The sequence below is a fragment of the Candidatus Hydrogenedentota bacterium genome, from assembly GCA_019637335.1.
GTDB lineage: Bacteria > Hydrogenedentota > Hydrogenedentia > Hydrogenedentales > JAEUWI01 > JAEUWI01.
This window is the reverse complement of record JAHBVV010000041.1, coordinates 1-43,011: the sequence shown is the minus strand read 5'-3', so window position 1 is coordinate 43,011 and position 43,011 is coordinate 1. Positions and strand designations below refer to the sequence as shown.

Annotated in this window: 28 protein-coding genes; 14 read left to right on the top strand and 14 right to left on the bottom strand. The window is 64.5% G+C overall.

The features are described from left to right. Positions 1-910: 910 nt before the first annotated feature. The 4 genes from KF886_25675 to KF886_25660 all read right to left on the bottom strand — a co-directional run bounded on the left by KF886_25675 (position 911) and on the right by KF886_25660 (position 4,452). Positions 911-2,257 (bottom strand): alkaline phosphatase, encoded by a 1,347-nt coding sequence (locus tag KF886_25675; GenBank protein ID MBX3180752.1) that lies wholly within the window; start codon positions 2,255-2,257, stop codon positions 911-913. A gap of 3 nt (positions 2,258-2,260) precedes the next feature. Continuing rightward, positions 2,261-2,947 (bottom strand): YafY family transcriptional regulator, encoded by a 687-nt coding sequence (locus tag KF886_25670; GenBank protein ID MBX3180751.1) that lies wholly within the window; start codon positions 2,945-2,947, stop codon positions 2,261-2,263. Positions 2,948-3,032: 85 nt separating this feature from the next. Further along, entirely contained in the window at positions 3,033-3,512 is a 480-nt protein-coding gene (locus KF886_25665; protein MBX3180750.1) for a hypothetical protein, read from the bottom strand. 4 nt (positions 3,513-3,516) lie between these two features. After that, positions 3,517-4,452: a response regulator gene (locus KF886_25660; protein MBX3180749.1), complete on the bottom strand. Its 936-nt coding sequence runs from the start codon at positions 4,450-4,452 to the stop codon at positions 3,517-3,519. 224 nt (positions 4,453-4,676) lie between these two features. Here KF886_25660 and KF886_25655 point away from each other — a divergent pair, with 224 nt between their 5' ends. The 5 genes from KF886_25655 (at position 4,677) to larE (ending at position 10,714) form a co-directional block, all read left to right on the top strand. Beyond that, positions 4,677-5,357: a hypothetical protein gene (locus KF886_25655; GenBank protein MBX3180748.1), complete on the top strand. Its 681-nt coding sequence runs from the start codon at positions 4,677-4,679 to the stop codon at positions 5,355-5,357. Positions 5,358-5,490: 133 nt separating this feature from the next. Then, a complete protein-coding gene (locus KF886_25650) occupies positions 5,491-7,281 on the top strand; it encodes a glucosyltransferase domain-containing protein (GenBank protein MBX3180747.1) in 1,791 nt (596 codons plus the stop codon). 24 nt (positions 7,282-7,305) lie between these two features. Continuing rightward, the gene (locus KF886_25645) at positions 7,306-7,722 is read left to right on the top strand and encodes an RbsD/FucU family protein (GenBank protein ID MBX3180746.1); all 417 of its coding nucleotides are present in this window, start codon (positions 7,306-7,308) and stop codon (positions 7,720-7,722) included. Between the two features lie 237 nt (positions 7,723-7,959). Beyond that, the gene (locus KF886_25640) at positions 7,960-9,708 is read left to right on the top strand and encodes a hypothetical protein (GenBank protein ID MBX3180745.1); all 1,749 of its coding nucleotides are present in this window, start codon (positions 7,960-7,962) and stop codon (positions 9,706-9,708) included. 160 nt (positions 9,709-9,868) lie between these two features. Further along, a complete protein-coding gene (gene larE / locus KF886_25635) occupies positions 9,869-10,714 on the top strand; it encodes an ATP-dependent sacrificial sulfur transferase LarE (protein MBX3180744.1) in 846 nt (281 codons plus the stop codon). Positions 10,715-11,041: 327 nt separating this feature from the next. On the opposite strand, the gene KF886_25630 is transcribed toward larE, so the two are convergent. The 4 genes from KF886_25630 to KF886_25615 form a co-directional block, all read right to left on the bottom strand. Further along, positions 11,042-11,563, bottom strand: a complete 522-nt coding sequence (locus KF886_25630; protein MBX3180743.1) for a superoxide dismutase family protein — start codon at positions 11,561-11,563, stop codon at positions 11,042-11,044. Positions 11,564-11,867: 304 nt separating this feature from the next. Further along, positions 11,868-13,385, bottom strand: a complete 1,518-nt coding sequence (locus KF886_25625) for a hypothetical protein (GenBank protein ID MBX3180742.1) — start codon at positions 13,383-13,385, stop codon at positions 11,868-11,870. A gap of 1 nt (position 13,386) precedes the next feature. Beyond that, positions 13,387-14,793: a neutral/alkaline non-lysosomal ceramidase N-terminal domain-containing protein gene (locus tag KF886_25620; protein MBX3180741.1), complete on the bottom strand. Its 1,407-nt coding sequence runs from the start codon at positions 14,791-14,793 to the stop codon at positions 13,387-13,389. A gap of 79 nt (positions 14,794-14,872) precedes the next feature. Continuing rightward, the gene (locus tag KF886_25615; GenBank protein MBX3180740.1) at positions 14,873-17,362 is read right to left on the bottom strand and encodes a Na/Pi cotransporter family protein; all 2,490 of its coding nucleotides are present in this window, start codon (positions 17,360-17,362) and stop codon (positions 14,873-14,875) included. A 254-nt stretch (positions 17,363-17,616) separates the two neighbouring features. Between KF886_25615 and KF886_25610 the strand changes: the two genes are divergently transcribed. Further along, positions 17,617-18,636, top strand: a complete 1,020-nt coding sequence (locus KF886_25610; GenBank protein MBX3180739.1) for an aminotransferase class I/II-fold pyridoxal phosphate-dependent enzyme — start codon at positions 17,617-17,619, stop codon at positions 18,634-18,636. Positions 18,637-18,677: 41 nt separating this feature from the next. On the opposite strand, the gene KF886_25605 is transcribed toward KF886_25610, so the two are convergent. Continuing rightward, positions 18,678-20,228 (bottom strand): hypothetical protein, encoded by a 1,551-nt coding sequence (locus KF886_25605; protein MBX3180738.1) that lies wholly within the window; start codon positions 20,226-20,228, stop codon positions 18,678-18,680. Continuing rightward, on the bottom strand, positions 20,221-22,557 hold the full coding sequence (locus KF886_25600) for a neutral/alkaline non-lysosomal ceramidase N-terminal domain-containing protein (protein MBX3180737.1): 2,337 nt from the start codon (positions 22,555-22,557) through the stop codon (positions 20,221-20,223). Before KF886_25600 ends, KF886_25605 begins: the two co-directional genes overlap by 8 nt. Before the next feature lie 222 nt (positions 22,558-22,779). Between KF886_25600 and KF886_25595 the strand changes: the two genes are divergently transcribed. From KF886_25595 to KF886_25585, 3 genes are all read left to right on the top strand, one after another. Next, on the top strand, positions 22,780-23,331 hold the full coding sequence (locus tag KF886_25595) for a DJ-1/PfpI family protein (protein ID MBX3180736.1): 552 nt from the start codon (positions 22,780-22,782) through the stop codon (positions 23,329-23,331). Between the two features lie 276 nt (positions 23,332-23,607). Beyond that, positions 23,608-23,889, top strand: a complete 282-nt coding sequence (locus KF886_25590) for a hypothetical protein (protein MBX3180735.1) — start codon at positions 23,608-23,610, stop codon at positions 23,887-23,889. Positions 23,890-23,958: 69 nt separating this feature from the next. Continuing rightward, positions 23,959-24,810, top strand: a complete 852-nt coding sequence (locus KF886_25585; GenBank protein MBX3180734.1) for a sugar phosphate isomerase/epimerase — start codon at positions 23,959-23,961, stop codon at positions 24,808-24,810. Between the two features lie 409 nt (positions 24,811-25,219). Here the strand turns inward: KF886_25585 and KF886_25580 are convergent, their stop codons facing one another. From KF886_25580 to KF886_25570, 3 genes are all read right to left on the bottom strand, one after another. Continuing rightward, entirely contained in the window at positions 25,220-27,487 is a 2,268-nt protein-coding gene (locus KF886_25580; protein ID MBX3180733.1) for a hypothetical protein, read from the bottom strand. Positions 27,488-27,810: 323 nt separating this feature from the next. Next, on the bottom strand, positions 27,811-31,458 hold the full coding sequence (locus KF886_25575) for a sigma-70 family RNA polymerase sigma factor (GenBank protein ID MBX3180732.1): 3,648 nt from the start codon (positions 31,456-31,458) through the stop codon (positions 27,811-27,813). 282 nt (positions 31,459-31,740) lie between these two features. Then, positions 31,741-33,045, bottom strand: coding sequence for a sulfatase-like hydrolase/transferase (locus KF886_25570; GenBank protein ID MBX3180731.1), 1,305 nt, complete (start codon positions 33,043-33,045; stop codon positions 31,741-31,743). Positions 33,046-33,428: 383 nt separating this feature from the next. Here KF886_25570 and KF886_25565 point away from each other — a divergent pair, with 383 nt between their 5' ends. The 3 genes from KF886_25565 to KF886_25555 all read left to right on the top strand — a co-directional run bounded on the left by KF886_25565 (position 33,429) and on the right by KF886_25555 (position 36,095). Further along, positions 33,429-34,412 (top strand): hypothetical protein, encoded by a 984-nt coding sequence (locus KF886_25565; GenBank protein MBX3180730.1) that lies wholly within the window; start codon positions 33,429-33,431, stop codon positions 34,410-34,412. Positions 34,413-34,452: 40 nt separating this feature from the next. Beyond that, the gene (locus KF886_25560) at positions 34,453-34,686 is read left to right on the top strand and encodes a hypothetical protein (GenBank protein MBX3180729.1); all 234 of its coding nucleotides are present in this window, start codon (positions 34,453-34,455) and stop codon (positions 34,684-34,686) included. Positions 34,687-34,865: 179 nt separating this feature from the next. After that, entirely contained in the window at positions 34,866-36,095 is a 1,230-nt protein-coding gene (locus KF886_25555; GenBank protein ID MBX3180728.1) for a right-handed parallel beta-helix repeat-containing protein, read from the top strand. Here the strand turns inward: KF886_25555 and KF886_25550 are convergent. After that, the gene (locus KF886_25550) at positions 36,076-37,212 is read right to left on the bottom strand and encodes a hypothetical protein (GenBank protein ID MBX3180727.1); all 1,137 of its coding nucleotides are present in this window, start codon (positions 37,210-37,212) and stop codon (positions 36,076-36,078) included. The two genes, KF886_25555 and KF886_25550, sit on opposite strands and share 20 nt — an antisense overlap. Positions 37,213-37,607: 395 nt before the next feature. On the opposite strand from KF886_25550, the gene KF886_25545 reads away from it, so the two are divergent. Continuing rightward, positions 37,608-39,038 carry a hypothetical protein gene (locus KF886_25545; protein MBX3180726.1) on the top strand — a complete coding sequence of 477 codons (1,431 nt, stop codon included), beginning with the start codon at positions 37,608-37,610 and terminating at the stop codon, positions 39,036-39,038. Positions 39,039-39,481: 443 nt separating this feature from the next. Continuing rightward, positions 39,482-41,533, top strand: coding sequence for a hypothetical protein (locus KF886_25540; GenBank protein MBX3180725.1), 2,052 nt, complete (start codon positions 39,482-39,484; stop codon positions 41,531-41,533). Positions 41,534-43,011: the final 1,478 nt, after the last annotated feature.

Genomic DNA, 43,011 nt, shown 5'->3' with positions numbered 1-43,011 from the left:
TCCTTACTTACAAAGGATGTATTCGTCATTCCCGCGAAGGCGGGAATCCAGAGGGTTTGCGAGGTTAACGTTGCATGGTCTCTGGATCCCCACTTTCGTGGGGATGACGGTGCTCGATCACCGAGAGCCGCCACCGTTGGGTGCGACGAGGGCGACTACTTCAGACGGCTAAAGTGTTGCTTGCAATCAAGAAACCCATCCCCGTATGGCGTAGAAATTAGTTACGGAGCGAAAATTCCAGGGAGAATTTCGGGGCCGTTCCGTGAATTGCGCGACCGGCAGTCTTTTTACCACGGATTACACCGATGACACGGATTGAAGCGACACGCAGACCAAACAAGAAGAAGAAGCAGCCCGCCACCATATCAACCCCGCTACAATTCCGATGCTGAACAATCCGAACAGGCCACCTTGGAAACAGCACGCAGCCGCCTGCACACCCCAACGACCGAAATCATTTTCTATCCGTGTCATCAGTGCAATCTGTGGGCATAATTCTTGACCGCCGCCCGCGGCTGCTCCCGATGCATTCGTGTGCATTGGTGTTCATTCGTGGTTAAGAATGTACTCTCTCGATCATCCACCCAATCCATCTGCGTACCAGAAATCACCCCATGCGATCTCTGCGTTCTCTGCGGTCAAAGCTTCGTCTCTCTTCCTCTTCGTGACCTTCGCGCCCTTCGTGGTGATCATTTCTTTGGTTGCGGCCAGAGGCTGCGCTGTGTCATCCGTGGTCACAAATCCTGTTCGCGGCCAGCCGCTGCCCCAGGTGCATTCGTGGTTTACTCGCCCCACGCAGGCATAAAACCGCGCCATCCCCTTTCCTCTCGGGCGTCCGCCCCGCCGGAAATACGAACGGGCGGGCCGCATTCGCCGCGGCCCGCCCGACAGATCCCAGACTTCTCCCCGCTCAGCGCCAAACGGAACGAATCACCTTCGGCACATCCGTATTGTCGATAAACGGGCCGTAGAACGGATCCTCACCCTTCACGTGCTCCAACAGCTTCTCGGAGCCCGCGCCCTTCGCAAAGCACGGCACCGGCTGGTTCGTGTGGCCGCCCGTGTGCCACGAGTGGCCCGGAACCTGGCCCTTGCCCTTGTTCTCCAGCGCTTCCCACTTCTCGCCGGCGTTCGGGCCGCAAAGATAGCCAGTTTCGTGATCCGCGGTGATGATCAACAGCGTCTCATCCCAACTGCTGTTCGCCTCGACCCACGCCACAACGCGCTCTATTGCCTGGTCGAAATCCCGCTGCTCCTCGATTAGCCGCCCGATCACATTCGCGTGGCCGGCCCAGTCGATTGCGCCGCCTTCCACCATCATGAAGAAGCCGTCCGGATCCCGCGAAAGCACATTGAGCGCCCCTTCCACCATCAGCGCGAGGCTCGGCACGCTGGCGATCGGCGGCACAACATCCGGGTCCGCTTTCTTGTCCCCGTCGCGGTTGCCCTGAAGCGTGGCGCCCACCGGCGCAATGCCCAGCACGCGCTTCGGCGCATCCGGCCCTTTTAACGCCTCGAATCCGGCCAGCGAGTCCACCAGCGTCCACGGATCCGGCTGCCCGTCGCCATCCGCGTCGCCGCCGAGCGTCCCCGCCACGGCCTCGCGCCAGACGGCCTCGCCGCCGATGCGCTTGTAGTCGCCCTCCGTCTTGAAGGGGTCCTCGCCCAGGCCGCCAACCTGCTTGCCGTTGTCGTCGAACCACGGGTGCCCGGTCGCCATGATTACGTCCACCGCACTGTTCCGCAACATCTTCTCCGCCAGGATATCAATATCATTGCGCGTGCTGTGGTGCGCACAGAACCCCGCCGGCGTCGCGTGGCTGATATACACCGAACTGAGCACCCCCGCCGACTTGCCCATCGCCTTCGCGTCTTGGTACAGGTGGCGCACCGGATTGCCGTCCTTGTCCACGCCAATGGCCTTGTTGTACGTCTTTACCCCGCAGGAAAGCGTCGTCGCGGCTGCCGCGGAGTCCGTTGCGCCCTTCAGCACGTACTTGAAATCCGCCGCCGCCAGGGCGGGATCGTATCCTTCGCCATCCGAAGAATACGTCGTCATCGCGAGCGTCTGAAATTCCCAGTAGGGCTGCCCCTTCGGCTCGCCATACACATACAGGCTCGCCGCCTGCACCTGATGAAATCCCATGCCGTCGCCCACCATCAGAATCACGTTTTTCGGACCGGCGTCCGCCGCGGAAGCCGCGCCGGCGCAAAGCGCGGCCGCGGCGATCAGGATCTGTCTGAATCTCACTTTCATTGCTTACCATACCTCCTTTTCAACGGATGCTATATACGCCTCCAGGGTCTTCCCTGGCTCGGTTACAAAACGCTCGCCGGTCAGCGAAATCGCGCTCGCGCGATCCACACGGAAATTTCTGAATGCGCGCCGGAGTTCGCACCACGCCGCGAACGACCACACGCTTCCCCAGAAAAACAGGCCCAGGGGACGCGCCGTCCGCGACGACGCCGCGCCATCCGCGCGCTCGTATTCGAATTGGATTCTTTCGCAGCGCACGATGCCCTCACGGACAATCCCCAGCTTCTCGCGAACGAAGGGATCAATGTGAAAATCCGGAACGCGCAGGGTTCGGCTTTCGAACTCCGAAAGCAGCGCCGGCGGGGCCACCGCCCGCACCTTGTCGAGCACCGCGCGGGCCGCCTGTTCCAGCGCGGGATCGCCCCACGCCTGCACCATCTGCGCACCCAGCGAGAGCGCCTGGGCTTCCTCGCGGCTGAACATCAGCGGCGGCAGGTCAAAGTCGCGGCGCAAGATATACCCCACGCCCGCCTCGCCCTCCACCGGTACGCCCGACAGAATCAACGATTGAATATCGCGGTAAATGGTGCGATCAGAGACCTCGAGCGCGATCGCGAGGTCCCGCGCCGTTATCGTGCGCGAGCGGCGAAGTAGCATCACCAGCTGAAAGAGCCGTTCCGCCTTGTGCATGTGCTCCTCAAGAACCGCGCCGGAACAGGCGCCGCCGAACCGCACGGCATCGTACCACAAACGGAATGGCCGTGTCCCGGCGGCGCTACGAGCCCGGGGCCGCCCGCCAGCGGCCATTGCCATCGAGGTGAAGGCGGCGCTTGACGTGCGGGTACTGAATCTCCAGCCAGACGGGATCGGGCGCTCCCGGCTCCGCGACCGGCGGAAATACATACACGCGAAGCGGCCCCTCCGCTTCTACGCCGCTATTCCGGAACACCTGCCCCCCGGGCTCGCGAAGCAACAACGGCAATGCCGCCTCATAGGCGTCCCAGGGCGGCGAGAGCGACATCGCAAGCCGCACGCCACCGGGGCCCGCGGCCATCCAAACCGGCTCGCCGCGCCAACGCGCCACGGGGCGCGCGCCTATGGCCTTGATTTCCTCCTGGTAGCCGTCCCAGGCCGGCGCACACGCCGCACACCGCCGGGCAAGCTCGCCTGGCGGCAGCTCCCGCATGTTGAGGATAGTGAAAAAGGCCGCCAGCGCCACAAAACACGCGGCGCCGGCGGCCAGAAAATAGCGCATGGATTCACCGATCGCTGCGGCGGCGATCCACGAAGGCCGCGCTCTTGCCATCTTTCGGGTGCGCCATCTGACGCACCTGCGCCAGCACCTCAAACATCTTCTTCGCGCTCTTGAAGGAACGGTATTGCGTGTGCGCCACGCCAACCGAAAGCGCCATCAACTTGCAGCGCACCTCATTCCCCTGGCGATCCGTCGCCTTGACGTAGCCCTTCTGGACCTCTTCGGGCGTGTAAAGCTCCTCCACCTGCCGGTCAAACTGGCTACACAGGCTCTGCGTGAAGCGCTCGTGGTCCTCCAGCTTCAGCGACACCACAAAATGTTCCCCGCCCATGTGCGCGATGAAACTCTCGTAGAAGCCCATGTCCCGCGCCATGCTCACCAGCAGCCGCGCCATGAACTCCAGCGCCTTCTGCTGCCCGTCCGCGCCGCGCGTCGCGCAATACGCCTTGTAGCCAATCATGTCGATATAGACCACCGCGATCGCTGTGTCCCGCGCCAGCAGGTGATTGATCTCGCGCTTCGCCGCGTCCGTGCCCGGCAAATTCGTAACCCGGTTGCGATTCCCGAGCGACGCGGTCAGCGCCGTGAGCGACGCGATCTTGTCCATCAGCCGCTCAAGCTTGAATGGCTTCACCAGGTAGTCATCCGCGCCCTGCTCCAGCCCGTGCAGGATCTCCGGTTCCTCGCCAAGCGCCGTAAGCACCAGAATTGCGTGCTTGTACAGCTCCGGATCCTTCCGCATACGCCGGCAGATTTGATACCCCGTCACCCCGGGAAGCATGATATCCAGTATCGAGATATCCGGCTTCACGCGCTTCGCAAACTCAAAAGCGCCCTCCCCCGTGTTTATCACGTGGGTCTCGTGGCCCTCCGCGTTCAGTTTGGTCTTGATGAGTTCCGACAAATCGACGTCGTCGTCAACCAGAAGGATTCTACTCATTTACGGCTTCCTGTCGTTTCCCTGCCCCGCGTCCGCAATGGCGTTGAACCTCATTATACATAAAACCCGGGGGCGGGGCGAATACGCCGATCGCGGCCCCATCACGTCGCCAGCCCATGCGGATTCACGTAGTTTACCCGTTTTACGGAATCATGTTTGTAAGACCCGCGCTTCCTGTGTTACCCTTCCTTCGTGAATACCGCCTTAACCAAGGAGTTGCCGCGATGCGACATTTGTTTATCCTGCCACTCACCATCCTCGCCGCGATACCCATGATCGCGGGCTGCAAATCGGAACCCGCAGCCCCGCCCGAACCCGAGGCGCCGCCGCCAAAGACAACCCAGGAAATCTATTCGGACTACAAGGCCGCGTTGCAGCCGCTCTTCGCCGGCGTGAACGGCGGGTTCATGGATGGCATGAAAGAGCCGGTTATCAGCGCCTTCCGCACCAAGCAGTCCCAGTACAGCACCGAGATTAATGAGCCGGAAGCCGTCGGAAACATCGAGCGCGATATTTCCACCGCCATCGGACAGGCCTCCGACAACGAACAATGGTACGCGCTGGACGCATTGCTCGACGTGCATAAACAGCTCAATCCGACCAGCCAGCGTTATACCACCCAACGGCGTAGGGCCGACCTCATGCTCGCGCGCCCCTGGATCCAGGTGACCGGCTTCGCGACCATTGACGCCGGGGACCTCGTCGTGTTCCTCTCGGTCATCGACCCCAAGACCCGAAAGAAGGACGACCTGCGCGTACGCGAAGGTGAAGAGTTCTATCCGGACGAGGAAGGGAAGGACATACTCCGCCTCGTCCGCGTGATTGGGGCTCAGTCCGCCGTGGAATTCGAATACCTCCGCCTCCCCGGCGAAACCTGGGAGGTGCCGGGGCCGCGAAACAACTGACCGCCCCGTACCGTGAAGCTACCCGCTGGCGTGCGCTATCGCGCGCGCCAGCTTTTTTATTGCCCCGGCCCGCCGCGATGCGCTAGGCTGTCCGCGGCGGGGCGCACGGGTTTCCGCATGGCCTGAGGTGTACATGTCAAACAAGCATTTCTTCGCAATTGTGGCCGGGGCTATCATCCTGTCGGGCTTCCTCGCCTACGCCAATACCTTCGCCGGCGACTGGGTCTGGGACGATGTCTCCTCCGTCCTCCTGCACGAGCATGTCCAGGATCCGGGCAAACTCTTCCAGCTCTTCCGTGAAGACCAACACGCGTTCGGGCGGGGCCAGGGCAATTTCTATCGCCCCCTCGTTTCGGTGAGCTTCATGCTGGATTTCGCACTGTCCCATGACGAAGTGCTCGACAGCAGCGAGGCCAAGGGCTACCCCGATGTAAAGCCCTTTGTCTTCCACCTCACCAACATCCTGTGGCATATCGCGGCGGCAATCCTGCTGTTCGCCCTGCTCGTCCGCCTCGAAGCGCCACGCGCCATCCAGGCCATTGCGCCAATCCTCTTCGTCCTCCACCCGATGCACACGGAGGCCGTCGCCTATATCAGCGGTCGGGCCGACATGATGTCCGCCGTCTTCATCCTCGCCGCACTGCTGTGCGCCACCGCCGAGGCGAAAGGCAAGCGGCGGGCAATCATGCTCGGGTTGAGCGGGCTCTTTTTTGTCCTCGGCCTCTGCAGCAAAGAATCCTCCACCATCTACCCGCTGCTGCTCCTGCTCCTGATCGCACTCCGGCCCACGGCGGATGGCGCCCTGCCCGGCCGCGCCGAATGGAAAGCCCGCAGCACGCCCCTCGCCCTTGCCGCCGCAATCCTCGCGGGCTACGGCGCACTCCGCATGACCGTGCTGAAATTCAGCGAAGGCGGCGAATCCGCGGGAAGCGGCCTCGGACAGCGTCTCCTCGAAAAGGGTGGCGATTCCGCCGCAATTGGCCTCGGCCAGCGCATCCTCGAAATCGGCCAGCACCTCCTCGAAATCGGCCAGCGCCTCGTTGAAACCTGCCAGGCATTCGCCTTCTATATTAAGACCCTCTTTCTCCCGACTGGCCTCCACATGGAACAGACCCTCGCCGGCGTGCCTGCCTGGACCGCCGTTATCGGGCTGCTCCTGCTCCTCGCGTGCGCCGCCGCCATCGTCTGGAGCATTCGCGCCGGCCACTACCGCATTGCGCTTGGATTCGCCTGGTTCCTCGCCGCCTGGTTCCCGATTTCGGGTATTTTCCCCCTCAATGCCCCCATGGCCGAACACTGGATGTACGTGCCCATGGCCGGCTTCTGGTGGGCCCTGCTGGAACTCGTGCTGCACGCCTCGAAAAACCTCCCCATACGCCCGCTGGCCCCCGCCGCCGCCATACTCGCTCTGGTTTTTCTCTTCCAGACCGTCGCGCGCAACCGGGACTGGCAAACCAACGAATCCATCTTCCGCGCCACCCTCGCGGAAAACCCCAATACCCTCCGGGTTCACTCCAACCTGGCCGTGACCTACGAGTATCTCGACATCAACCTCCCCGGCGCGCGCCGGCACTACGAGGCCGTGCTGGACGCCTACGACGCCCAGCGCGGTTCCGGATCGGCCGGCCTGATGCCCGATGAAATCCCCGTGCGCCTCTCGCTCGGCGGCATTCTTCTGCGCCAGCAGGCCTACAACGAAGCCTATGCCATTTACGGAAGCCTGCTGCCCCTGGGCCAGCAGGAGCAGTTCCGCGCGGATGCCGCCCGGGCCGCCTTCGGCGCGGGGCAGTGCCTACTGGGCCTCGGCGATTTCGCCGGCGCAAACCAGGCCATGCAACAGGCCCTCGCCTGGGACCCCGCCCTCGCGCCGCGATACCGCGCCATCATGCGTGGAGCCCCCCTGCCCGATATTCGCCTGCGCTGATTGCGGCGCTCAGAAAGAAGAACCATGCTGAAACATACCCTCATTCACCCGGAAATCCTCGAAGCCATCGGCGCGGCGGGCCACGGCTCCAAAATCCTGATCGCGGACGGCAACTATCCCGCAAGCACCAAGTGCGGAATCAACGCGGACCTCGTCTATCTCAATTTGCGGCCCGGCCTGCCCACCGTGACCGACGTCCTGGAGGCCCTCTTGACGGCCATTCCGGTGGAAGCCGCCCACGTGATGGCGCCGGCCGACGGCTCCACCCCGCCCATATTTCAAGAATTTCACGAAAGGCTCCCCGATCTGGAACTCACCCCCCTCGATCGGCACGAATTTTACACCGCCGCCGGCGATGATGACGCCTGCCTGACCATCGTCACCGGAGAACAACGGATCTACGCAAATTTGTTGTTGACGATTGGGGTCCGAATGCCGTAGGCTAGTTCCAGCGAAATCGTAGTTTTAGAACCTCGCCAGCCGCCTCGGGAGACGGCGCCGGGTTCTGATATAAGCCGCCACGGGAACGGGAGTTAGTGGGATCGGGCGGTTTCAGAAATTCGGTTTTTTCGTGTGGAGATTTCTTGACACATTGGGGAGCCCGTGCTATCATGGGCCTTATAACGACGCATCAGCGTAATACACTTATGCTAAAACACGTTACGGAGAAAAGCTTCCATGGCTGACGAACACAAAGAACCGGACGACAATGCGGAAGATCGTTTGGACACGCCCGGCGACTCCGGCTTGGGAAATCTGCCCCCCCTGAGTGATTTCGATTCCGGTGGTATGGACTCGGATGGTGGCTTGCCTCCGCTCGGAAACTTCGATTCCGGCGGCAGCCCGTCAGATTCCGCCGGCCTCCCGCCCATCAGCGATATCCAGGTCGAAACCCCCCAGCCGACCGGCGGCAATGTACGCCGCCCGCCCGCGGGCTTCGACAGCCAGGTGAACAACACCTTCTCAAGCGGCACCCCGGGCATCGACACCCCCGCCGGCACCACGCCGAGTGAAGGCGTCAGCCCGGTCGGCTCCGGCTTCCAGGACCTCGCCGCCGACAGCGACTTTTCGCCCGAAACCCCCGAAATCGGTCCCGGCCCCGATTCAAACATGGACACCCCCATGTTCGACAGCGCCTTCGGCGGCGGCAGCGGTTCCGGCTTCGGCCGCGACACCGGCGCCCCCACGCAGGCCATGGAAACCCCCATGTTCGGCCAGCAGCGCGGCTTTGACGCCGGCGCCTTCGGCGGCGGCAGCGGCGGCGACTTCGGCATGGGCGGCGGCACCCCCGCGCCCGACTTCTCGCCCGACACCGACATGCGCGCCCCGATGGGCCGCCAGGTCGCGAGCGAATCGGTCGGCGGCGGCGGGCGTGGCGGCGGCAGCCCCCTCGCCCTGGTCATTGCGGCGGTAATCGCGCTGGTCATCGGCATCGCGGCCGGCCCCTATGCATCTTCCTTCCTGCCGCTCCCCAACCCGATGAAGGCGGAGCTTGAATCCCGCACCGCCGACGTCCAGCGCCTCACCAGCGAAAACGGAACCCTTCGGGCCCGCGTGAACGAGTTGATGCCGTTGGTCGAGGGCCGCGAAGGTGGCCTGGAGCTCTCCCCCGAGCGCCTCGAAGAACTCCGCACCCAGATCATCGATGCCGAAAAACAGTTCGATGACAAACAGGCCGCGCTGAACGATGTCACCGCCAGGCTCGAAAGCACCGAATCCGAGCTCGATACCGCAACCGACGAGTTCATCACCCGCAGCGAAGAGCTTGACGCCCTCCAGAACACCCTCGCCATCACCCAGGCCCAGCACCGCGGCCTCGTGATCGAAGTCGACCGCCTCACGGGCCAGGTCGGCCAGCTCGCCGAAGCCGATGAGCGCCGCGCCGCCACCAAGGACGCCTTGGAGCACGCGATCGACCGCCTCTATATCAAGGTTAAGGAAGGCATTCCGCTCACCCCGGCGAAGTACGATCGCCAGGAGCGCATCCGGAAAGTGGAAGATCTCCGCGACCAGGTGGGCGGAGCCAAGTGGGTCACCCCCGCGCTCCAGAACGCCTTCAACGAGCTCTATCTCGCCGAACTCGCCATCGCCCAGTCCCAGGAATACTTCTACAGCAAGATTCCCGTGATTGACCAGTACGGCAGCCGCGTTAACAAGTGGGCCGAATGCGTGATGCGCGGCAACAACGAAGTGCTCTACCGCACCTTCGATGGCAAGAATATCGGATCGTTCCGCAACCTCGGCACGGGCGACCACCCCTCCTGGGGCTTCGACGAAAACCTGCCCCCGGCCGCCCGCAAGGAAGTGGAAGCGCGGATCATGAGCAGCCGCGTGGAGGGCTTCCAGGAAAAGATCCAGGCCCTCGCCGAGCGCGAAATATCGCTGGAAGACGAAACCCCCTTCCAGCGCGCCTTCAGCTCGCTGTAATATCCAGAATAGACGCCAGGCGGCGCGGCCCCCATGGGCCGCGCCGCCTTTCTTTTTCTGGGACGCCGAATTCCGCATTGCCGCCGGGAGGCGGAAGGCCGGCCATACATGTTAAAATGAAGGCCTGAATCGCAGGCTGGCAGCAACATTCCGAGGCAATATGGCAACGCAGACCATCCCCAACGCGGTACAGGAAAAAGAAGCGCGCCTCAAGGCGGCGCTGGAAGGGTACGGCGCCCTCGCCATTGCCTACTCCGGCGGCGTGGACTCCGCCTATCTCTCCGCCGTCGCGCACGAGGTGCTCGGCGATCGCGCGCGCATGATCCTGGCCGATTCTCCCAGTATCCCCCGCTCCGAAGTCAGGGACGCCACAGAACTCGCCGAGGCGCGCGGCTGGAACCTGACCGTCGTGCGGACCTCGGAATTCGAGAACGAGGATTTCCTCAAGAACGACGGAACCCGCTGTTACTACTGCAAAACCGAACTCTTCACCCAGATGGACGCCTTCGCACGGGATCACGGCATCACGGTCCTCGCCTACGGTGAAATCACCGAGGACCAGCTCGACCCAACGCGGCTCGGCGCCAAGGCGGCCCGGGAGCATCAGGTGGTCGCCCCCCTCGCCCAGGCCGGCCTGCACAAGGAAGAGATCCGCCGCCTCAGCCGCGCGCGCGGCCTCCCCACCTGGAACAAGGCCTCCTTCGCGTGCCTCTCCTCACGCTTCCCCACCGGTACGCGCGTCGTCCCCGAGGAAATGCGGAAAGTGGAAGCCGCCGAAGAGATCCTCAAGAGTCTGGGCTTCCACCAGTACCGCGCGCGGCACCACGGCGACCTCTGCCGCGTGGAAATCGACCCCGTCGATTTTCCACGCCTGCTCGACCCCACCACCCGCGACGCCGTCCTCGCCGGGATCCGCGAAGCGGGCTACCGCCACGTCACCGTGGACCTCGCCGGCTACCGAACCGGCAGCACGGCGGACCTCCCCCCGGACCCAAAGCTCCCATAACGAGCGCAGCAACGCCCACAACACCCCACCCTCCTCAATCCACCCCGATCCACCAGCGAACGCCAAAGTGGGATAAGCGTCCCCGCTTGTCATACCACCCGGCCAGGACCCCACAACACCGTCCCCCCGTTCAACTCAAGCCAAGCCACCCGTGCCACGCGATGGCGTCCCAGCGCCTTCGTGTGCCTGGAGCAACGCAACCCCAACCTCTCCAGAACCACCCCGCACCAGCGGCTCGGTACACCGCCCGGCCCTGGCAAATAAACAGCGGGCCCGCCTCCATGGAGACAGGCCCGCCGATTCATTCCATTCGCCGGCGAACCGAGCTTATTCGTCCGCCGCGATGCCGATAACGCCCTGCGCGATACGTCCACCCGCGTCGCCCGTGGGCTGCGTCTTCAGGTCGTCCGTGCCCGCGTGCAGGATCATGCCGCGCCCGATGATGCTGGTGGCGCCCTCAAAGGTAATGTGCGAATCAACGCGCTTGTACGTCGCGTTGCCCTGGGCGTCCGCCTCAACATTCCCGAGGTCGCCCACATGCCGGTGCTCGTCATCGGGCCCCGCATGATCCGCGCCGTGCGGGTTGAAGTGGCCGCCCGCCTTCGTCCCGTCCGCGCTGCTGAGGTCGCCATACTGGTGAATATGGAAGCCATGCTTGCCGTTGGGCGTCAAGCCGCTGATCGTCCCCTCAATCAGCACGCCCTTGTCCGTCTTCGTAAACGTGATGACGCCCGCCGTCGAGTTGCCCTCGGTCGGCGAAAGCACGCAGATCGCTCTGGAAATCGCCGGCCCGTGGTCGTGATCGTGGTCGTGGTCGTGGTCGTGACCTTCGTGGCTGCTCGCCGTCATCGCGAATGCGGCAAGAACGGCGACGGCCGCGGCGCCTGCGTAACGTGCACTAAACTTCATGCTTCTTCTCCTTTGGGTTTGAACGATTCAACACAGGCGCGCCTTTCTCGCCGGACGCGCCCGGTGCGTGCTGCGCTTGGGGTTCCCGAGGGCGGTTCACCCCCCCGGGGTGGCGGCAATCGCCCCGCAACCGCCCGCTCCCGCGGAAAAGGCCAATGCCGTTCCGCAATGTATTGAAGGCGCCGCCTCAATTGGAGCCGCCCGCTTACCTACACTCTACAAGGTATGGCCGGAACGATACAACTCATCCCCCGCGGAAGAGAATCAGGGTGGTCGCCTCGTACCAGGCCGCGACATACAACAAGACGGCGCTAAGCAGCGTACAGCCCAGGAGGACAAGCAACGCGCGCGGCAACTGCGCACCCGCCTCCATAACGATAGCCTGGTCCCGCGCGCGGTCGCCAAGGTACCACCGGCGCACCGGAGACCAGAGAAACCCCCATGCCGCATGCGACCATACCGCGACGCCGAACGCCACAAGAATATAGGGCGGAAGCTCCAGGGCCAGCGTTATCACGTGATACGTCATGCCCGACGCCGTCGCCGACCACAGCGGGGCCATGGCAAAGCCCACCACCAGAAAGCTCGCCATGATTTTCAGCATTCCCAGAAAAAACGGCGGCATCAACGACAGGCCCGTCGTCAGAAACACGGTCTGAACAACAAAATTGTTGTAATACGTCGCGTGGGCCGCGGCGGCAATGTTACCCGAGGTATACGCTTCGCCCACATACTGGAGGCTGCCCTCCGTGAAGGTGCGCGAGACGTATTCGGTAAACAAATGGTTCAGTTCCGGATCCTGCATCCCAAGCGCCATCGCCCCGAAAAAACCGCCGAAATAGAGCCCGTATAGCGTGCGAATCAGCCGTCCGCGCAGGACGATTTCGCGCATCGCATCGCCGATTAGCGGAATGCGGGTCTGCGCAAGGCGGCGAAAGAGCGCCAGAAAGCCCAGCGTCGCTCCCAATGCCGCTATCAGCAGCGCCCCCCACGTGCCCCAGGCAAACAACGGCCGCGTGGGAACCGGACCCGCGTGCACGCGCGGCGGATCCGCGTCGCCGGATTCAAACAGTTCCGGAATAAGCTCCCGTATCCGCCCGCCCGGCTCCACAACGATGCTGCCGGGGGCGCCGCCGGACGAATCTCCAAACAGCGCCCGAAAATCATCGTGTGACGGCAGCACATACGACTTCACAAAGGCTGGTATCTGCGGGCGAAGCCGCCCCACAACGGCAAACGTCTCGCCATCGATCTCGAGCGGTCCCGCGCCGGTCAGATAGCCCGCAAGCACCTCGCGCGCGCCCGCAGCCGGAATGCGGCCGGACTCAAGCAACGGCGCCATCGCCTCCGCCGGCAAGTCCACCATAACCAGAGACGCGCGCGGAAAATAATCGAGGTTCGCCAGCGACGCCGTGCCCAGCGGATCCTCCAGTACCGAGCGCGTTCTGCCCGCGGCCTGCTCGCGCTCCAGCCGCCGAAGATCCCGGAGAATCGCGCGCACATTCTCACTCTCGCCCACGCTCTGGTCCAGGGAAAGCCGGCGGCTCCACGCCGCAATCGCGCTCGGGTCATCAATCACGTGGTCTTCGGTCCGCAGGGCCGAACTCCACGGCTGGGCGCGCAGCCAGCTCCCCTCAAGTATGGCGAGGACAAACAAGAGCGACACGGCAAACGCGATAAGCCCCGCCGCGATCAGTCCGTCCGGCCGCCCGGCCCGAGGTGCGGGCAACGCCATCGCGTCCGTGACCTGGCCATCCGCCATGTCAGGAGCGCCCTTCCGTAACCGCCAGCCCCTGGACCAGCGCCTGGAACAAGTCGGTGAAATACGCCTCTGTATTCGGGCCAAACCATCCCATCGGGCCGGTCTCGTAATTCAACGGAACGTCCCAGTAGTGCTTGTCCGGCGAAAGGTAGCCGCAATAGGTTGAGCAGAAACTCAAAGCCCACAAGTCCAGCCCGTGCTCCCGGGCCCATTCCTTCCACACCACGCTCGTCTCGCCACAGAAATCGAACGGCGTACCCACAAGGAACAAGTCGCCGATTCGGACTCCGTGTATCCAGCCCTCCCGGCGCAGACCAAGCAGATATCCGGCCGCCGGCGAAAGGCGCAAGTGCGGGCGGTTCTCAAACGGGCGCAACTGGAACGGCGGCATGCCCACCGCCGCGCCCGCCGGTGCGATATCCGCATGATCCGTGAAGGCCAGGGCATCGTCGCTCGCCAAAATGAGGCTGCCCAGCGCGCGCCCCATCGCGGTCACCCGGGCCCCGTCATCCTCGCCCTCCGGGGCCCGCGGGCCCATGGATCCCACCGCCCCGCCTAGATACAGGGCATCGTGACCCGTCTCCTCCTCGATAAAGCGCATCAGTTCGCCGGGGTATTCCGCGCTGAACGCCATCATGCGCGATCCGAATACCGTCGGATGCGCCGAGTAACTGGCCACATAGCACACGTCGCCATCGTCCTGCCGGACCAGCATGAAGCTGAGCTCCGAATCCACAGGCGCACCGTCCCGCGTGCGGTTGCGGATGTACTCCGGCGCGTCGGCGCTCCCCGCCGCAATGGAAGCCGGCTCCAGCGCGCCATGCGCCTCCACTGCGGCCTCCGCAAAGGCCGCGATAATCCGGGCCATGCGCGCTTCGTCATACGCCCCTCCGGAAAACTTCGAAACCAGCCCGGGCATGAAGCCCCCGGGGCCGCAATGCGTATGGCTTGCGTTGAACAGGATCTGGTCCGGCGTCAGCCCGGTCCGCGCACCCACCTGCTCCAGGACCGCGGACGAGAGATTCGGCGGGATGATCAACATGTCCGATCCGAGTATTACGGCGGTGTCCACACCGTCATGCAGCGCCAGCGCCCGAACATACAGCTCGTCGCGAACTCCCGTTGATTCCATACCGCCCTTCCGCCCCGAGTAGCCGCCCAGCGGCGCGCCGATCTCCGGCGTAATGGCCCGCTTCGCCCAGCCGGCGTGCAGCCGCCCCGGGCTGGCCGTCTTTTCGGATTTCGACGCGCTGGCGGCTATCGCGTCCAGCGCCGCGCGGTAGTAATCGCTCTCCCGATAGCGCGAGTCCTGGTACGCCGGCCACGGGCCAATCACGATAAGAAAAGCGGCGGCCAGCACGGCCGGCAGGCCAACAAACCCCGCGATTAACGTCTTCTTCCGAGTCACAACAGGCCTCTCCGGTAATGAAGAACACGCGTATCCGCCCCTGGCGCACTCGCGCCCCCGATCTCGGCCACGGCCGTAGTCAGGACGGCGACGACGTGACCTCCAGAATGCGGCCCGCGCGCTCCGCGATGTTGACCAGGTGATCGCCCACGCGCTCCAGGTGCGCCAGCGCGTCCAGGTAAATCACACCCGCCTGCACGTCGCATTCGCCCGCGTCGAGCCGCTTGATGTGCTCGTCCGTAAGGCGCTTCATCAGCATGTTCAAGCGTTCATCCAGCCGGTGCGCGTCCGAAACCGCCTTCGGATCCTCTTTCTCAAGCGTCCGGTAGATCGCTTCAAATTCCTCGTTCAGGTACTTCTGAGATTCCCGGATACCCGCGCGATCCGCCTCCGTCAGCGCGAGGCGCTGCTGGCCGAGCAGGCGGTGCAACTCCACCTGCGCCTCCGCATGGTCGCCCAGCCGCTCCGCATCGTTCACCGCGTGCAGAAGCGCGGGAATCAACGACGATTCATCCGTATCCAGGCTCGTCCGAGACAGCTCAACGAGATACCCCGTAATCTCGTGCTGCAACTTGTCTATCACGTCCTCGCGGGCCAGAATCGACTCCACAAACTCCGTCCGCCCGTCGCACAACAAGTCGCAACTCTCGTTCATGGACTTCTGCCCCTTCCGCACCATGAACAACACCTCCTTCACCGCCTGCTCCAGCGCGATCGCGGGCGCGCTCAACAACTTCGGTTCCAGATAGCGCAAGACCGAGTCCCGTTCCGAATCCAACACCGGTATCAGGAAATTGCACGCCCGCGCCATCGCCCCCGTAAACCCGAGAAACAGCACCACATTGCAAAGGTTGAAAGTCGTGTGAATGTTCGCAATATGGCGCAGCAGGTTCTCGTTTTCGCCGTGCAACACCTCGCCCGGCGTAAACCAGTTCACAAAACCCAGAAACAAGGGCTGGCCCGACCAGATCGGGATGAAAAACAGCACATACATATACGTCGCGCCGAAAACATTGAACAGCGTGTGGGCCAACGCCGCGCGCCGCGCGTTTCGGCTCGTCCCAATCGCCGCAAGATTGGCCGTGATCGTGGTGCCAATATTGTCCCCGAGAATCAGCGGAACCGCCGTGTAGAACCCGATCAGGCCCTGGCTCGCCAGCGCCAGAACCAGCCCCACCGTCGCCGAACTCGACTGGACCACCACCGTGGTGACCGTGCCAATCAGAATGCACAGCAACGCGCGGCCCGCCGGCATCATGCCGCCGTCCACCGGCGTGCAGTCCACCAGTTGAAACCACGCCTGAAACTCCGGGCTATACCGGAGAGGCTTCAGGATGCCCCCCATCGTCTGCATACCCAGAAACAGCAAGCCAAAGCCCAGAAGCACCTGCCCGAGAAACTTAAGCTGCTGGCGTTTCATGAACATCATCAGCAGCAGCCCCAGAAATATCGAGGGATACGCCAGATCATCCAGCTTGAACGCAATGATCTGCGCCGTCACCGTCGTGCCGATGTTCGCCCCGAACACCACGCCGATCGCCTGCTTCAGCGTCATCAGCCCCGCATTCACAAATCCCACCGTCATCACCGTCGTCGCGCTCGACGATTGGACCATGGCCGTCATCAGCGTTCCCGCGACCACCGCCATGAAACGGTTGCGCGTCATGAACTGCAAGATACTCTTCAGGCGCCGGTCGGCCATCCGTTGGAGCCCCTCGGACATCATCTTCATCCCGAACACGAACACAGCCAGCCCGCCCAGCAACACGACCGCCATCTGGGTGGCGTTGATCGCCATCGCCTCAAAATGAACGGTACGCACGTCGAAGCGCTGTTCCTCGCTCACGCCGGCGCGATTATCGTGTATCTCAACGTCCGCAAAATACCGCTGGACCTTGCTCCCGAGCGTCCATATCGTCTCCGCACGGCCACTCGCATCGCTGTACACACGCGTGTTCAGCATCCGCGCCCCCTCCGTCTCGCCCACCGCCCGAAAGTTGACCTCCACGCCGGACGCGGGCGTCCCGTCCGAATTCCACAGCCGAACGCCAACGGGGCCGACGCTGTCGCCCGTGCTCCCCTCGAGCGCCGCGCCGATTCGCTGCACCCCCGCCACCAGGCGGTACTCCACCGACCCCGCGTCGGGAAATTCCGGAAGTGACGCGTGGATTATGACATCGCCCGGATCCGTGCCCGCGATCACGTCCGCGCGCGCCGTGCCGGACACATCGGTGACCGCATCCAGCGTTGCCGTGCCACTTTCCGCAAACACCACCCCCTTATCCGGGTTTTCCACAACGAATCGGACCGCAACCCCCGGAACCACGTCCCGGCCGCCTTCGCCACCCAACAGCCCGGGCCGAACGGCGCTCTCGACCACCGCCCGCAGTGGCTTCGCAAAAGGTTCCCCGTACATCGCCATCTGGTGGTTGCCCGACGCATGCTTGTCCCAACTGATCCGCGCGGGAACCGCGTTCTCCGAGTTGCCACAAGCGGAAAGCAGCGCCGCCAGCACAAGCGCCAGGCCGATTGGGGCGCAATGCGAGCGCAAGATGTTCAAGAAGTTCATACAGAATCCCTGGTCGGAGGCGCGACACGGCAGGCAGCCCGCTTGCCGGGTGGTATGGCCCGATCCATACCCCGTTCCGAATACCCGGCACGGGACAGACGCGCCAACCTTAGCATTTTACGGCCAATTGCATCAATTCCGACACGCGCAAAAAACCCGGGCGCCCCTTTCAATGCCAGCGGCGAACCAGATACAATCCGGCGTGCTGTACCGTTCAGAATTAAGACCTTTTCAAGTGCTCAAGGAAACCCCCGATGGCCCGCCTCGTCGACCTCAGAAGTGATACCGTAACCCGCCCGGGACCCGCCATGCGCGCCGCAATGGCCTCCGCCGAGGTCGGCGACGACGTGCTGCGCGAAGACCCCACCGTCAACCGGCTCGAAACGTACGCCGCTGCCCTGATGGGCAAGGAAGCCGCACTCTTCGTCCCGAGCGGAACCATGGCGAATCTGATCGCCTTTCTCGTTCTGGGACGCCCCGGCGACGCCGTGATCCTCAGCGAACAATCCCACCCGGTGAACTACGAGGGCGGCAACCTGGCGCGCTTCGCGGGGCTGCTTGCGCGGCCGCTGCCCGGCGAACTGGGAAAAATCTCCCCGGCGCAGTTGGAAGCCGCGCTGGTGCTGAAAGACGACCCCCACTTCGCCATCACACGGGTCGCGGCCATCGAAAACACCACCAACCGCGGCAGCGGCGCGTGCTATACGCCCGAGGAGGTATCCGCCCTGGCCGCGATCTGCCGCGCCAACGGCCTCCGGCTTCACTGTGACGGCGCGCGCATCTTCAACGCCAGCGTGGCGCTGGGGGTGGAGCCCGCCACGCTCGCAGCCCCATGCGACACCATCAGTTTCTGCTGTTCGAAAGGCCTTGGCGCGCCGGCGGGGTCACTCCTGGCGGGCGACGCCGCCACGATTCACGAAGCGCGCCGCGCCCGCAAGCAACTCGGCGGCGGCATGCGCCAGGCGGGAATTCTCGCCGCCGCCTGCCTCTACGCGCTCGAGCACCACATCCCCGATCTGGCGGAGGATCACCGTCGCGCGAGCGTGTTCCGGGAGCGCCTCGAGGCCAGCGGATCGCGCTTTGTCCTCCCCTCGCCCACCAATATCCTCATGCTGCGCGCGCCGGAAGCCGAGCGCATCCAGGCCGATCTCGCGGAACGGGGCGTGCGGGTCTTCGCCGTGGGGCCGGAAACCCTGCGCATCGTCTTCCACCGCGACATCTCCGACGCCGATCTCGATCATGCCGTGGAAACCTGGCTGGCGGTTTCTCGCTGAAAGCGGCGCGCGATCCCGGCGCGCCTCCTGACCACGCCCCTCTATCCCCCCGGGCGCAGTTCTATCTCGGCCTCCAGTCGGACCGCGCCATCGCGGTAACCCGCGGCGATCCGGACCTCGGAAACCTCCCGTGTTCCCGCCATGAGCCCGTCCATCGTGGTCTGGAAGGACGCCAGCGAATGCCCGCGGATCAGGCCGCACTCCGCGTAAACCATCCCCGCTTCCTGGATGAGCGCCAGCGCCTCGGATGGCCGGATCCGGATATACAGGTCAGACGAAACCGCAACCGGAGGGCCGGCCGCCGGGATCTGCTCCAGGTGCGCCGCATGGAGCGCCAGACGCACGCCCCCCGGAACTGGCGCCAGCGCCGGCTCAAACACCGACCCCCAACCCTGCGGCCAGTGAACCACGCCACGGTCAGGATTGCGGTAGGGCGCATCGGCCAGGGGCGTCGCGTCCGGGCCGATCGCCGGAATCGCCTCCAGCCAGGCGGCGGCGTCCGCCCGCGTCTCCAGCCACACGTCCAGCTCCGGCAGAGGGAGCACGCCGTCCACGTCCACCCCCGTCCAGCGCAGGGTAAATCCCGGCCCCATCGCCTCTTGAAGGGCCTCCCGAAAACGTTCGCCAGCCTCGCCTTCGCCCGGGGCGAATCCCGGCCATGTCGCCGTCGTCCCGCTGAGCCAGCCACCCGCCATTTCATCCACCGCGCGCCAGACCGCCGGCAGCGGCGCGCCCAGATCACCGGCCACCACCACACCGCCGTTTGACGGAGCCGAAAGCGGCCCGCTGCTCCCGCCCGATCCGATCGCGTCCAGCGGGGCTCGCCACGCCGCCCGCATCCGGGCCTCGGCGTAAAACCGCACCATGCCGGGAGCAAACGCCAGCGCGAAATCCGCCCGCTCTATGTAGGCGCCCAGCGGATCGCTCTCGCGCGGCGCAACCGTTCCGTGCAAATCGCCCGCAGCGCTGCCGTCCCGGTCCTCGCGGCGCGCGAGCGATTCGTCGAGGGGAAGCGTCAGGGCCGCGATCAGCGCGTCGCGCGCCGGGCTGAATACCAGCGTGCGCCCGCGTACCGCGTAGTACACCCCCGATTCCGGCATACGGCGGAGTTCGAGCCCGCCCGCATAATCCACCTCGGGACCGCCGAAATACCGGTGGTAGCGCTCGATCAGGCATCCGATCCGGCTCATGCGCGTCACTACGAGCACGTCCGAAAAGGCAAGGGTGTCCTTTCCGGAAATGTAGCAGGTACCGGAAACCAGGTTGTTCAATACCCAGTCCGGAAGGCCAAAATTGTTGCCAAGCAACTCCGGTACCGCGTGGTAGCGCTCCGGGAGCACCCCCAGCCGCCACAGCGGCGATCCCGCCGCATCCTGGCGCGACGCCAGCAGCCGCGCCGCCTGAATACGGTACGTCTGCTCGCCCGGCACCAGCGCCTCCGCCGGCCACGTGTCCCGGGTCGTCCAGAAAATCCAGACCGCGCCCGCCGCCAACATAACAAGCATTACGCGCCGAAACGTGCGGCCCCGCGATCCGGGAGCACCGTACACCCCCGCCCCGCCACTGCTGTAACTTCGAATCGTCTCACTCATTTCGCGGCGCCTTCTTCAGCACGACTTCCGTGAATTCGCCCAGCTGGCCATCGGCCGCGGCAAACGCGAGGCCGGCCCTGAGGCGGCTCGGCGAAAACACGGCGGCATGGCGCACGCCCGTGTTCCACGCCCCCCCATCATCCACCTGATCCGGTCCGCGCTCCCGCAAAAACGCCTGAAGCGCGCCAGCATCCACCTCCGCCACATCCCCGAAACGCGCCGCCGCCAGCGCGTACCGCTGGCGGGCGTCCTCATCGGGATAATGCTCTTCCGGATCCACGGCCACAAGCAGGCCCTCGGATTGCTCCCGAACGGCTACCGACCGCCCGTAGGTGAGAACGGCGCCGCGCCAGCCTTCACGAGAAGGGCCCACCAGCAGCACGCGGTGGCCCGCCGCATGGTTCGCGGCGCGCAGGCGCTCCAGCGCGGCTTCATAGGTCGAATCAAACTGAAGGGATTCGCGCGCGATGAGCGGAAGAGGCGGCCCATTCGAATGTGCCGCCGCCGCTGGATCCCGCGTGACCGCCACCACTACCCCGGCGTCGTTCATCCCGGCCATCACCCCCCAGATGCCATCAAGACCCGCCTGCAAAAAGTACCGGCCGGTATCCGGTTCGACACGCGCCGCCGCCGGCCGTTCAAACAAACCCGAACCAAGCGTACACGCCACCGACGGGCCGCCATTGGATTTGGCGCCGCCGAGGTGCGCCATCATGGTATGCCCCACCGGCTGCCCCCCATCCGGGCCCTCCTGCGCGGGCGCGTTCTGCAGCAGCCAGGCCGCGTCGGGAGTCATGCCCGCGCCGCCGGAAAAGCCACGCAACTCGTCGATCCAGTGCTCGCCCAGACCCGCCAACCGCGGTCGGACCGATTGCGCCAGGGCGGGCAGCGCAACCGGAACCCGGTCAAGGAAGGGCGGCCAGAGTAACCAGCCATCGCCGGGAGGAAGCCACGCGCCACCCCGCACAGCCCCGGCTACGCGCGCCTCATACAGCCCCGGTATCAAATCCCGCATTTCGGCCCCGCGCTGGTATCCGCGCGCGTAGGCGCCGCCGCGAAACGACAGCAATACACCGCCCGGAAGGGCCTCCCGCTCCGCGGCGCCCGCGCTGGCCTGCGGCGTCTCAGCGTAAGGCTCCCCCGCAACCAGTGCGGCAACCTGGCCCACAAGCCAGTCCCCCGCATCCGGACCCAGCCAGTTCGGCAGGTCCACGTGTTCCGGCGCGGCCCACGCCGCCCGCGATACCAGCGCGCCGAGGTAACCGTTGGCCGGCCCCGCGCTCATTTGCGCCTCGTAGCCCGCCGCAATCGCGGTCGCTCGCAGGTCCCTGGCGACTTCCGCGGTGATTATACCGGGCACAAACGCAACAAGCAGCCCCTCCACGCCGATCAACTGAATGAGGGCCGTCGGCGGGAGGTAGGCCTCCCCGATGCCCTCGGGAACCGGAACCTCCCGGTGCATCACCGTCAACTTCGCGTCGTGAAACACCATGTCGTTCGCCACCGCCTTCGCCCGCACCGCGAGCAACCGCCCGATCGAGTCGATACGCGCCCACCCTTCGTTCCGCTCCGGATCCACCGCCCGCTGGCCCGCCGCGGACCCGTTCAGGAACATCGCCACACAACCCGGCTCCGTCAAAGCCTCCATTTCCCGGCAGTAAGCGCCCGGAAAATCCGCCGAGAAGCGATAATAATCCGACTCCGGAACCAGATCCGGCATCGCCCCGAAACTGGTCAGGATCGCGATGGCTTTCCCGTCGGCGTCGTCAACCCGGATTACCCCAATCTGTTCGTCGATCGGCGCTTCAGCCCCCCGGACATTCGCCGACAAAACGCGCTGCACCGCCGTGCCGTAACCCAGCGTCGCCCGGCGCTTCTGCTCCCGGGCCTGCGACATCGCCGTCACAACCGCGTCCGACACCGTGTCGATCATCTCCGGATGGTAGCGGCCCGCCGTCCAACGCCAGGGCAGCGACTCCGCCATCCCCCCGGGGCCATTGTGCGTGTGCGTCGCGGTTAGAATGATGGCCTCCGGCGACGCCAGGGACCCCGCGCGCTCCACCACCGTCGCCCGCAACCCCGGCGTCACGGCAAAAAGATCGAGGCTGACCACGAATACCGATGTATCGCCATCATCCAGGTACAGCGCGCGCGCCCAAATCGGGTCATGCTCGCCCGACGAAGGGCGGCCCAGCCGCGATGCGTCGCCATCAAGCGGCACGCCCCGCGGCGCGGCGATACGGGCCCGCGATGCGCCCGCCTCGAGCGCCTCAACGGCGCAGGGGCAAAGTAAAAGCGCTATGGCCCCGGCGAACAAGTAAGACTTCATAGATTCCGCACCCGCGTACCAGCTGAAAACCCGACCGAAATACGAAGCGGCAGTCTAACACGTTTGCGGCGCGGGGATAAATCCGCGATCCGCGCCCCGCGCCCCGGACCGGCTTTTCCATCCCTTCTTCGAAGCAATCACCCCGAAAATGCTATGATTACTGGAACTCAACACGGAAGAATCCACAAATCCAGCGCATACGGCAGATTAGGAGTTTCCACCATGCCCAAAGTACTCGTCCCCCTCGCACAGGGCTGCGAGGAACTCGAAGCGGTCACCATTATCGACCTGCTCCGCCGCGCAAACTTCGAAGTCGTCACCACCGGCCTGGACACCGCGCACGTCGTCGCCAGCCGGGGCGTCGTCCTCGTTCCCGACACCGACCTCGAGAGCGCCGCCGAATTGGACGACCTCGACATGATCGTCCTCCCCGGAGGGCTCCCCGGAGCCGATAACCTCGCCGGTTCCACCGTGCTGACCGCCCTGCTAAAGCGCATGCACGCCGAGGGCAAATATATCGCCGCCATTTGCGCCGCCCCGCGCGTGCTCGCCAAGCTCGGCATACTCGACGGAAAGACCGTCACCGCCTATCCCGGCTTTATCAACGCCGAAGACTTCCCGGAGGTCCGCTGCACCGGCGGGCGCGTCGAGCGCGACGGTAACGTCATCACCTCCCGGGGTCCCGGCACTGCTATGGACTTCGCCCTGACCCTCATCGAAATCCTCGGCGGCGAAAAAACCCGCCATACCGTCGAGACCGGGCTGGTCCGCTGAACCGAAGCCTGACCCGCCCGGAGAGTTGTCGGTTGTAGACCGGATCGTGGCATTTGGGCGTGAACTCATGTCGATTTGGAACCTTGATTCAAGGAATGTGAGCGTGTTGGAGCGCCGGCATCTCTGCCGGCAGGATCCAGGATTCGCCTCCGGCGATCAGCGCGTACGCGAAAGTTAAATGCGATTGCTCTGAACCCCGCCAGCTTGATTCAGCGGCCCCCACGCCGGTAGAGTACCCGTAGCGAACAGGCTACGGGGGCCCGCGAGGTGGATGGTATGCCGGACGATTTTCGCGATTATATCGACCCGATCCGGCCCAAGGCGCCAATCGACCGTCTGGAACACGAATCGGGCGGTCCCCCGCCGCCGCCCGCACACGCCGCCGTTCACGGGCAGGTGATCGCCGTGCGGCGCGGGCAGCAGCATAAGGAAGAAGGCCGGCACCGGCTCGATATCACCGTCGGCGACGGCGGCGACACCGAGCTTATCGTCAAGGTGCCGCCGGGAGCCTGCGCGCGCTGGGAAGGCAAGCGCGTCGTGGTCTACCTCGAAGAGTAGTAGCCCGATTGCGGAGCCGCTCCCGCGCAATTGACCTTTGGATCGTAAAAACCTAATAAGGAAACCAGCATGTTCTTTTCCGGTATCAGCGACGAAGCCGGACAGCCTATCGGCGTCCAGATCAAGGCCCACAAGCAACTCGGGTGGAACCACCTCGAACTCCGGATGATCGACGGCACCAATATCACCCAGATCTCGGACGATACCTTCGACGCCGTCTGCGAGGCGCTCGAAGCCGCAAAAATGAACGTCTCCTGCTTCGGCAGCGCCATCGCCAACTGGGCACGCCCCATTACGTGCGACCCCCAGCTCGATATCAGCGACCTCCAGCGCGCCATACCACGCATGAAGACCCTCGGGACCCCCTTCATCCGCGTCATGAGCTATCCCAACGACCAGAATAACCCCGTCGAGGAATCCGCCTGGCGCAACGAGGCCATCGCGCGCATGAAAACCCTGGCCAAAATAGCGGAGGACGGCGGAATCACCCTCGCCCACGAGAATTGCAGCGGCTGGGGCGGCCTTTCCGCTGACAACAGCAACATCCTCCTCGGCGAGGTGAACAGCCCCGCGCTCAAGGTCGTCTACGACACCGGAAACCCCGTCAGCTACAAGCAGGACGCCTGGGAGTACTACCAGAAAGTCCGCGAGCACATCGTCTACGTCCACATCAAGGACGCCAACATCGTGGACGGCGAGCCGGTCTACTGCTATTGCGGAGAAGGCCAGGGATTCGTCCGAGAAACCATCGCCGACCTGCTGGCGCGCGGATACGACGGCGGGTTCTCCATCGAACCCCACCTCGCCGCCGTCATCCACACCGGCGAAACCACCAGCGACAAGGAGTTGCTCTACAACTCCTACACCGAATATGGACGCCGGCTCATGGCCATCGTGGACGAAGCCAAAGCAGCAACCTGATTCCTGTCGGACCCAAAGTTCTTCGCCTCGGGAGCGCCCACTCCCGGGGCGTTTTCTTGGGGCCTCAACGTCTGATTTTCTATCCGTGTCATCAGTGCAATCCGTGGGCGCAATTCTTGATCGCCGCCTGCGGCCGCTCCCGATGCATTCGTGTGCATTGGTGTTCATTCGTGGTTAAGGATGCACTCTCTCGATCATCCACCCAATCCATCTGCGTACCAGAAATCACCCTATGCGCTCTCTGCGTTCTCTTCGGTTAAAGCTATTCTCTGTTTTTCTTCGTGACCTTCGCGCCCTTCGTGGTGATCATTTCTTCGGTTGCGGCCCAAGGCTGCCCTGCGGATTCAGCATCTGATAACATACGCTCAGGGCGAGCTTTCTCGCGATCAGAACAGATTCAAAAGACGGCTTACAGATAAATACCACCCGCCAATGTCTGATAATATGCCTTGCGCGCCAGATCCGCCAATGCCCCGGGCGCAACCGCCAGAGGGTGCGCCGCCAACGCAACCCACCGATCGGCGTCCAGGCGCTGGTGCTGCTCCCCCTCCACACGCACCCGGTCAAACGGACTGATCTCGGCCCCAGCCGCCACCCCGACCCCCGGCGTATAGTGCATTCTTTTATCGTCCTCGCGCACGTTTATGACGGTTTTCGTTTTTTCCGGGTGGCTCTGCGCGTCCAGATTCGCGAAGCGATGCGACACGTTCCAATCCAGGCCCGGCCCCAGCTCGATGGCGAAGCCACGCTTACGGCGCTCCAGCGCGCACTTCTGCGCCACCCGCTCCACGATACGCGCACCCAGCTGGCACGCATCGTCACTCGCGTGTAGCGGCGCGCCACCCAGCAGCTGAACCGCTTCGTTCAGACCATGCAGCGCGATCCGGCCCGTCGTCTGCTCCAGATCGATCAGCGGCGCCGCCCCGTGCTGAACAGCCAGCAAGCCAAGCGGACCCACCGCGCCCCGCGCAAGGATCGATTCCAGAAACGCGCGGCGTTCCGCCAGGCCCTGACACGAAAGCGCCACAATCTGGTCCGCCGCTTCGTAGAACGCCGCCTCCGAATCCGCGAGACACGCCAGGCGAGGCAGATTCAGCGCCACCTGCCCGAAAACCACCTCCGAAGGTTGCCACGCCGGCGCGCCGGTCAGCGGACGCGGCGCCTCGCGCACAAACCGCAGCCGCACGGGAAAACCCGCCGCCGCCGCGCCCGTCGCCTGCTCCAGAAACGCATCGGCGCCCGGGGCCTTGAAAAAGCGCTCGTCCACCGTTATCCCGAGCGCGGGCGCGGCCACATGCAGCCCCTCGCTCTGCTGCAGGGTCTCGAATATCCGCCACGCCAGCTGCTGCGCCGTATGCTCGTAATCCCGGTAGCGCCGCGGCTCGTCCGTTTCATGGGGCGTGACGGCCAACTGATCCGCGATCGTCGCGGGCGCGATCCAGTCCAGCCGCAGTTCCGAACCCGGCGCGTCGCCCCCGTGCGCCATCGCCCGGTACGCAAATTCGTACACAATCATCTGCGCAAACTGCGCCAGTTCCTCGCCGCTGTAGCCATAAACAAACGGCGCCAGATGGTAATTCACCGAATCCCACGCGATCGGGCCCGCAAAATGCGCCTGAAAATTCGCCGTCGCCTTCGCCAACTGCGCCAGGAACGTGACCGCGCTCCGGGGCGGCGACGCAAAATCCGGCGCCCCCGGCATCCCAACGCCAAACCGCGCCACCTGTCCGGGCGAGAGCGTCGCGCTGCGCAACCGGTCCACTTTCTCCAGATCATGCAGATGAAGCGCGCCCTGCAGGTGCGCCTCGCTCACCGCCGCGGAATAGACCCGCGCCAGCGCATACTCCTTCTTCACCGCCCCCGCAAGCACGTAATCCGTCGCCACCGGATCCCGCCGCGCCGTCGACTCCGTCAGCCCCCGGATGATCCGCTCGCAGTCGTACAGCGGCGCCCCCAGCCGCTGCTGGCGGTCCCGAAACTCGTGCAGGCCATGCGCCACCAGGCGCGCCGCCACCAACTCCCGCACCAGCGCCGAGCTCAAATGCTGGATCCCCGCCGCGTCCAGCTGCTGCTCCACCTCCGCCGCGATCACACCCGCCATCCCCCGGTCCAGCCCCGTCTCCCGCACCAGCGCCTCCACAATCCGGTCCCGGTCCCACGTCGAAAGCGTCTCCGCGCTCGTCCGAACAAACAATCCGGATCCTGCGGGCGGAACAGCCTCCCCCCGGTCGCGCGCCTCCTCCAGTTCGCCCAGCAGCAGCCGCATGTCCCCCTCCCGCAGCCGCCGGATACGCGCCCGCCGATCCCGGTACCGCGCATACGCGAACGCCGTCCGGATGTGGTCCATCTGAATCAGCACCCGCTCCACCGCGTCGTGAATATGGTCCACCGTCGGCGCGTGGCCGCCCAGCTGCTTCGTCAGGTAGATCGTCACCGCCCGCGCCAGGCTGTCCGCCAGACCCCGATCGTCCCCGCCAATCGACTCCGCCGCCCGGAAAATCGCATTCGTGATCTTCCCCCGGTCAAACGCCTCCTCCCGCCCATTACGCTTGACCACCGTCGTAATCGGCTCCGGAGCCCCCACAAACGGCAGCGGCAACGAAAGCTGCGCGTCAAACAGCCCCTCCTGATTGGGCTCCTCGGGCTCGGCGGGATTCTGCGCGGGATCAAACGACATGGCGACTCATCAATGCGGGTGCGGTTCTAGGAAAGGCCGGATCAGCCACCGGAAGTGTAGCGAAACCGCGCCCGGACCGGCAAGGGGGGCAGGCCGACTATTTCGCTTGGTTCCCTCGCGGGCAACACCCGCCTGGCTTGGCTGAGTCGCCGGTCCCGGCGTAGCGGGTCCAGAAAGCCCCGAAGTTGGCCCGGCTCGGGATGCAATTCGCCGCTCTTCTTCTCCAAGAAAGCGCATACCCGATAATGAATCTATGAGAACCGCCAAGACTCCGGGGGCGCTCCGCATAAGGGATATTGCCACGCCCGGGAGACCTCCGAGAGCTACTCCTCCACGACGATACCGCCGTTCTGGAACGCCAGACGGACGGTGCGCACTTCCCCCGCCACGACTTCGGTTTCGACCATATGCAGGGTAACCTCGCCGTCGGGGCCGTAGGTCCGCAGCCGAAGCGTCACGGTTCCCACAGGGAGGTGTATGAATCTGAAGCGGCCTTCCGCATCGGTCCGTTGTATGGGCGTCTCCGCCTCGGCGACCCGCAGACTAAGCTTTTCGACAGGTCGTCCATCCTCCGTAACGATACCCTCCAGAGCGCCCCCCTTCGACATAATAACCGTAACGGCATCGCCAGAATGCGGGTCGATGGTCTGGCGCGCCCGAACAAAATCTGGATGCGAAGCTTCGAGCGACTCGGTGTCACCCGGTACGCCCGCATGCTGGAAAGTCCCGTCGCTCGCGCTCGTCGCTGTGAGCATCGAGCCGGAAGACAGAGCGCCGGATAGCGAACGAAACGCGATAGCCGCTCCTGAAATAGGGTTTCCCTCCTCGTCGACAACGATCCCGGATACCGGCGGTCCCGCTGGCGACATGGTCACGGTCAGGGGCCCCACATCCCCTGAAATTGATCCGAGCGTCAGACGTGCGGGGTCATAACCCGCCGCCTGTATCACCAAATCAGATTCCAGTTCGGGACGCGGATCCGGCGCGGTCAGGTCGAATTCCCCCTGGACGCTGCTTATTTGCTGGAATTGGGCGTAGGCCGTGCCGCCGCCTTCAAACACGAATGCGGCCTCAAAGGTCGTGAGCGGCGCGCCAGTTCGGGCATCCTGGACGATGCCGGTGACGCGCGCCAACTTGTTCAGCACAATCACGAGGTCCGTGGTACCCGCCGGGACCTCCGGGATCGTACTCGCCAGGTGCTCACTGGTGTGTGCAACTACCGTGAACATGTCGCCCTGCAGTCCTTTGATCGCGAAATTTCCTTCCAGATCACTGTTTGCGACGCCGCTCTCGCCCATGCTCCTCTCTATCCTCGCCGTCACATTCACATGGGGTAACGGATGGCCCCCGGCATCCTGCACCCGCCCGCGGATCGACACGCCCGGCCCGGCCTTATACACCAGCCGGATCCCTTTCCTGACTCCGCCCGCGCGCAAGGCCAACTCCTGGACCAGGTTTTTCTTGGAGAGGACACTTTCCGGCGTGTACGCCGACACAAAGAATTTCAGGTCAGCCGGCGTGTCTACCCAAGCGAGGAAGTATCCTTCACTGTCGGTGGGAATGGTGATTTCCCAGTTGGTCTGGCCCTCCGCGGGTGGTATGGGTGGTTCTCCATATGGGGATATGAAGCCGGGCGTGTGATTGATCAGGTGATCGGGTATGTGCATTCCGGTGTAGGTGGAGATGGCAAGCCGCGCGCGCACGGGTGCACCGCGTTCGTCAACGACCTGTCCGGCGACCAGGCCGCGTGATTGGTCAAGTGTGAGCTTCACGTACGGCGCGGGATCCTGGTCGAGGTCGATCTTGACCAGACGACTCGAACGGTCGAACTTGGACGCCGTCACGGTGAGGATTCCCCGGACACCAGGTTCCACCGCCTGAAATTCGCCTTTTGAATCGGTCCACACGCCGGTTACTGGCGCGGCATTGCTGAGCCAGACCGTTGCACGGGACACGGGTCTGCCTGACTGGTCCACTACCACGCCCCGAACGATACCTGAGGTGATTCCCCAGTCGGGCGCCTCGATGGTCTCGCCCGGTGAAACATGAATCTCCCGCCGGTCAAATGGCGTTACTGCCAACGTACCCAGTGCGTAGTTTCCGCCCGGAACATTGTCAAGATCGTAACGCCCCCCGGCACCGGTGATCGCCAACTGCGAATGCCCCATGCTGCGGAGACCAATTCGAACACCCTCGATGCCTTCGCCATTCGCCAGTAGGATCCGCCCCCGTACTTTTCCGCCCGGGGTCGCTTCCAGGCGCACTGGCTCGCCCCCTTCCTCCGGTACCGACAGGGACACCGGGTGCTCCTTCAATACATGGGTGGCGTGGTAGCCCGTCACACTTACATCGCCCGGTGCGATGCCGTCGAACATAAACCTGCCGTCGGCTTCGGTCCGAGCACGTGCGCGGACAGGTATCCCTTCCTGTGTTGCGGAAAGCGTCATCCCCTCTAACCCCACGTCCGAGACTGCGTCCACCACACGGCCGGCCAGGGTCAGCCCGGGCTTCAGCACTATCTCGACGGATTTCGCACCCACAGTAAGGTCTTCGGTCAACGACGGTTGGCAGCCACTTGCCGCCGCCAGAAGTTGCCACTGCTCGGCAGGCAGAAAAGGCAGTAGAAACGCCCCGCCGCTGCCGGTAACAACCGAGAGTCCACGCATTTCACTCTCACCGACTCGGTACCGGTCGCGCGCCACCGGATAAACGCGCGCGCCCGGGATCGGCGCCCCGTCTGTGTCGGTGACGCGCCCGCTGATGGCGCCACCCGGCTCGAGGATTAACTCCATTTCATTGACCGGGTATGCATCCGAAAGGCGGGCCTCCCCATACGCACCCAGATCGCCCGCGACGGCCAAAATGATGTAGGTATCGAGTGGGAGGAGTTTGAAGGTGAAACGGCCGCTGGTATCCACTTCCAGATTACGCGGCGCGAGATCCAGGAGTACCGGTTCCGGCTTGGACTCCATGTACTGGGCCGGTATGGCGCGGACCGTTGCCGCAACCGGTTCACCCTCGCGAGAGAGTACCCGCCCAAAAATGGTTCCCGGTCCTTCAGCCATTACGGTCACGTCCGCGACCCCCGTTGGAATAGCAGCGACGGCTGTTTCGGGCGCCTGAACCGCGGACTCCGAAGCGGCATTTTCCGCAGCCTCCATTTCTACCGGAGTCGGCGGAGGCCCCGATCCCCCGGGAGGTGGTTCCGTCCCGCGCAGGAGTACCCACGCGGCGCTAATCAGCACCACGCCTGCGGCGAGTGTTGCAATCCCCCCCTTACTCATGAGAACTGCCGCAGCCCCGCTCCACGCCCCCAACGTCGTCCCGTACCCCGCCCCAGCCATAGCGAACTTCCCTAATGAAGCGCACATCACGTCCGGAACCGCGGCGGGGGCGAGTGCGGTCTCCAGAAACGCAGCCAGTCCCACCGCCGGGGTGATGATTCCTCGATTTCTCAGTTCTTCGCGCAGCAGCGATACCCCCCGTGTAATTCGATTGGTAACGGTACGACGCGGAATTTTCAGTGCATCCGCAATTTGCTGGTGACTCTGCTGCCGGAGGTAATGCTCGATAACAGGGATGCGCACCTCGTCGGGCAGCGCGTCGATCGCCAGATCCACAGCGTCAAGCAAATCGTCCCGTTCTCCGGCAGACCATTCGGGAAGTCCCTCGGCGTAGCGAATTTCGCGCTGGCGGCGGCGCTGTTCCTGTTTCAGGTGGTTCAGGGAACGGTGTGTCGCCAGCCGGTGCAGCCACCCCGCTAGGGAACGCTCGATCTGAGGGGGTGTCGTGGCGAGGCTCAGAAAGCACTCTTGACTGATATCGGCGGCATCCGCGTCGTTCTTTATGATATGCCGGCAGGTATTGAACACCAGCGACGCATGGCGGGCAACAATGAGCTGGAAAGCGTCGGAATCACGACGGTGTTGCCAGACCTGTAAGAGGGCGATATCGGGCGTGTTCGCATTCATGGGTACGTTCCTCGCGGTAGTCTACGTTAAAGACAACACGGAGGGGGCCTTTGGGCCATAGAATACGCAACTTAATCGAGTGGCGGCACTCCATCTGGTTTGCGGCGCATCTCGCTGCAGCGCCAGGCGGCGCTGAGTATTTCTGTTAGGCGCAAGTCAATGTTCGATGCCAACGGTAGGGAAAACCTGCCTCACACCCGAAAGCCAACGAATCTTCAGAATGACGGGTTGAATCCAAGTCTCAGGGTCATGTTCTCACCCTTGCCCACCCAAGCCCACACGCTACTCGTCCTTCGGCGCGCCTTCCGCGCTCATCACGCTGCCCTGCCGCTCCATATCGTCCAGCACGCCCTGCAGCACGGCCCGCACTTCCGCCACGTCCGGCGTGATGGCCTCCCCGGCCAGGGGCGACCGCTCGTCCGGGTCCTGCGCAACATCGATAAGGCGGCCATCCGCGTAGAGCTTGTGCCGAACCGTCCGCGCGAAGCGGCCCCGGTCGCGGTTCCGGTTGCCCCAGCGCGGATCATAGTGCATGTAGAGCCACGGCTTCGGCGCGTAGGAATCGCCCCGAAGCAGCGGCAGAAAGCTACGCCCGTCGAGCCCCGCCGCAAGCTCGGGACGCTCCGCCGCCTCCAGCAGGGTCGGAAAGAAATCCTCAAAACCGATCAGCCCCTCGTAGACCGTCCCCGGCGCGATCATCCCCGGCCACCACGCGATCAGCGGCACGTGCGTGCCCGCGTCCGTCATCGCGCCCTTCCCCCCCTGCACGGTGCGCCCCTGGAAGGGCGAGGCAATGGCGCGGCTTGTCCCGTTGTCCGCCGTGAAGATGAACAGCGTGTTCTCGGCCAGGCCCAGCGCCGACACATGGTCCGCAAGGCGCCCGACTTTCTTGTCCATGTATGTCACCATCTCCGCGAAATACGCATTGTCCTTCGCATAGCGGTCCCCCGCCCAGCCCGCCGTGTCCGGCGTCGGTACAAACGGGTCATGCGTCAGCAGCATCGGGAAGTAAACGAAAAAAGGCCCGTCCTTCTTCCGCGTGACGAAGTCCATCACGAATTCCAGCACCACGTCCGGCCCATACGCATCGGGATCCCGCGGGAGCGTCTCCCCGTTGCGCTCCAGCAGCGGATTCGCAAAACGCTCGCCGTCCTTCTTCTCATAGGTCAGCTGCCAGAGGCAGTGCTCGTCAAACCCGAAATGCGCGGGCAGCGTGTTGTCATGCCCCAACTGCCACTTCCCCGCGATCGCCGTCGCGTACCCCGCCGCCTTAAGCGCATGCGCAAAAGTCCGCTCCTCCGGATTCAGATAGCCAAACGCCGTGTAATTCCGGAAGTTGTACTTCCCCGTCATGAGCTTAACCCGCGTCGGCGTGCACAACGGCTGGCTGTGCGCCTGCGTAAACCGCATCCCCTCCCTCGCCAGCGCGTCCAGCCGCGGCGTCTTGTAATGCGCGCTGCCGTTCGCGCCGATGGTCTCATAGCCCAGGTCGTCCGCCATGATAAGCACAATATTCGGCGGCGCGGCATGCGCGGCGGGGAACAGCGTGGCTGCTACGGCGATAACAAGACCGTACAGGATGTGCATTCGGAGGCGGGGCATGGATCTTCCTTTCGACTCGTTAGTAACTGCGCTTGCCTGGTGACTTGGGGAAGATTACCATAAAGTCTCATTGGGGTTCGTCCAGAGCGGGCGAACCACGGGACCCTGACGGAGAGGCGCGCTTTCCAGAAGTGAACGTACAACCGCCGACATGCCGTTACATCAGTCTCCTTCTTGTGGAGATCGCTCGACCTTGTTACAGTACTATGCAGCGATAGCGAGGGGCTTATGGATACTCCACCTATCCGTTTACGCCGGGCAGCATGAAAGAGACGTGCGGGAATGCAGGAATCTGACTTTGCCCGGAGACATCATGTACGCAAGTCGCCCCTGTAGGGATTCAGCGTATTCAGGAAAATTAATCTGCTATGGAACTGAACTCGGTACGTGAACTCAAGGCCGCACTAGCCGCCAATGTTGTCCCCGTTGCAGCTGAATCGGCACGGATGCGGGGGGCGTCGCGGGCGCTGTCGCTGCGCATGTCGTCGCCGGCCATCGCGCTGGGCGTGGCGCCGAAAACGGGCGGCGGCTATGCCCTGGCCGTGCGGCTTCAACACCCGGCGCTGGAAGGCAGCCGGACGGTCGAATTGATAGCGGAGCAGGCGAAGAATGAAGTCGATCTGCGCTACATCGGGCTCGTGAGCAAGCGCGCGGCCCCGTGGCGCCCGCGGCGGCAGCGCCCGTTACTCATCGGGTGTAGCGTGGGCCATGTGCAGGTGACGGCGGGCACCCTCGGGGCCTTCGTCCGGCCACGCGGCGGCGGGCCGTTGGCCATGCTCTCGAACAACCACGTACTGGCGAACGAGAACTGCGCGAAGAAGGGCGATGCCATCCTCCAGCCGGCCAGTTACGATGGCGGGGCCGCGCCGAACGATGTGGTGGCGGTGCTGGGATCCTTCCAGAAGCTCAAGCGCGCCGGGATAAACTACGTGGACTGTGCCACGGCGGAGATCGCGCAAGATATCGAAACGAATACGACGAAACTGAAAGGCTTGGGCAAACTCAAGGGCCTGGGCGGTGAATTCCTGGACGAGGGCGCGATGGTGGCCAAAGTCGGGCGGACCACCGGTCTGACGCGCGGTCGGGTGACGGCCTTCGAGTTGGACGACGTGGTCGTCGGATTCGACTCCGGGGATCTGCGCTTTGACAACACCATCGAGATCGAAGGGGACGGGGATGGCCCCTTCAGCGATGGCGGAGACAGCGGTTCGCTGATCGTAGGCGAGGACCTGCGGGCGGTCGGATTGCTCTTCGCGGGCTCGGACCAAGGCGGCGCGAATGGACAGGGCTTGACCTACGCCAACCCCATCCGGCTGGTGCTGGACGCGCTCAAGGTGGACGTGGCGCTTTGATTTTCTGTGCAAACCGGGCCGGATGGCGTACAATAGAGTCATGAACAGCACTACCCTCAGTCAGGCCCGGGCGGCGAAGCCCCGGGTGCACGAACTTCTGCGCGCCATGCCGCAGTTGGCGGGCGTGGGCATCACGCGCGTGGGGAAGGGTTATGCCGTAAAGGTGAACCTTACGGAACCCCCCGGAGACGATCTTGGGGTTCCGACTGAGTTGGATGGCGTACCGATTCGCGTGGAGGTTGTCGGTTACGTCACAAAGCGGACGGTCAGTTAATCACGGTACGCCCTCCAGCGTCCCGGAAGGAATGACTTTCCGACGTTGTCAGGCGCGCCTTCCGGCCCGAATATCCGCGCTTCCGCCGCCCTTTCTCCTTCGCCGCCGGGCATGCTACGATCCGGCAATGGAGCCAGGAGACTGGAACAACCTGGCCCGGCACGGTTGGGAGCAATGTCATGAAACCCCTTTTCGTCCTTTGTCTCGGCTTGCTACGGAACGCGAGCGTGATGGCCGCCGGCACAACACCCGCCTGGCTAGCACCCCACCTCCCGCCGGACGCGGTCCTGGACGGCGCCACAAGCCACCAGAGCGCCCTGCAACAGGCCCTCGACGCCAGCCCGGACGGAGCCACGCTCGTCTTCCCGCCAGCCACGTTTCTGCTCGACGACGCCCGCGGCCTGCGTGTGCCGTCGAACCGGACCCTCGTGCTGGACGGCGCGACCTTCCTATTGTCCCCCTCCCTCGCGGAGGACGGCCAGGCCTTCCTGTTGGAAGACGCATCGAACGTGACGATTCGCGGCGGGTCCATCCAGGGCCACCGCGATGCGTGGCCGGAATCCGTGAACATTGCGGGCATCCGCGCCACCGGCGGCGGCAGCCACATCCGCGTGGAGTCCACGCGCTTCCTCGACCTGTCCAGCGTGGGCGTGGGCGTCTTTGGCGCGGGCCCGGAGAATCCCATCCGACACGTCTGGATCGTGGACGTCTACGCGCGCAACTGCTGCAACATATACTACGACTACCTCAGCGAGAAACGCGGCCCCGCCGAGGGCAGCGTCCGCGAAGACCAGGGTAGCGTCTGCCTCTACTACGTCGAGGATTTTGTGGTGCGCGGCTGCTACCTCGATGGCTCCCGCTCCGATGGCACCCACTTCAAGGACTGCAAAAACGGCCAGATCACCGACAACCAGATCCTCAACAGTACCATGGGCGGCTTCTTCCTCGAACGCTGCCAGAAAGTCGTCGCCACGGGCAATATCATGCGAAACAACGGCTCGCGCGGCTGCACCATCGAGCGGGACAGCCTCGACTGCATCCTCTCGAACAACATCGTGGAGCACAGCGGCCGCGAGGGGCTCTGGGCCCCGGATGTCGCCCGGCTCGTCGTCGCCAACAACATCTTCCGCGAGAACGGCCAGAAAGACGACGCAAACAAGGATTCGGAGATCCGGATCAACGAAGAGCCGCGCTACGACACCGTGCCCGCGGACATCCTGATCCAGGGCAACCTTTTTCAATCGACGCCGCATTGCAACAGCGTGATCCAGATCAATGCCGGCGCCGGCGATGGCATCGTGATCGCCGGAAACCGATTCACGGGCCCCGTGCGTACGCTCGCGATCGATGCGGGGGTCAACGTGACCATCGTCGGCAATTTCGGGCTGGCTACAGCGAATAATGAATGATCACACCGCCCAACGGCACGGGGCCATCCGCCGGATACACGGATATCTTGACGTGGCGCCCATCGAGAAAGCCGGTGAAGTAGTCTCTGCCATCCTCCCTGGCCGGCGCCGCGAACCGCGATTCCAGAAACGACACGACCTGGGCGCGCGTGTCTTGCGTTGTATAGACACAATTGGGGCCCGCCTGGCGATACACGTCTATGGGATAGGCCGCGCTGAGCATGCGGCCGCCGGGATACAATACGGGTTCCAACAGGCGCGAATAGGCTTCCCGGTCCGGCGCCTGTAGTGACGCGACGCCCTCAATCCAGGCCTCGCGCGGTTCGGGCCAGGGCTCCGGAAGCTCGGCCGGCTCGGTGTCCGGCCGCGCCCGGTACATCACCTTCGCCGTCCGGAGCGTTACGCGCGTGAGCGTCCCGGCCCATTCGATCCGCACCGACGTCTCCCGCCCGTCGGCGGATTCTTGCGGGCCGCCGCGGAAGTGCCAGGGCCAGTTTAATGTGCCGGGAATGAAATCGAGACCGCCGGGAAGCACGGTCATATAGTACGCTACGACATCGGAAAGCGGGGCCCCGGTCTCCAGGGCGATAAGCCAACCCGGAGCAAAGGCCGCGTCGGAGATCTCCAGATCGTCCCACCCCGCAAGGCGCCCCGCCGGATAATGCAAGGGGCCCAACAGCCTGGGCAGGGATTCCGACATCCTCGGGTACCCGGCGCCGAAGGTGGCGGCCCAGCGCGCCTTCACCTCGGCGATTCCCGCTTGTTTGCCGGCGGCGCGCTTCTGCTCCGAGGCCAATGAGTGGACAACGCCCGCCACAAGGAGCGCGACAACGGCAAAAGCCCCGATCCCAATCGCGAGCGAGGCGCCCGCAGACTCCCGCAACCGGTACGCGGCGTACCCACCCACAGCGGCGGCGAGCAGCGCACCGGCCCCGACGAGTATCGGGACAATCACAATCAAGCCCACGGTGTTGTGGTCCGGGAGCTTCTTCGCCGACATGATTGCAGCACTGGCTAGACCAAACGCGGCGGCGCCCGCCCCAAAACCCAATACCATGCCGTTGAGCACCCGGAACGCCACCCCGATGGGCGATGTGGAAGAAACGTCTGGCATCATCAACCGCCTTTCCAGCTCCGCTACCCAGGGAACCCGCGCCCGTGTACGCCATTCGGAATTGCGGTTCCACCAGATTCATTAAACGGCGCGCGCAACCGTTTGTCAATCACTTTTTTTCGACCGCGCCCAACACGGATGGCCCAGGAATGGGATGCACAGGTCCGGAATTCGGCGGCATGCCCAATCCCGAGGTTCCCCGTCCCCGCCCAGAGGATTGCACGATCCCAGGTCGCAAGTTGACCTGGCGTCGCGGCATCCGGTCCAATGGACAACGGCTGCCAGTACGGCAGGCTGCCTGCCCTGCATTGCAGGAATCAACGCGAAAGGTCGGTGGGATGAAGATGATGTGGACTCCGCGCTTCGGTAGCGGTTTGGCTCGGAAACATTGGGCTGTCATGTGCCGCACTGCCGTACTGGCCGCCGCTGCCTTGTCAGCGGCGCCGGGCGTCGCGCAAACCGCCATCGCCACAAGCCCCGGCGGCCACTACGTGTCCTACCGCGACCGCCCCCTCCTCCTCGTCGGCGACAGCGGCACGCAGTGCGTCCTGCAAAACGCCAACCTCGACTTCGCGCGCTGGATCGACGATTGCGCGGATGCGGGCCTGAACACGGTGCACGTCTGGTCCTTCGTGGCCCCGCGCCAGCAGCTGGATGGCTCCGACCTCGAAAACCGTTACGGCTACCTCTACCCCGGCCTGACCCCCTGGGCGCGCCGCACTTCGGGACCGCGCGCGCACGACGGCGGCTACCAGTGGGATCTCCACCAGTGGGACGACGGCGACACGCCCGATCGCTACTGGCCCCGTTTTCGCGCGCTCTGCGCCCGCGCCCACGAAAAGGGCCTCCTCCTCGGCGTCACCGTCTTCTGGGGCTGGCCCAAGCACCCTGCGGACTGGGCCTACCACCCCTTTAACGTCATCAACGGTGGTCCGGTGTCGGACACCCCGAAGCCCCACGTCACCCAGGTCCAAACCATCGCCTCCCCCGGCGTCGAAGTCCTCGAGGAGGCCTGGTCGGACGCCTGGCCCCCCGCCAAACAAAACCAGTGGCACTGGGAACGCTTCGCCGCAAAGCTCATCGCCGAAGCCGCGCCCTTCGGCAATGTTTTCTTCGTCTTCATGGACGAACACTCCTACAGCGAGGGCAACGGCGGCGATCACTTCCGCGAATTCTTCCAACGGCGTGGCGTACGCTGGACCGACACGGAACGCAGGCGCGAATCCGTGGATTTCGTCTTCGACCCCGTCACCCACCGGAACGACACGGTGGGGCGCAATCCCGAGGTCGTTCAGCGTTTCTACCGCGAGCCCGTACGCCCCTTCATGATTCTGGAAGGCGAGCCATACCAGGGCGAGGCCGTTCGCATCAGCCTGTGGTCCGCCTTGATGGGCGGCGCCAACTTCATCTTCCACAACGACGAACGCCAGGAAACCATCCACACCGGCATCATGGGCTACGACCCCAACGTCCCCGGCGGCGACACCGGCCCCGTACGCCGCGCCTGTCTTGGCCACGCCAGCCGTTTTTTCAACGGCCACCTCCCGGACCTCGACCGCATGCGCCCGCACAACGATCGCGTCGGCGAAGGAAGCTTCTGCCTGGCGGATCCGGGACGCGCCTACGCCGTGTACGCCGTGCCCGGCGATGCCCCAATCACCCTCGACCTCCGCGCGGCAACCGGCTCCTTCACCGCGCGCTTCTACAATCCCCGCACCGGAGCCTGGGCCGAAACCACAACCCGCAACGGCGGCGAGACAGCCCACTTCGACCGCCCCTCCGGCGAAGACTGGGCGCTGCTCGTCGAAAAAAGCCAGGATGCCGGATAGCCCACAAAGCCACCCCGCCCAATCAACCCCTCCAAAAAAACCATACAATTAACCTCGGAAATCACACGCAAGCGCCAGCACACCCCAACGACCGGAATCATTTTCTATCCGTGTCATCAGTGTAATCCGTGGTCACAAATCCCGATCGCGGCCAGTGGCTGCTCCCAATGCATTCGTGTCCACTCGCGTCCATTCGCGGTCAAGAAAGCGTCCCTTTCAACAACCCAATCCATCCGCCCACAAAAATCACCCTATGCGCTCTCTGCGTTCTCTGCGGTTAGAATCCGTCTCCGTTTCTCTTCGCGCCCTTCGTGCCCTCCGTGGTGACCATTTCTTCAGTTGCGGCCGAAGGCTGCTCTGCTCCCTTCGTGGTGATCCGGACTTCGATCCCCGGCGACCCGTGCAATGTATACTACCCGCACACAACACGCCGGAGGTTCGCAATGCTTCTGTTCATCGCCCTCGTGCTCGCGCAGATCGATCCCGCCCCCCTCTTGCCCCCCGGCTTTAATCCGGAACCCTATTACCTCACCAGCGCCACCGACATGGGCAGCCCCACCTCCCCACGGGGCGCGGCGGCCCTCGCCGAGGGACTCGTGGCCCACGGCGCGCCGGAAAACATCGAAATCGCGGAGCAACTCATCGACGCCATCCTCGCCGCGCAGGAGACCCGAGACGGCGCGGCGCACCGTGGAAATTTCCGATGGACCTTCCGCGAAGGGGCCATCGGCGATCTGAATTCGGTCGAGTTCACGCTGCGCCACCTCATCCCCTTGATGATCGCGCACGAAGACCGCCTCAAACCCGATACGCGCGACCGCCTCCGCAAAGCGATCCGCCTTGGCCTCGAAGAAATCGACCGCATGAACGTGGACATCACCTATACCAACGTCGCCGCCATGGGCGCGATGAACACCATACTCGGCGGCGAGCTGCTGGAGGATGCCTACTTCGCCAACCGAGGCTATGCGCGCCTCAAACAGCTGGAGCACGAGACCCTGTCCCGGGGAACCTTCTGCGAGTACAACACGCCCACCTACACCCGCGTCACCCATGAAGCCCTGACACGCATCGCAACCTATACCACAAACGAGGAAGCCGCCGTCCGCGCGCGGGCCTTGCGGACCCGGCTTGCGCTGACCGCCGCCCTGCACCTGCAACCGGAAACCGGACGCTGGGCGGGCCCGCATGGTCGCGGCCACCGCTACACACGAATCGAAGACATCGTACCGGAACGGCAGTATCTCGAAAAGTGGGTCGCGATGGACGCCGCACCGGAGGCTTTTGCGGACATGCTCGCCCATCGCCCGCTCCCCTACGCGGTCTGGGAATCGGTATACCCCGAGCGGAACATCGGGATCATGACCTATCTCCATCCCGCGTTCACCCTGGGGACCGCCACCCGCGAGATCAGCCGCCAGTCCGATGTCTTCCTGGTCCACGCCACGCGCGCGGACGGCGCCCCGCCCGTAACCATCCAGTCCCGCTACCTCATTGACAGCCCGGAAGACGCCCCGGAAACCGACCGCCGCCGCCGTGGCGTCGATGGCGAACAGGGCAAGTTCTACGGCGTACAGCAGGGCGCGCGGGCCATCGGCCTCTATGCCCCGCGCACGCTCGAACACCCCGGCAGCCTCGCCCCCGCCAGCCTCAACCGTTTCCAGAGCGCCAAGGTGCTCATTGCTTTCATCGGGCGCGGCCCGGACGATCGCGCCTGGGCGGGCGAGGATCCAATCACGGAGTTCCCCCGCGATCTCGCCCCGGGAACCGTCGCCGTGGTCGAATGTGGCGACGCGCTCGTCGCCATCATGCCGCTCTCGCGCGATGATCTCGGCTTCGGCGCGCCGCTGCGCCTCGTGCGGCGAGACGGCCATCTCGCGCTGGAAATCTACAACTACCTCGGCCCGGAAACCGTCTTCTGGGATATGGACCGCGAAAGCCGCTTCTTCCAGGGCAAGCCGCGCGCCGGGTTCTACGCCGAGGTCGCACCCAGGTCCGCCTGGCCCGATGGCGCCGCCTTCGCGCGCGCCGTCGCCTCGGGAACCCTCCGGGATGATGCCGAACCGCCGGTAACCGCCTACCAGGACAACACCGAACGCCGCTGGACCGTCGAATACGCCCGGGACGGCGAAACCGTCGGCATCGAAATCGATCTGATCGCCTGGTCGCTCAAGCGGCGCTGGAATGCGGACGCCGATCTCGGCTGGCCTATGCTGGAATCCCCTGTCGCACGCCAGACCGAAACCGGGCGTGTAGAGGTGGCCGGCGCCGTGCTGGCCTGCGGCAAGGCCCCCGCCTGGCTCTTCGCCGCGCCGGAACAAGACCTCTACATCGCCGGCTACCACGGCGACCCCGCGCCGCTCACCCTTCAAACGCCCCGGGGCGCCGTGTCCCTGGCGTCCATGGGAACCGGCGTCCTGACCTGGCAAGCCGGCGAACTGACCGTCGACGCGCTGCATGCCAGCACGCCCCGCGTCACGCCCGCAAGCGAGTAGCCCCTCAGGAAAACAGCGCCGTGATCGGCGTCCCGCCTTCGGTAATCGGCGCCGGGCGGTCCCCGTCGTACAAATTCTTCCCGCAATCAACCCCGACAGCCGCAAGCACCGTCGCGTCACCTCCACCGCCGCGTGACTCGAGCTGTCCGTCACTTTGTACGTCACCACGTACTCCCCACAGGCCGCCATATTCACCGCGCAGCTGTCCACCGTCACCGCCGGCAAATTCGGGTCGCACCCATCATACGCCGTCGCGCCCAATCAAGGGACGTACCGCCGCACACACGCCACAATCAACCCACAATACCCACCGTCCAGCCAAACACTCAGCCCCACCCACGAACGCCAGCAAGCGGGGGTACGTCCCGACCGGGGTTGGGCCGTTGCGCGCGCCATGCCATCGGCTTCAAGGGGCGAATCTCCTGTCTGCTCCCGCCCCGTTCAACGCATGCCCCCGCCCCCGTGCCACGCGATTCCGCCCCAGGCGGATTCGTGTGCCAGGAGCAACGCCAACCGACCGCCGCCACAACCACCCCGCACGAGCGGCTCAACTCCCAGAAAGCCCGGCATCCTGCCTGCTCCGAAAATACACAGGCGGGACGCCCGTGCCACATTCCTTCAAGAGTTACTCTTACGAATCAAGGTGAAGCGTGCAAGGAACGTGGCACCAGCCGTCCCGGCTGTGTACCGGATGCGAAGCAACCGGCTTTTCATCCTTAACGGGTGGCCCAACGCGTCATGAACGGCTGTACCCACCCTTTCACCACCCCTATGACAACTGTCAACTGTCAACTGTCAACTGTCAACTGCCCCCCCAGGGCTTGCCCGTGCCAACCTCCCCCCAGGGGTGCCACGGTCAAGCCCCTAAGGGCTTGCCCGTGCGCTCCTCCCCGGGGACCGACACGCCCCCCACAAACACACCTCCCGCCGCGACCCCAACCGGGTCAGGCGCGCGCACCGGCGGTGCTCAGGAAGGGCGGCGGCCTCATGCGCGGGACACCGGTCTCCCTGCGCCGGGTTCGAGGTTTCCAGCGCGCACCCGTCCCTTGGCGGCGCCAAGGGACGTACCCGCGCACAGGCGCCAGACGCTGCAACAAACACCCCCGCGTCCAACAGTTCCCCGTGCCTCAACGCCTCACGCCCCAGCGCGGGGGTACGTCCCGGTCGGGGTCGAGTCAGTTCGCGCGCCATGCCATCGGCTTCAAGGGGCGAATCTCCTGTCTGCTCCCGCCCCGTTCAACGCATCCCCACCATCCACGTGCCACGCGATTCCGCCCCAGGCGGATTCGTGTGCCAGGAGCAACGCCAACCGACCGCCGCCACAACCACCCCGCACGAGCGGCTTCCCCCCCATGAGGCCGTCCATACCGAATGTCCCACCCCATTTCAGCGCCCGCGCAGCCAACTGTCAACTGTCAACTGTCAACTGTCAACTGTCAACTGCCCCAGGCGTGCCACGGACAAGCCCCCAAGGGCTT

Bases quoted from the DNA above. Each gene is read 5' to 3' on its own strand.
- KF886_25550 (MBX3180727.1), bottom strand. From the start codon at position 37,212: ATGATGCCAGACGTTTCTTCCACATCGCCCATCGGGGTGGCGTTCCGG.
- KF886_25630 (MBX3180743.1), bottom strand. From the start codon at position 11,563: ATGACGGCGAGCAGCCACGAAGGTCACGACCACGACCACGACCACGAT.
- KF886_25595 (MBX3180736.1), top strand. From the start codon at position 22,780: ATGCCCAAAGTACTCGTCCCCCTCGCACAGGGCTGCGAGGAACTCGAA.
- KF886_25570 (MBX3180731.1), bottom strand. From the start codon at position 33,045: ATGCACATCCTGTACGGTCTTGTTATCGCCGTAGCAGCCACGCTGTTC.
- KF886_25565 (MBX3180730.1), top strand. From the start codon at position 33,429: ATGGAACTGAACTCGGTACGTGAACTCAAGGCCGCACTAGCCGCCAAT.
- KF886_25610 (MBX3180739.1), top strand. From the start codon at position 17,617: ATGGCCCGCCTCGTCGACCTCAGAAGTGATACCGTAACCCGCCCGGGA.
- KF886_25540 (MBX3180725.1), top strand. From the start codon at position 39,482: ATGCTTCTGTTCATCGCCCTCGTGCTCGCGCAGATCGATCCCGCCCCC.
- KF886_25645 (MBX3180746.1), top strand. From the start codon at position 7,306: ATGCTGAAACATACCCTCATTCACCCGGAAATCCTCGAAGCCATCGGC.
- KF886_25560 (MBX3180729.1), top strand. From the start codon at position 34,453: ATGAACAGCACTACCCTCAGTCAGGCCCGGGCGGCGAAGCCCCGGGTG.
- KF886_25580 (MBX3180733.1), bottom strand. From the start codon at position 27,487: ATGTCGTTTGATCCCGCGCAGAATCCCGCCGAGCCCGAGGAGCCCAAT.
- KF886_25605 (MBX3180738.1), bottom strand. From the start codon at position 20,228: ATGAGTGAGACGATTCGAAGTTACAGCAGTGGCGGGGCGGGGGTGTAC.
- KF886_25545 (MBX3180726.1), top strand. From the start codon at position 37,608: ATGTGCCGCACTGCCGTACTGGCCGCCGCTGCCTTGTCAGCGGCGCCG.
- KF886_25655 (MBX3180748.1), top strand. From the start codon at position 4,677: ATGCGACATTTGTTTATCCTGCCACTCACCATCCTCGCCGCGATACCC.
- KF886_25555 (MBX3180728.1), top strand. From the start codon at position 34,866: ATGAAACCCCTTTTCGTCCTTTGTCTCGGCTTGCTACGGAACGCGAGC.
- KF886_25585 (MBX3180734.1), top strand. From the start codon at position 23,959: ATGTTCTTTTCCGGTATCAGCGACGAAGCCGGACAGCCTATCGGCGTC.
- KF886_25590 (MBX3180735.1), top strand. From the start codon at position 23,608: ATGCCGGACGATTTTCGCGATTATATCGACCCGATCCGGCCCAAGGCG.
- KF886_25615 (MBX3180740.1), bottom strand. From the start codon at position 17,362: ATGAACTTCTTGAACATCTTGCGCTCGCATTGCGCCCCAATCGGCCTG.
- KF886_25575 (MBX3180732.1), bottom strand. From the start codon at position 31,458: ATGAATGCGAACACGCCCGATATCGCCCTCTTACAGGTCTGGCAACAC.
- KF886_25665 (MBX3180750.1), bottom strand. From the start codon at position 3,512: ATGCGCTATTTTCTGGCCGCCGGCGCCGCGTGTTTTGTGGCGCTGGCG.
- KF886_25650 (MBX3180747.1), top strand. From the start codon at position 5,491: ATGTCAAACAAGCATTTCTTCGCAATTGTGGCCGGGGCTATCATCCTG.
- larE (MBX3180744.1), top strand. From the start codon at position 9,869: ATGGCAACGCAGACCATCCCCAACGCGGTACAGGAAAAAGAAGCGCGC.
- KF886_25670 (MBX3180751.1), bottom strand. From the start codon at position 2,947: ATGCACAAGGCGGAACGGCTCTTTCAGCTGGTGATGCTACTTCGCCGC.
- KF886_25640 (MBX3180745.1), top strand. From the start codon at position 7,960: ATGGCTGACGAACACAAAGAACCGGACGACAATGCGGAAGATCGTTTG.
- KF886_25625 (MBX3180742.1), bottom strand. From the start codon at position 13,385: ATGGCGGATGGCCAGGTCACGGACGCGATGGCGTTGCCCGCACCTCGG.
- KF886_25675 (MBX3180752.1), bottom strand. From the start codon at position 2,257: ATGAAAGTGAGATTCAGACAGATCCTGATCGCCGCGGCCGCGCTTTGC.
- KF886_25600 (MBX3180737.1), bottom strand. From the start codon at position 22,557: ATGAAGTCTTACTTGTTCGCCGGGGCCATAGCGCTTTTACTTTGCCCC.
- KF886_25660 (MBX3180749.1), bottom strand. From the start codon at position 4,452: ATGAGTAGAATCCTTCTGGTTGACGACGACGTCGATTTGTCGGAACTC.